39 protein-coding genes, 1 pseudogene and 1 riboswitch are annotated in these 49,984 nt (G+C 63.0%); of the genes and pseudogenes, 24 read left to right on the top strand and 16 right to left on the bottom strand.

Going from position 1 to position 49,984, the window contains the following annotated elements:
- Nucleotides 1-144 precede the first annotated feature (144 nt).
- From VGO04_RS00970 to VGO04_RS00940, 7 genes are all read left to right on the top strand, one after another.
- Complete coding sequence (locus tag VGO04_RS00970; protein WP_034801069.1) at nt 145-366, top strand: DUF2007 domain-containing protein; 222 nt, start codon at nt 145-147, stop codon at nt 364-366.
- Between the two features lie 11 nt (nt 367-377).
- Nucleotides 378-1,151: a tRNA1(Val) (adenine(37)-N6)-methyltransferase gene (locus tag VGO04_RS00965; protein WP_327494091.1), complete on the top strand. Its 774-nt coding sequence runs from the start codon at nt 378-380 to the stop codon at nt 1,149-1,151.
- 150 nt (nt 1,152-1,301) lie between these two features.
- Nucleotides 1,302-2,168 (top strand): S49 family peptidase, encoded by an 867-nt coding sequence (locus VGO04_RS00960; RefSeq protein ID WP_327494087.1) that lies wholly within the window; start codon nt 1,302-1,304, stop codon nt 2,166-2,168.
- A 97-nt stretch (nt 2,169-2,265) separates the two neighbouring features.
- Nucleotides 2,266-2,457, top strand: coding sequence for a hypothetical protein (locus tag VGO04_RS00955; protein WP_327494086.1), 192 nt, complete (start codon nt 2,266-2,268; stop codon nt 2,455-2,457).
- Nucleotides 2,458-2,829: 372 nt separating this feature from the next.
- Entirely contained in the window at nt 2,830-5,706 is a 2,877-nt protein-coding gene (locus VGO04_RS00950) for a hypothetical protein (RefSeq protein ID WP_327494085.1), read from the top strand.
- A gap of 134 nt (nt 5,707-5,840) precedes the next feature.
- Nucleotides 5,841-6,776 (top strand): glycine--tRNA ligase subunit alpha, encoded by a 936-nt coding sequence (locus tag VGO04_RS00945; protein WP_414650494.1) that lies wholly within the window; start codon nt 5,841-5,843, stop codon nt 6,774-6,776.
- Entirely contained in the window at nt 6,773-7,333 is a 561-nt protein-coding gene (locus VGO04_RS00940) for an AAA family ATPase (protein ID WP_327494083.1), read from the top strand. Before VGO04_RS00945 ends, VGO04_RS00940 begins: the two co-directional genes overlap by 4 nt.
- Here the strand turns inward: VGO04_RS00940 and VGO04_RS00935 are convergent.
- Complete coding sequence (locus VGO04_RS00935) at nt 7,326-7,523, bottom strand: hypothetical protein (RefSeq protein WP_327494082.1); 198 nt, start codon at nt 7,521-7,523, stop codon at nt 7,326-7,328. The genes VGO04_RS00940 and VGO04_RS00935 overlap by 8 nt on opposite strands.
- Nucleotides 7,524-7,772: 249 nt before the next feature.
- On the opposite strand from VGO04_RS00935, the gene VGO04_RS00930 reads away from it, so the two are divergent.
- From VGO04_RS00930 to VGO04_RS00905, 6 genes are all read left to right on the top strand, one after another.
- A complete protein-coding gene (locus VGO04_RS00930) occupies nt 7,773-8,321 on the top strand; it encodes a LemA family protein (RefSeq protein WP_327494081.1) in 549 nt (182 codons plus the stop codon).
- An 86-nt stretch (nt 8,322-8,407) separates the two neighbouring features.
- Nucleotides 8,408-9,679: a 3-phosphoshikimate 1-carboxyvinyltransferase gene (locus tag VGO04_RS00925; protein WP_327494080.1), complete on the top strand. Its 1,272-nt coding sequence runs from the start codon at nt 8,408-8,410 to the stop codon at nt 9,677-9,679.
- Between the two features lie 48 nt (nt 9,680-9,727).
- Complete coding sequence (locus tag VGO04_RS00920; RefSeq protein ID WP_327494079.1) at nt 9,728-11,668, top strand: DUF2207 domain-containing protein; 1,941 nt, start codon at nt 9,728-9,730, stop codon at nt 11,666-11,668.
- A gap of 110 nt (nt 11,669-11,778) precedes the next feature.
- Nucleotides 11,779-13,944, top strand: a complete 2,166-nt coding sequence (gene glyS, locus VGO04_RS00915; protein ID WP_327494078.1) for a glycine--tRNA ligase subunit beta — start codon at nt 11,779-11,781, stop codon at nt 13,942-13,944.
- A gap of 112 nt (nt 13,945-14,056) precedes the next feature.
- Complete coding sequence (locus tag VGO04_RS00910) at nt 14,057-14,437, top strand: cupin domain-containing protein (RefSeq protein WP_327494077.1); 381 nt, start codon at nt 14,057-14,059, stop codon at nt 14,435-14,437.
- Nucleotides 14,438-14,502: 65 nt separating this feature from the next.
- Nucleotides 14,503-15,003 (top strand): DUF523 domain-containing protein, encoded by a 501-nt coding sequence (locus tag VGO04_RS00905; protein ID WP_327494076.1) that lies wholly within the window; start codon nt 14,503-14,505, stop codon nt 15,001-15,003.
- Between the two features lie 119 nt (nt 15,004-15,122).
- Here the strand turns inward: VGO04_RS00905 and VGO04_RS00900 are convergent, their stop codons facing one another.
- The 5 genes from VGO04_RS00900 to VGO04_RS00880 all read right to left on the bottom strand — a co-directional run bounded on the left by VGO04_RS00900 (nt 15,123) and on the right by VGO04_RS00880 (nt 22,012).
- Nucleotides 15,123-15,644 carry a plant virulence effector HPE1-like domain-containing protein gene (locus tag VGO04_RS00900; protein ID WP_327494075.1) on the bottom strand — a complete coding sequence of 174 codons (522 nt, stop codon included), beginning with the start codon at nt 15,642-15,644 and terminating at the stop codon, nt 15,123-15,125.
- A 209-nt stretch (nt 15,645-15,853) separates the two neighbouring features.
- Complete coding sequence (purD, locus tag VGO04_RS00895; protein ID WP_327494074.1) at nt 15,854-17,125, bottom strand: phosphoribosylamine--glycine ligase; 1,272 nt, start codon at nt 17,123-17,125, stop codon at nt 15,854-15,856.
- 107 nt (nt 17,126-17,232) lie between these two features.
- Nucleotides 17,233-19,602: a putative bifunctional diguanylate cyclase/phosphodiesterase gene (locus tag VGO04_RS00890; protein ID WP_327494073.1), complete on the bottom strand. Its 2,370-nt coding sequence runs from the start codon at nt 19,600-19,602 to the stop codon at nt 17,233-17,235.
- On the bottom strand, nt 19,599-20,639 hold the full coding sequence (locus tag VGO04_RS00885; protein WP_327494071.1) for a spermidine/putrescine ABC transporter substrate-binding protein: 1,041 nt from the start codon (nt 20,637-20,639) through the stop codon (nt 19,599-19,601). The genes VGO04_RS00890 and VGO04_RS00885 overlap by 4 nt, the downstream gene beginning before the upstream one ends.
- Nucleotides 20,640-20,815: 176 nt before the next feature.
- Nucleotides 20,816-22,012: an MFS transporter gene (locus VGO04_RS00880; RefSeq protein WP_327494070.1), complete on the bottom strand. Its 1,197-nt coding sequence runs from the start codon at nt 22,010-22,012 to the stop codon at nt 20,816-20,818.
- Nucleotides 22,013-22,123: 111 nt separating this feature from the next.
- Here VGO04_RS00880 and VGO04_RS00875 point away from each other — a divergent pair, with 111 nt between their 5' ends.
- The 3 genes from VGO04_RS00875 to ubiA all read left to right on the top strand — a co-directional run bounded on the left by VGO04_RS00875 (nt 22,124) and on the right by ubiA (nt 24,957).
- The gene (locus VGO04_RS00875) at nt 22,124-22,939 is read left to right on the top strand and encodes a helix-turn-helix transcriptional regulator (protein ID WP_327494069.1); all 816 of its coding nucleotides are present in this window, start codon (nt 22,124-22,126) and stop codon (nt 22,937-22,939) included.
- Nucleotides 22,940-23,116: 177 nt separating this feature from the next.
- A complete protein-coding gene (locus VGO04_RS00870; RefSeq protein ID WP_327494068.1) occupies nt 23,117-23,923 on the top strand; it encodes a MipA/OmpV family protein in 807 nt (268 codons plus the stop codon).
- 74 nt (nt 23,924-23,997) lie between these two features.
- Entirely contained in the window at nt 23,998-24,957 is a 960-nt protein-coding gene (gene ubiA / locus VGO04_RS00865) for a 4-hydroxybenzoate octaprenyltransferase (RefSeq protein ID WP_327494067.1), read from the top strand.
- A gap of 371 nt (nt 24,958-25,328) precedes the next feature.
- Here the strand turns inward: ubiA and VGO04_RS00860 are convergent, their stop codons facing one another.
- The gene (locus VGO04_RS00860; RefSeq protein ID WP_065775983.1) at nt 25,329-25,895 is read right to left on the bottom strand and encodes a DUF6101 family protein; all 567 of its coding nucleotides are present in this window, start codon (nt 25,893-25,895) and stop codon (nt 25,329-25,331) included.
- Nucleotides 25,896-26,232: 337 nt separating this feature from the next.
- On the opposite strand from VGO04_RS00860, the gene VGO04_RS00855 reads away from it, so the two are divergent.
- Entirely contained in the window at nt 26,233-28,707 is a 2,475-nt protein-coding gene (locus VGO04_RS00855) for a DUF1217 domain-containing protein (RefSeq protein WP_327494066.1), read from the top strand.
- 41 nt (nt 28,708-28,748) lie between these two features.
- Here VGO04_RS00855 and VGO04_RS00850 read toward each other — a convergent pair whose 3' ends face one another.
- From VGO04_RS00850 to VGO04_RS00840, 3 genes are all read right to left on the bottom strand, one after another.
- The gene (locus VGO04_RS00850) at nt 28,749-30,179 is read right to left on the bottom strand and encodes an FAD-binding oxidoreductase (protein ID WP_327494090.1); all 1,431 of its coding nucleotides are present in this window, start codon (nt 30,177-30,179) and stop codon (nt 28,749-28,751) included.
- 28 nt (nt 30,180-30,207) lie between these two features.
- Nucleotides 30,208-31,182 carry an L-threonylcarbamoyladenylate synthase gene (locus VGO04_RS00845; protein ID WP_327494065.1) on the bottom strand — a complete coding sequence of 325 codons (975 nt, stop codon included), beginning with the start codon at nt 31,180-31,182 and terminating at the stop codon, nt 30,208-30,210.
- 79 nt (nt 31,183-31,261) lie between these two features.
- Nucleotides 31,262-31,861, bottom strand: coding sequence for a DUF6656 family protein (locus VGO04_RS00840; protein WP_327494063.1), 600 nt, complete (start codon nt 31,859-31,861; stop codon nt 31,262-31,264).
- Nucleotides 31,862-32,179: 318 nt separating this feature from the next.
- A riboswitch (cobalamin riboswitch) is annotated at nt 32,180-32,383 on the top strand.
- Between the two features lie 104 nt (nt 32,384-32,487).
- Here VGO04_RS00840 and VGO04_RS00835 point away from each other — a divergent pair.
- Both VGO04_RS00835 and VGO04_RS00830 read left to right on the top strand, forming a co-directional pair.
- Nucleotides 32,488-33,732 (top strand): aromatic ring-hydroxylating dioxygenase subunit alpha, encoded by a 1,245-nt coding sequence (locus VGO04_RS00835; RefSeq protein ID WP_327494062.1) that lies wholly within the window; start codon nt 32,488-32,490, stop codon nt 33,730-33,732.
- A 1-nt stretch (nt 33,733) separates the two neighbouring features.
- Entirely contained in the window at nt 33,734-34,828 is a 1,095-nt protein-coding gene (locus VGO04_RS00830) for a hybrid-cluster NAD(P)-dependent oxidoreductase (protein ID WP_327494061.1), read from the top strand.
- Nucleotides 34,829-34,871: 43 nt separating this feature from the next.
- Here VGO04_RS00830 and VGO04_RS00825 read toward each other — a convergent pair whose 3' ends face one another.
- Nucleotides 34,872-35,999, bottom strand: a complete 1,128-nt coding sequence (locus VGO04_RS00825; RefSeq protein WP_414650493.1) for a glycoside hydrolase family 25 protein — start codon at nt 35,997-35,999, stop codon at nt 34,872-34,874.
- 447 nt (nt 36,000-36,446) lie between these two features.
- On the opposite strand from VGO04_RS00825, the gene VGO04_RS00820 reads away from it, so the two are divergent.
- On the top strand, nt 36,447-36,899 hold the full coding sequence (locus tag VGO04_RS00820; RefSeq protein WP_327494060.1) for a BA14K family protein: 453 nt from the start codon (nt 36,447-36,449) through the stop codon (nt 36,897-36,899).
- Nucleotides 36,900-36,946: 47 nt separating this feature from the next.
- Here VGO04_RS00820 and VGO04_RS00815 read toward each other — a convergent pair whose 3' ends face one another.
- The gene (locus VGO04_RS00815; RefSeq protein WP_327494059.1) at nt 36,947-37,936 is read right to left on the bottom strand and encodes a transporter; all 990 of its coding nucleotides are present in this window, start codon (nt 37,934-37,936) and stop codon (nt 36,947-36,949) included.
- A 191-nt stretch (nt 37,937-38,127) separates the two neighbouring features.
- Here VGO04_RS00815 and VGO04_RS00810 point away from each other — a divergent pair, with 191 nt between their 5' ends.
- Both VGO04_RS00810 and VGO04_RS00805 read left to right on the top strand, forming a co-directional pair.
- Nucleotides 38,128-39,909: an acyl-CoA dehydrogenase gene (locus VGO04_RS00810; protein ID WP_327494058.1), complete on the top strand. Its 1,782-nt coding sequence runs from the start codon at nt 38,128-38,130 to the stop codon at nt 39,907-39,909.
- Between the two features lie 11 nt (nt 39,910-39,920).
- Nucleotides 39,921-40,673, top strand: coding sequence for a crotonase/enoyl-CoA hydratase family protein (locus VGO04_RS00805; protein WP_327494057.1), 753 nt, complete (start codon nt 39,921-39,923; stop codon nt 40,671-40,673).
- On the opposite strand, the pseudogene VGO04_RS32910 reads toward VGO04_RS00805, so the two are convergent.
- A pseudogene (locus VGO04_RS32910) lies at nt 40,584-40,805 on the bottom strand (hypothetical protein); the annotation flags it as partial. The gene VGO04_RS00805 and the pseudogene VGO04_RS32910 sit on opposite strands and share 90 nt — an antisense overlap.
- Nucleotides 40,806-41,061: 256 nt before the next feature.
- Between VGO04_RS32910 and mcpU the strand changes: the two are divergent.
- Nucleotides 41,062-43,140, top strand: coding sequence for a methyl-accepting chemotaxis protein McpU (gene mcpU, locus VGO04_RS00800; protein ID WP_327494089.1), 2,079 nt, complete (start codon nt 41,062-41,064; stop codon nt 43,138-43,140).
- Nucleotides 43,141-43,428: 288 nt separating this feature from the next.
- Nucleotides 43,429-45,645, top strand: coding sequence for a methyl-accepting chemotaxis protein (locus tag VGO04_RS00795; RefSeq protein WP_327494056.1), 2,217 nt, complete (start codon nt 43,429-43,431; stop codon nt 45,643-45,645).
- A gap of 122 nt (nt 45,646-45,767) precedes the next feature.
- Here VGO04_RS00795 and VGO04_RS00790 read toward each other — a convergent pair whose 3' ends face one another.
- The 3 genes from VGO04_RS00790 to dxs form a co-directional block, all read right to left on the bottom strand.
- On the bottom strand, nt 45,768-47,018 hold the full coding sequence (locus VGO04_RS00790) for a class I SAM-dependent RNA methyltransferase (protein ID WP_327494055.1): 1,251 nt from the start codon (nt 47,016-47,018) through the stop codon (nt 45,768-45,770).
- On the bottom strand, nt 47,015-47,797 hold the full coding sequence (locus VGO04_RS00785; protein WP_327494054.1) for a TlyA family RNA methyltransferase: 783 nt from the start codon (nt 47,795-47,797) through the stop codon (nt 47,015-47,017). The genes VGO04_RS00790 and VGO04_RS00785 overlap by 4 nt, the downstream gene beginning before the upstream one ends.
- A gap of 143 nt (nt 47,798-47,940) precedes the next feature.
- Nucleotides 47,941-49,854, bottom strand: a complete 1,914-nt coding sequence (gene dxs, locus VGO04_RS00780) for a 1-deoxy-D-xylulose-5-phosphate synthase (protein ID WP_327494088.1) — start codon at nt 49,852-49,854, stop codon at nt 47,941-47,943.
- Nucleotides 49,855-49,984: the final 130 nt, after the last annotated feature.

Below are 49,984 nucleotides of genomic sequence, written 5' to 3'. Positions count from 1 at the left end.
TGTTTTTGCTGTCTTCCAGCGGTATCACTACGCCCACACCGGGACTCCTGTTTTCATTGTCGCTTTCGACAATAGGAAGGGGTGTCCCGTGCGGCAAGAGGCGAATTGTCCCGCTTGCTGAAATAGGACAGGAAAAACCGCCGGATGAAGGAACTGATCCGTACCAACGATGCTGTCGTGCTCTCCTTTGCCGAGAGCCTGATGAAGGACGCCGGCATCGCAAGCCTGATCGCCGACCAGGGGATGAGCATTCTCGAAGGCTCGCTCGGCCTCTTGCCCCGCCGTTTTCTGGTCGCGGAAGAAGATGCCGACGCGGCGCGCCGGATCCTCATCGACGCCGGGCTAGAGGCGGAGTTGCGGCCTTGAGCTCTGCCCCCATGACGACTGCCGCGACCGAAACCATCGACGCCTTTCATCGCGGCAGGTTCCATGTGGTGCAGCCGCTTGGGCAGGGTCACCGTTCCGGCATGGACGCGATGCTGCTGGCGTCCCTTGTCTTTGCGGATCGCGCCTGTCGCGTCGCCGACCTCGGCGCCGGTGCGGGTGCCGCCGGCATGGCAGTCGCCTCCCGCATCGAGGGCGCCGAGGTGGTGCTTGTCGAGCGCTCACCGGTCATGGCCGAGTTCGCCCGTCGCAGTCTCGCGCTTGCCGAAAACGCCCGTTTCGCGTCGCGGGTCTCCGTGTTGGAGGCCGACGTTTCACTTGCCGGCAAGGCCCGTGTCGCAGCCGGTCTTGCGGACGACAGTTTCGATCACGTGATCATGAACCCGCCCTTCAACGACGCGTCCGACCGCAAGACGCCCGATAGCCTCAAGGCCGAGGCGCATGCGATGAGCGACGGGTTGTTCGAGGTCTGGGTAAAAACGGCCGGTGCAATCATGAAGCCGGGCGGGCAACTGTCGCTGATCGCTCGCCCCGAATCGATCGCCGAGATTGTCGCTGCCTGCGGCCGCCGCTTCGGCGGTATCGAAGTCACGGCGCTTCACCCGCGGGTCGGCGAAAACGCCGTACGCATCCTGGTGACCGCCATCAAGCAGAGCCGCAAGCGGCTGGTCCTGCGCGCGCCGCTCGTCATGCACGAGGAGGGGCATCGCTTCGCCGATCACGTCGACGATCTCAACAACGGTCGCGCCGCCTACCGTCGGTGCTGATTTACCGTATGTGGCATTGTGTTTGCCGCGCCAGTGCATACATGGCATGGACGGGCGATGGCCACTTGGTCATCGGAGCGGGCTGAGGAATACTGCGTGCGGTTTTCCGCGCCCATCCAAGTCATGGTGATCAAGCAGGCAGGAGTTGAAATGAAGGCGTTCCTGAGACGGGTTTTGCCCAAGCGTTTTCGCAAGGAAGGCGTGACGATCCCGGTCGTTCGGCTTCACGGCGCGATCATGGCTGGCGGCGGGCAGTTTCGGCCGGCCCTCAATCTCGCGACGGCGGCACCGCTGCTTGAAAAGGCCTTCGCGGTGAAGGAGGCGCCCGCAGTCGCCATTTCCATCAATTCGCCTGGCGGCTCCCCGGTGCAGTCCCGCCTGATCTATCAGCGCATCCGCGATCTCGCTCAGGAGAAGAAGAAGCGGGTTCTGATTTTCGTCGAGGACGTCGCTGCCTCCGGCGGTTACATGATTGCCCTTGCCGGTGACGAAATCATTGCCGATCCGACCTCAATCGTCGGCTCGATCGGCGTCGTTTCCGGCGGCTTCGGTTTCCCGGAACTGCTGAAAAAGATCGGTGTCGAGCGCCGCGTTTATACCGCGGGCGAGAACAAGGTGATGCTCGATCCGTTCCAGCCGGAAAAGGAAGGCGACATCGCATTCCTGAAGGACTTGCAGCTCGATATCCATGATACCTTCATCCAGATGGTGAAGGCGCGGCGCGGACAGATGCTCGCCGACGATCCGGGTATATTCTCCGGTCTCTTCTGGACCGGTCGGCGCGGGTTGGAGCTGGGCCTCATCGACGGTCTCGGCGACCTGCGCGGTGAAGTGAAGAAGCGCTACGGTGACAAGGCGCGGCTCGAACTCATCCAGCCGGTGCGAAGCCTCTTTGGCCGCCGGCAGGCCGGTACAGCCGTCGCCGGCGCCATTGCCGCACCCCTGGCGGCGTCGGCAGCGGCGGGACTTGCCGAAGCAATCGAGGAGAGGGCATTGTGGGCGCGGTTCGGGCTTTGAGCCCCGAGTATTTTCAGCGAAAGTGCACGGCGCTCGCGTCCGCAATTGAGCAGAGCAATAAGACAGAGCGTCTCGCCCGCGCGCGCTTGGAGGAAAAATGCCGCAGCTTATCCTGCTCCTGATCGCAGGTTTCATCTTCTGGATCGGCTATCGCAAGTTCGTGGCAGATGCCCAACGGCTGACGCGGCAGCGCGAACAGGCGCGCCGTCAAGAGCAGACCGGTGCGCAAGGGACGCTGGTTCAGGATCCGGAGACAGGTGAATACCGGCTGAAGCGGGACGACGAATAGCTGCGGAACCTTGAGGGCTCGCCCTCGCTTAGGCCAAGCCCGACGTGGGCGTTCGAGATCTAGCCTGCCGTGCGGCCTGTGCCAAAGTGCAGGAAGGTGCGCTGCAATGGCAGAAACCCAACTTCGATGATACAGTCGGCGAATTGTAGCCAATCGCGCTGTCGGCAATTGCTGTCAGCGGATGAAGGGGTAGCCCGATGCCTCGGGCTCGGCATGCGACTGGTTTAAGCACACGAAGAGAGCATAGCGTATCGCGTCCGGAGACCTGCGGTGATTGCGGCCGTGGTCCTCGGATCACCTGCAATTGTTGGGTCGCGCGGCATTGCCACGCCTGGTGCCCTGTCGGCGCCGGCCCACTTTACGAGGGTCGCCGTGATGATCATCGAGCTGCAGATCGACAGCAAGACACTGATTGCCAGCTTTCGTGAACAGATGCGGCAAAAACTGGCCTGCCAGTTGTTCGAATTCTCCTTTCTCAACACGCTCTGGCGAGTGACCGGATACGAGCTCGGCGACACAAAACTTCGTCGCTCCCAGAAGTCAGACGGCAACGCGTGCATCCATGTCGGCGCGCCGAACGTCGTCACTCCCATGGCGATCAGGCCAATCCGTCTCACGCAGCACCTGATCGTCAACACGTGCGGAACGAACGAGCTCGTTGCCGCCAACGGCAAGCTCGGCCCGATCGTGCCGCTGCACATGGATCTGGTCTTCATCCTCGAGACCGACTGTTGCGGATCGATGCGGCAGATTTGCTTTCGTTATGCCGGTCTGGACCCCAGCTTGCCCGACATTGAAGCGGCCATCGGAAACCGCATTCCGACCGTCTGCGTGGATCTGCCGATCGATGGTGTGCTCGCCCAGGTGCTGCCCGGGGGGCTGCCATTGATCAACTCCCATCTCACGCTGGGTTCTCGCGACGAGCTGGTCGTCATCCGGATGGAGTTCTGGCAGCCGTCCTGGGGGACCGAAACAGGCGATCCGGCGCGGGTTTTTTCCTATTGGACCCGTTTTTATGCCGGTATCGTCTCGGACCATCTTCTGCCGGCCGAACACTGGAGCGTTTTCGTCGATCAGCATGTGATCGTCCATCAGGTCCAGACCCTGATCCGCGAGAGCTTTGTCGGGTCCACCAAGACGCGGCTTCATTCAGGGCCGTCCGGCACCTGGATCAATAATGGCGGCATTGGCCGTGTCAGCGTGTCGTTCAATGCCGATTCCATCGACGCCTGCCGCTGCTTCACCAAGGAAATCGACGTCAACGCCGACATCACGCTGGACGTGGACACGACCGTCAAGGTGCCCAACACGCTGCACCAGGACGTGTGGGTGGATGTGTCGCCCGACTTTTGGGACGCGACCTGCTGCATCGCGACGGCAGCGCTTTTCTGGCCGATCGTTGGTGCCGAGCAATTCACCAAGCAGAACGTCAACCAGGGGGAATATCTTGCCGGTTTCTTGCCCTTCGTTGCGTTTATCGGCGCCTTGGCGCAGGTGCTCGACGCCTCCTCGAAACCCGATCCACCGACCGGTTTCAGCAAGGACGACGAGGACGGAGAGCACCTTTTCCGCGACCAGATCATCGATCTCGGCACCAATCCGACGTTCGGAACCATGACGCTCACCACGGCGCGCGCAGTTGATGACGAGCAGATCACCGGGATACGCGGCTTGCTCACCGCCGGGACCCTTGCCATCGCCGCGCGTCGCTATCCGACCCTGGCGGACATTGGCGTGTCGGAGATGAGCTGGGGTGGAGGCGGCCGATGCTCGCGTGTCCTTTCGGCGCGCGCGCTCTTTCACCTTGAGGCGACGCTGCCCGGCGAGCAGGTTTTCCTGGAGCTGTGCGGCTTCGACATCATCGACGATCCCACCAACAGTTTCCGCAACGCCGTCACATACGAACGTGACAGCGGCAATCGCCATTGGCTGAACATCGTCGTGCCCATCTGGAATTTCAGCAAGGACTATTGGAACGCTCCCTATCCGTGCCGGATTGTCGTGCGCACGAACGGCGGCATCCGCATCGTCAGCGTCGCTCCGCCACCTGTGTTGAGCGCCGAGGAGGCGGAGAGGCTCGGCCGCGAAGTCCAGTTTCGGTTCGTCAACGAGTGCTATCTGCCAAAATATCGGATCTTCGAGGAGCTGGAATGGCCGATCAATCCGGTCCTCGAAACGCCCGGCATCTACCTGTGGCAGATCGTGGTGCGTGGCTTGCCCGCGGGCGAAAGCCTTGGCATAGCCGGCACACGCAATGTCGCTCTGGGCACGGCGATGGTCACAGCCGGTCGCGAGGCGCTCGTGTCTCTGATTGCCCCCCACACGGGATCGGGCGCACCGTTGACGTTTCGACGGATGGGCGTCGGGCGACAGGTTCAGACCCTTGCCGGCGACGGGCCGGCGGTGTCCGTTCGCTCCGAAACGCCCGCGGATCAAACGGCCACGCCGACGCTCCGGATCCGCTCGGATCGCGAAGTCATCATCCGCCAGACGCGGCTGCTTCCGGGCGCGCAGATCGGGCTGCCGGGCGCCTGCCGTCAGCTGGGCAAGCAGATGCTGAGGGGCAAGCCGCTCCTCCTTGCCGTCACGGCCGGCATGATCCAGGCGTTCGACGTCAGGGATCCTCGAAGGCCAACGGCCGCATGGGCGGTGGCTGCGGCAGGAGTTCGCGGTGTCATCCCGTTTTTCGGCCAATTGTTCGCCTGGACCGATGACGGCGTCCTCCCGCTGCGCGAGCTTCAGGCCGAGGCGCCGAGCGGATTTAGACGATGCGAGCGACCGCAGATCCTGGGCTGTGCTGTGGCCGGTGGACGGTTCTGGATCCTGCGCGACTGCATGCTCCTTGGCTATGACGAGAAGCGGTGCGAGGTGGCGCGCACGGAAGCGCCGGGCGCCCTTGGACTGGCAGCGGCAGGAGACTGGCTCGTCCTTTCCGATCGGGACGGTGTCACGGTGCTCGATCCCGCCAATCCCGACCCTTCGACAAGTCCCAAGGTGCGGAACGACACATGCGACCTCATGCGGTTGCTACCGGTGCCTGCTCTCGCGCCTCACCCGATGGTGGCGACCCATCGCTCCGATCACACGGCGCTGTTGCGCGTCACCGGCAGTGGCATGGAGGAGATCGCGCGCTATACGTCGACACCCTGGTTCATCGACGCAGTACGGATCGGTCGGGTGCTCGCCTTTCCCTCCGCCGATGGTCACGGCGTCACGCTCTCGGAGGCCGTCGCAACGTCGAGCCACTAGGCTCACCATTTGCAGCCGTGCTTGCTGGCGTCGAGGCGACGTAGCGCTTGACCCCTGTCATCAGGCATGGCACCTGTCCGGCACATTTTTCTGCAAGAAATCCGGACGCGACCATGACCACTCTGCCCGATCATATGAACCCGAAGCGCTCGTTTCAGGCTCTGATCCTGACACTGCACAATTACTGGGCCGACAAGGGTTGTGCGGTGCTGCAGCCCTACGACATGGAAGTGGGCGCCGGAACCTTCCATCCGGCAACGACGCTTCGCGCGCTGGGGCCGCGTCCGTGGCGCGCGGCCTACGTCCAGCCCTCGCGCCGTCCGACCGACGGTCGCTATGGTGAAAACCCCAACCGCCTGCAGCACTATTACCAGTACCAGGTGCTCCTGAAGCCGAACCCGTCCAACCTGCAGGAGCTCTATCTCGGCTCGCTGGAAGCAATCGGCCTCGACCCGCTGCTGCACGACATCCGCTTCGTCGAGGACGACTGGGAAAGCCCGACGCTCGGCGCCTGGGGCCTTGGCTGGGAGTGCTGGTGCGACGGCATGGAAGTGTCGCAGTTCACTTACTTTCAGCAGGTCTGCGGCATCGAATGCTCGCCAGTTGCCGGCGAACTGACCTACGGCCTCGAGCGCCTCGCCATGTATGTCCAGGGCGTCGACAACGTCTACGATCTGAACTTCAACGGCCGCGAAGGCGACGAGAAGATCAGCTACGGCGATGTCTTCCTGCAGGCCGAGCAGGAGTATTCGCGCTACAATTTCGAATATGCCAACACGGCCATTCTGCATCAGCATTTCATCGATGCCGAGGCCGAGTGCCAGGCACTGCTCGCCGCCGGCGCACCGGGCGACAACAGCAACAACCACCTGCACAAGTGTGTCTTTCCGGCCTACGACCAGTGCATCAAGGCGAGCCACGTCTTCAACCTGCTCGACGCGCGCGGCGTGATTTCGGTCACCGAGCGCCAGAGCTACATCCTGCGCGTGCGCACGCTGGCAAAGGCCTGCGGCGAAGCCTTCCTCCTGACCGATGCGGGCGGCGCGAACCTCAACCGGGATGCCGCTTGACCCCTGAGCCAACGAGCCTTGTCGTCCACATCAACGGCTGGCCGGGCTCAGGCAAGCTGACGATCGCGCGCCATCTGGCCGAAAGCCTTGGCGCGCGACTGGCGGACAATCACACGCTGATCAATCCGGCCGAGGCGCTGTTTGCGCGCGGTGACCCGCTCTATCGCTCTTTGCGAGCCGCTGTGCGCAAGAGCGTTTTCGAGCATTTGGCGCAGGCCGCGTCGGAGCAGTCGTTCATCTTCACCGATGCGCTCTCTGACGATGCCTTCGATGCGTGTGCCTTCGAGGACTGTTCAGCACTCGCGCGGCAGCGTGGCGCCCGTTTCGTCGCGGTCGTCATCGATTGTGACGTCGAGGAAAATCTCAAGCGGCTGACGCGCGCCGGCCGCGCCAAGCAGCACAAGCTCACCGATCCACAGGTGCTTCTGGGCTTGCGGAACGTGCACAGACTGTTGCGGGGCAAGAGCGATCTGCTGATTGAGATCGATGTGACGGCGCTCGGTGCGGACGAAGCGGCGGCAGCAATTGCTGCGCGGATCACTGAACCGGTCAGATGATCCGTGTCGCTCCGACGTCGTTCTTGCAATAGGGCTTCATTGTGGGGTAGGCGCCGGTGTAGACCTGACCGGAGTATGTCTGCAGAGCGCGGCGAACACCGTTCGGCCGTTCCGGAGAGTGGGCGCTCGCATAGGCAACGAAGAGCGCCGTAAAGGCGATCACGTTGATGAGGGTTGCGAGCGTTTTCATGGTCTTCACTTCTGTCCTGTGTTGTTCGATAGGTTGACTATCGCTGATTGTTCGTCAGGCCGCCGTTACCATTGGAACAGGATCCGCCATGTCATGGCGTCGAGGCGTATCGCGGCGGGAAACACTGTGTTCACCGGGGCGAATGGCCGTTGGGGGAGGAGTGCGTTTCTCTGGGCAAATGCTGCAGAAAGCGCTTTGAAGCTGAGAAGCGAATGCTAATCTCTGCGCGAGTTTTTTGGAGGGTACCCTATGATCGGTCTGGCAATCGGCGTCGTCGTTATCCTGTATCTGGTCTTCGTCTATAACGGCCTGGTCAAGGCGCGGCAGGTCGCCGAGGAAGCCTGGTCAGGCATCGACGTGCAGCTCAAGCGCCGTGCCGATCTCATTCCCAATCTGATCGAGACCGTGAAGGGCTATGCCGCGCACGAGAAGTCGACGCTCGAAGACGTGATCGCCATGCGCAACCGCGCGCAGGCAGTGCCGGCGGGTGATGTCGAGGGCAGGGCGCAAGCCGAAGGAGCCCTGTCCCAGGCGCTCGGCAAACTGTTTGCGCTGGCCGAAGCCTATCCGGACCTCAAGGCCAACGAGAATTTCGCCGAGCTGCAGCGCTCGCTGGAGACGATCGAAGGCGAGATCCAGATGTCGCGCCGCTACTACAACGGTGCTGCCCGCGATCTCAACGTCAAGGTCGAGAGTTTCCCTTCGAACCTGATTGCCAACGCCTTCCGTTTCGTCAAGGCCGGCTATTTCGAGATCACCAACGAAGCCGATCGCGCCGTTCCGCAGGTCAAGTTCTGATCACCCGGTACCGCGATTTCTGTCGCGCCGAACATTCCGGCCGCGGGCTCCCGCCGCGGCTCTATTCGCATCAAGAGACCCATTCGATGACCACCGATAGCATGAAGAAGCTGACCATCCTGCCGACCGACCACCCGCTGACCGGCCATGTGCGCCCGCCGGGCTCGAAGTCGATCACCAACCGTGCGCTCCTGCTGGCCGGCCTCGCAAAAGGCACGAGCCGGCTGACGGGCGCACTGAAGAGCGACGACACCCGCTACATGGCGGAAGCCTTGCGTGCGATGGGCGTCGAGGTCAGCGAGCCGGACGATACGACCTTCGTCGTCACTGGCACCGGAAAGCTGTTGCCCCCGACAGCCCCCTTGTTCCTTGGCAACGCCGGAACGGCGACCCGCTTCCTGACGGCCGCCGCCGCCCTTGTCGATGGCACGGTCGTCGTCGATGGCGATCAGCACATGCGCAAGCGGCCGATAAAGCCGCTCGTCGAAGCGCTCGGCGCGCTCGGCGTCGAGGTCACCGCTGAAACCGGCTGCCCGCCGGTCACTGTCAAGGGCACGGGTGGTTTCCCGGTCGGCCGTGTCGTCATCGACGCCGGTCTCTCCAGCCAATACGTCTCGGCGCTCTTGATGGCAGCACCCGGCGCCAAGGGGCCGGTCAGCATCGAGCTTGCCGGCGACGAGATCGGCGCCCGCGGTTACATCGACCTGACGGTTGCAGCCATGCGCGCCTTCGGCGCCGAAGTCGAGCAGGTAAGCCCGTCCGTCTGGCAGGTTGCCCCGACCGGCTACAAGGCTGCCGACTACATTATCGAGCCCGACGCGTCGGCGGCAACCTATCTCTGGGCAGCGGAAGTCCTGACCGGCGGCGCCATCGATCTTGGCGTCCCCGCGACGGCCTTCTCGCAGCCGGACGCGCGCGCCCATGCGGTGATCGCAAGCTTCCCGAACCTGCCTGCCGTCATCGACGGTTCGCAGATGCAGGACGCGATCCCGACGATCGCCGTGCTCGCCGCCTTCAACAACACGCCGGTTCGCTTCGTCGGTCTTGCAAACCTTCGGGTCAAGGAATGCGACCGCGTGCGCGCACTGTCGCTGGGCCTGACGGCGATCCGGCCGGGCTTGGCGCATGAGGAGGGCGACGATCTGATCGTCTCCTCCGATCCGGGCCTTGCCGGCCAGACCCTGCCGGCATCGATCGACACCTTCGCCGATCATCGCATCGCCATGAGCTTTGCGCTCGCGGGCCTCAAGATCCACGGCATCGCCATCGAGGATCCCGGCTGCGTCGCCAAGACCTACCCGGCCTATTGGGATGCGCTCGCCTCGCTCGGGGTCGAATTCACCGGCGACCGGCCGTAACGCCCGGCGCTGTGCCTTGAAAGTCAACGACAGGAAAGCTTGATCCGCATGGCCCGTCTCGCTGCCGCATTCGCCGTTCTGGTTCTTTTGCTGGCAACGGCGGGCATCGGGCGGGCGGAGGAGGTCTTCTCCGCCTATCGCTCCGTCATCGACGTCGCCAAGGACGGCACGATGACGGTGACGGAGACGATCACGGCGACGGTCGAGGGAAACAAGATCCGTCGCGGCATCTATCGCGATCTACCGCTGACCTTTACCGACGCGAAGGGCAAGCGCAGCAAGGTCGACTTCAAGCTGCTTTCGGTCGAACGCGACGGTGAAGAAGAGCCTTATCGCACCGAGACGATCAGCGGCGGGGTCCGCATTTATACCGGTTCGTCCGAGGTCTTTCTCGATCCGGGCGAACACACCTTCCAGTTCACCTACGAAACGGGCCGCCAGATCCGCTTCTTCGACGATCACGACGAACTCTACTGGAACGTCACCGGCACCGAATGGGATTTCCCGATCGACGAGGCAAGTGCCACGGTGACGTTGCCCGAGGGCGTCAGGGCGGAGGCGCTCGACTATTTCACCGGCAGCTACGGCGCGACCGGCAAGGATGCCCGCGCGTCACGTGACGGCAGGGAGATCTTCTTTGCCACCATCCGCCGGCTTGACCCGCGCGAAGGCCTGACCATCGCCATCAAGATGCCGAAAGGCAGCATCGATCAACCGTCCTCCAGCCAGGAGAACGCCTGGTGGCTGCGCGACCACCTGGCGCTCGTCATTGCGGCAGCCGGACTTGCCGTCGTTCTTCTCTACTACAGTCAGGCCTGGCTACGCGTCGGGCGCGACCCGGACCGCGGCGTCATGGTGCCGCGCTGGGATCCGCCCGAGGGCATATCGCCGGCGCTCGTCAACTACATCGACAACAAGGGCTTTTCGGGCGAAGGCTGGACCGCGCTGTCGGCAGCAGCCCTCAATCTGGCGGTCAAGGGCCACGTGGTGCTCGAAGACCTGAAGAACGCCATCGTGATTGCCGCGACCGGCAACGGGAGCGGTGAAAAGCTGCCGACCGGCGAAGCGGCCGTCATGAAGGCGGTCAACGCCGCTGGCGGCAAGCTCACGATCGACCGCGCCCATGGCACCCGGGTGCAGGCGACCGGCGCTGATTTCCGCAACGCCATGGAGCGCGAGCATCGCGGCAAGTACTACCACGCCAACAGCGGCTACATCGTCGCCGGCGTCATTCTGTCGGTGCTGGCAATCGCCGCGGTGTTCATCTTCGGCGATCTGAGCGAGGACAGCCTGCCGCTGGTGATCGTTCCCGTTGTCATCGCCTTCTTCGTCTCGATCCTCGCCGTCTCCTTCGGCAAGTCGCTACGCCGCGAGAAGAGCCTGATGAGCCGGATCATGTCGATCGTGGTGATCGCCTTCATCGGCTTCGTCGCCTTCACGGTCTTCTCGGCGGTTCTTGCCGCCGTCTTCTATTCGGCCGCCGAAACGGACGAACTGCCGCTCTTGTTTGTCATCGGCGCGATCGTGCTCGCCAACGTGCTGTTCTTCTTCCTGATGGGGGCGCCGACGCCGCTCGGAACTCGGATGATGGACGGTATCGACGGTCTCCGGCAGTATATGACGCTCGCTGAAAAAGACCGGATGAACATGCAGGGCGCGCCCGAAATGTCGCCTCGCCATTTCGAGACCTTGCTCCCCTATGCCGTGGCGCTTGGCGTCGAAAAGCCCTGGACCGCGACCTTCGACCGCTGGCTGCTTGCTGCGGCTGCCGGAGCGGCGGCCGCAGCCGCCTATCAGCCCGGCTGGTACCACGGCGACGGCTTTGGCTCGAGCACCTTCGGCGACCGCATCGGCGGCTTTGCCGGTTCCATGGCCGATACCATGACCTCGTCCTTGCCGCCTCCGCCCAAGTCGTCTTCGTCAGGATTTTCGACTGGTGGTGGCTTCTCCGGTGGCGGTGGCGGCGGCGGCGGTGGTGGCGGCTGGTAAAACCAGCCCCAATGAAGGCATCGCGCCAAATTCATCGCCGGGCTTGGTGACATTTTTGCCAGAGCTTGCTAAGTCCGCCGCAACCGTCTGGAACAGAAAAAGTCACTCCCATGCCCGATCTTCTTATCGAACTCCGCTCCGAGGAAATTCCCGCCCGTCTGCAGCGCAAGGCGGCCGGCGACCTCAAGAAGCTGCTGACCGATGCATTGGTCGAGGCGGGCCTGACCTATGAAGGGGCGCGCGAATACTGGACGCCGCGTCGCCTGACGCTCGATATCCGTGGCCTCAACGCCCGCTCGGCGGACATCCGCGAAGAGCGCAAAGGACCGCGCACCGACGCCAACGAGAAGGCAATCGAAGGCTTCCTGCGCGGCGCCGGCCTTTCCTCGATCAGCGAGGCGCATGTCCACAGCGATCCGAAGAAGGGTGACTTCTACGTCGCCCACATCGTCAAGCCGGGCCGTGCGGCTGAAGAGATCGTCGCCGAGGCAATGCCGGCCATCATCCGCAATTTCCCCTGGCCGAAGCCGATGCGCTCCGGCGTTGCTTCCGCAAAGCCTGGTGCGCTTCGCTGGGTTCGCCCGCTGCAATCGATCGTCTGCACCTTCGGTTCGGAAACCGAGGAGACCAAGGTTATCCCGTTCGAAGTCGATGGCATCGTTGCCTCGAACGTCACCTACGGCCACCGCTTCCATGCACCTGAAGCGATCACAGTCCGGCGCTTTGCCGACTACGCAGAGAAGCTGGAAAAGGCGAAGGTCGTTCTCGACGGCGAGCGCCGCAAGGAAATGATCCTTGCCGATGCGCGCAACGTCGCATTCGCCAACGGCCTGGAACTGGTCGAAGACGAGGGCCTGCTCGAGGAGGTCTCCGGCCTCGTCGAATGGCCGCAGGTGCTGATGGGCAGCTTCGAGGAAGCCTATCTCGAAATCCCCTCGGAAATCATCCGCCTGACGATCAAGACCAATCAAAAGTGCTTCGTCACCCGCGCGCCGGGTGCAGACACGCTTTCCAACAACTTCATCCTCGTCTCCAACATCGAGGCGAAGGACGGTGGCAAGGAAATCGTGCACGGCAACGGCAAGGTCGTGCGAGCCCGCCTTTCGGACGCCGCCCATTTCTGGCACCGCGACCAGGGCAACCTGCCGGACCTCGAAACGCTGGAAGCGTCAGCCAAGAAGTTCGATCTCGATCTGAAGAAGCCGCTCGACCAGCGCATGGCCAAGCTCGATGCGCTGAACGTCACCTTCCATGCCAAGCTCGGCACGCAGGGCGATCGTGTCGCCCGCATCCGGGCGCTGGCCGCCGAACTTGCCAAGGTCACGGGCGCCGACGCCAAGCTCGTCGACCGTTCCGTGGTGCTGGCAAAGGCGGACCTTCGTACCGAAGCCGTTGGCGAGTTCCCCGAGCTTCAGGGCATCATGGGCCACAAGTACGCTCTGCTTCAGGGCGAGCAGCAGCCGGTCGCCGAAGCGATCGAAGACCATTACAAGCCGCAGGGCCCGTCCGACCGCGTACCGACCGATCCAGTCTCGGTCACCGTCGCGCTTGCCGACAAGCTCGACACGCTCGTCGGCTTCTGGGCGATCGACGAGAAGCCAACCGGGTCGAAGGATCCCTACGCGTTGCGCCGTGCAGCTTTGGGCGTCGTTCGCCTGATCCTGGAAGGCAAGGCGCGCCTGGCACTGCTGCCTGCTTTCGAGACGGCACTTGTCGCCATTCGTGCGCAGAAGCCCGCACTTTCGGCCGATGTTTCGGTTGATCTGCTCTCCTTCTTCCATGACCGTCTCAAGGTCTATCTGCGCGACCTCGGCGCCCGCCACGACCTCATCGACGCGGTCGTAACGGCCGATGCCGACGACCTGCTGATGATCGCTCGACGCGTCGAGGCGCTGACAGCCTTCATCACGGACGAGGAAGGCCGTAACCTGCTCGCCGGCAGCAAGCGCGCCACGCAGATTCTCGCTGCCGAGGAGAAGAAGGGCACGACCGTCGCCGAAGCCGTCGATGCCGGGCTCTTCCGCCTCGATGCCGAAAAGGCGCTGCATGGGGCTGTCGAAGCCGCTTCGGGTGAAGCGCGCGACGCGATTGCCAAGGAAGACTTCCGCTCGGCCATGGAAGCGCTGGCAAAGTTGCGCCAGCCGGTCGACCAGTTCTTCAACGATGTTCTGGTCAATGACGACGATGCCGCGATCCGCGCGAACCGCCTGGCGCTGCTCGGTCTCATTCGCGCGGCCACCGGCACGGTTGCGGACTTCTCCAAGATCACCGGTTAAGGCGGCGCTGCTTCCGTCTAAAAAATGCTGGGGTCCCGCTTGCACAAACGTTCAAGCGGGACGTTGGCCCGTGCCCTATATGCTGTCTCCATCAAGCCGATGGAGACAGCTGATGGACAACGCCACGAAACCCCGCACGCCGATCAATTTCGCCAAGAAGCTCGCGCTCTTCAGCGATCAATGGCAGCCGCGCGTCATCGCCGAACTCAACGACTACCAGTTCAAGATCGTGCGCATCGAGGGCGATTTCATCTGGCACGACCATGAGGATACCGACGAAGCCTTCATCGTCATCGAAGGCACGCTGCGCATCGATTTCCGCGATGGATCCGTCACGCTCGGTCCAGGAGAAATGTACGTGGTGCCGAAGGGCGTCGAGCATAAGCCCTACGCGGAACGTGAGGTGAAGATGCTCCTGATCGAGCCGCGCGGCACGATCAATACCGGGCACGAAGGCGGCGAGCGCACCGCGGAAAACGACCGCTGGATCTGAGGTGCCCTCTTGCCAGCGTCACGATGGCACTTGATGACCGGCGTTGCCTCGGAGTACAGAGGCATATGCCCGCAAAAATCCTTGTCAGCGCCTGTCTCATGGGCCATGCCGTCCGCTATGACGGCCAGTCGAAGCCGCTTCTGCATCCGGCGATTGACCGCTGGCGCGCCGAGGGCCGCCTTGTAACCATCTGTCCCGAGATGTCCGCCGGCATGCCGGTGCCGCGCCCGCCGGCCGAGATTGCCGACGGCGCCGTCGGCAAGGATGTCCTTGCGGGCAGCGCAAAGGTGGTTGAGATCAACGGTCGCGATGTAACCGGGGAGTTTGTCGAGGCCGCCGAGAATGCTCTCCGTCTGGCGAAGGAGACGGGCTGCCGTTTCGCACTCCTGATCGATGGCAGTCCGTCCTGCGGTTCGGGCTTCGTCTATGACGGCAGCTTTTCCGGAACCCGCCATGCGGGCGCAGGCGTTGCCGCTGCCCTTCTCGTCGGCAACGGCATAGAGGTCTATTCGGACAGGCAGATCGAGGCGCTGGTCGCGCGGATCGAAGGTTTGCAGGAGCCCTAAAAAGATTGCGCCCCCGCTTCTCATCAGGGGCGCAATCTCTCGCTGTGCAGCGAAACGCCCGTCAGCCGTTTATGCAGGGGACGGCTGAACGGGGGGCAGGGAACTTTCCCGATAGAAGGTCAGTTTAGCCGAAGTTCGAGGGTGGACGGATCAAAATGCTGTGAGCCCTCTTCAACCACGGGAGCGGCGACCACAGACGCACCGATCGGGCTTACCGCGGCGGTCTTCGCCGTCTCGTCGATCGAAAGCATTTTGGGGCCGTCAGCTTCGGCGTTCTGGACGTTTGCGTTCGTCGCGTCGGCGATCGTCGGCGACGGATCACGCTCGGCGGCAGCCGCCTTGACGACATCTTGCGAAGGCTTGCTGACGAAGACCACCGGCGAGCCACCGAGCCAGGCCTCAGTGCGCACCACCTTCATTTCGCCGTTGATCTTCTTGAGTTCGATCGTCTCGTCACCCGCAGCGATCGTCGGCACCACATAGGTCACCTTCTTTTTCGATTGCAGCGGCGGGCATCCGACGCAGGAGACAGCGGAAACGCTGGCATTGTCGGTCGTACCGGAAGCAATCGCCTCGATCGAGGACGCCTGAGCATGGCCGGCGGCAAGTCCAAGGACGGTGGTGATCAGCAACAGGCGCATCGGTTTTCTCCCGCATTTGTTAGCGCGAGAATATGCACTCTCCCTTACTTTCCCGTCAGGAGAATTGGTAAAAATAGAATGATCCGGCAACTCTAAAGCGCGTCGCGATCTTTCAGATTCGCTCCCCTTCGCTTTAGCTCACGATCTGTCGCGTGTCGTTATCGCGATACCGCTGCCACGCTTTCGCGCGACATGCTCTTGCGAGCCCGTCAGGCTTTCTCGCGCTCGACCGCGCGCCAGCCGATGTCATGCCGATAAAAACCGTTGTCCCAGTAGACGGCCGAAACCGCCGCATAGGCCCTGTCCTTGGCGGCGCTTACGGTTTCGCCGGTCGCGGTAATGTTCAAAACGCGACCGCCCGTTGCAACCAGCGCGCCGTCCTTGATCGCTGTGCCGGCATGAAACACCTTGGTCGTGGCAGAAGCTGCGGGAAGCGCGCTGATCGGCGTGTTCTTGGCGTAGCTTGCTGGATAGCCCTTGGAGGCCATCACCACGGTCAGTGCCGTCTCGTCGCGCCATTCGGCGTTCATGCCTGAAAGCGTGCCGGTTGCCGCCGCATGGAGCAGTGGTAGAAGATCGCTCTTCATCCGCATCATCAGCACCTGGCATTCGGGGTCGCCGAAGCGGACGTTGTATTCGATGAGCTCCGGGCCCTTGGCGGTGATCATCAACCCGGCAAAGAAGACGCCGGAGAAGGGGTGGCCGCTTTCGGCCATGCCTCGCATCGTCGGCTCGATGATCTCCTTCATCGTGCGTTCGACCATCTCTGCCGTCATGACCGGGGCAGGCGAGTAGGCGCCCATGCCGCCGGTGTTCGGCCCGGTGTCGCCGTCGCCGACGCGCTTGTGGTCCTGTGCAGACGCCAGAGCAAGAGCCGTCTTGCCGTCACACAGGCAGAAGAAGCTTGCTTCCTCACCGTCGAGATAGGCCTCGACCACCACTTCGGCGCCGGCAGCACCGAAGGCGCCGGAGAAGCAGTCGTCGATGGCGGCCAGCGCCTCGTCGAGCGTCATCGCGACGGTCACGCCTTTGCCTGCGGCGAGCCCGTCGGCCTTGATGACGATCGGTGCGCCCTGGTCACGCACATAGGTCTTGGCGCTTTCGGCATCGGTGAAGCGGCCGTAGGCACCGGTCGGGATGTCGTAGCGGGCGCAGAGATCCTTGGTGAAGCCCTTGGAGCCCTCAAGCTGGGCAGCGGCGGCCGACGGACCGAAAACGGCGATGCCGGCAGCGCGAAGCACGTCGGCAAGACCGGCAACGAGCGGCCCCTCGGGGCCGACGACGACGAAGTCGATCGCCTCGGCGCGGCAGAAGTCCGCGACGGCCGCATGGTCGTCCGTGTCGAGCGCAACGATATCAGCTTCTTCGGCGATGCCGGGATTGCCCGGCGCGGCATAAAGCCTGGTTAGTTTCGGCGACTGTGCGATCTTCCATGCCAGCGCGTGTTCGCGCCCACCCGAACCGATCAGAAGAACCTTCATTGCAGCCCCCGATATCCCGAAATTGCTGCGCTGCGGTTAGGACGACGCGACAGCTAGGTCAAGGGGGAACCGACCTCAAGCGGGTGATTCTGCTCGATTGGCGTCGATCAGGCGATGGCTTGCCTGTTCGGGATGTCGCGATCACTCTCGTCGCTTGCATAGCGAGCGGTGCGCGTCAGGGCCCAGATGGCGAGATCGTCGATCGGCAGCGGCTTGCTGATGAGGTAGCCCTGGAACAGGTCGCAGCCGGCCGCTGTCAGCATCGAAAGCTTCTCCGGCGTGTCGATTCCCTCGCCGACGACCGCAACATCCTTGGCGTGGCAAAGCGCGATCAGGGCTTTCAGCACCGGCAGCGATTGCGACGCAGTCAGGTTCGACACCAGCGCCCGGTCGAGCTTGATGGTGTCGGCCGTGTACTCGATGATCTGCTGGACCGAGGTGTAGCCGGCGCCGAAATCGTCGATCGAGAGGCGGAAACCCCTTTGGCGCAACGCATCGATGTTACGGCGAAGCTGGTCGCTGAACTTGACGGCAAAGGTCTCGGTGAGTTCGATTTCGATCGAACGCGCTTCAATCCCGTGCCGCTCCAGGCAGTCTGAGAAATGCTCGGCAATCGCCTTGGAGTGCAGTTCGGCAGAGGAGATGTTGATCGCCAGCACCGTTTCCGGGCCGAAGAGCGCCTTGAGCTGCCCGCAGTCGGACATCGCCTTGTTGATCACCCACCAGTCGATCTTGGTGAAGAGCCCCGAGCTTTCTGCGATCGGCACGAATTCGTCAGGCGTCACGTTGCCAAGGACCGGCGAATACCAGCGCAGCAGCGCTTCGCAGCCGGTCACACGGCCTTCCGTGTTCACCATCGGCATGTAGACGAGGTGGAACTGTTCGTCGGGATCGAGAGAACGCAGCTCATCCTGGATCTGGCGCAGCCGCGTGCGTTTGTCGTGAAGGGCGCGCGAGAAGCGGGCGGAGCGGTTCTTGCCGCTGACCTTGGCCTGATACATCGCCGCGTCGGCATTGGAGATCAGCTCGGCAAGATTGGTCGCGTCGTCAGGGCAGATGGCGGCGCCGATGCTGGCCGTCACCGGATAGCGCTTGTCGGTGACCTCGAAACCGTCCTCGAAAAGCGAGAGGATGGCACCCGAAATTTCCCGAACCGTGCCGTCGCCGGGTCTTGAGCGCACCAGTACGGCGAATTCGTCGCCGGAGAGGCGCGCGAGAATGGCGGGTTTTTGTCCGCGCCGCTCGGTAATGACGTCGACATGTTCTGCGATGCGGGTCGCCAGCGTTTTCAGAAGTTCGTCGCCAATCTCGTGGCCGTGCTTGTCGTTGACGAATTTGAAGTTGTCGATGTCGATGAACATCAGGCTGCACTTTTCGCCGGCCGCGATCGCCTCGCGAACGGCCCCGGCGGCAAGCGCGTTGAAATGGCCGCGGTTGCTGATCCCGGTCAACGTATCGGTCCAGGAACTGCGTTGCACGAGCTTCAGGGATTGCACCGACTGGCGGTGCAGTTCACGGATGTTTTCCGTCAACCGCCCGATCTCGCCCTTCTCCTCCATGTTGCGGATCTCGTCGCGTGCGCCGACCATGACCGCCATCACATTGGCGTCGAGGGTCGCGATCGGATCGGTGATGAAGCGGCGGATCAGCATGATGATCAGCCAGATCGAAAACAGGCTGAGCGCGACCGCACCGAGCCCCAGCAGGAACCTTTGCCGGGCCATCAGCGCTTCGAAATGGTCGTCCGGAACGGTCAGCGTCGCATAGAGCGACGGCCCGAGATAGACGCTTGCCGAAAGGTCCTCGGTGACCGCGAGCGGCCAGGGCTGGAGGACGATGTCGGAGCCATACTCCTTCTTCAGCGCCTGCTGCATGTCGAGGAAGCGGTCCGGCTGGATTGCGACCTGCACGAGAAGCGCGCTTGATTTCTTGCTCGGCAGCGGGCGGGTGAAGGCGACCGGGTCGAGGAAGAAGGAATAGACGATGCGCGGTCTCTGACCGGCTTCGTAGAGATAGGTCCAGTCTGCGAGCTTGTCCTCGCGGATCAGCCGTCGGGCGAGGTTGAGCTGGGCCTCGTCGATCTGGGCGAAGGGATCCCAGCTGTTTTCGAAATAATACTCGGAGTTCAGATCGGCGTTCAGAAGCGAGAGCGACACATAGCCGGTCGGATCATCAAGCAACGACTTGACGCTCTCCTGCAGCCGGACGCCGAGCGCATTCGCCCGGTAGCTGGCATCCGTTTCCGAAACATACTGGCGCAGCGAATTGCCGTTGAGCAGCGCGTTCAGAAAGCCCTTGCTGCGGCCGATCTCGTTCTGGAAGACGGCCGCCGCATGTTCCAGGCGCTGCGACAGCTTGGCGTGTTCGAGCGCGCGGATGGAGCGACTTTGTGTGACGTGGACCGAGACCGCCGCCAGCAGATAGCCGGCAAGCACCACGGGAAAGATCAGGATGAGCGCGCGTTTGCCGAGGTTCACTGGAAATTCGCCAATGTGCTGATGATGCGCCGGCGCAGTTGCACCGACTCTGTGGACAGTTCCTGTTGGTACTGGCTCTTGGCCAGGATCTCGGGCGAAGGGTAGATTGCCGGGTCCGAGCGCATGGCTTCTGGGAGAAGCGCAAACGCCGCCTTGCTTGCCGTCGGCATGTTGAGCGCCTGCGCGTTCGCCGCCGCGCTGCCGGGTGAGCCGAGATAGTCGAGCAGCGCCAGTGCGCGGTCCTTGTTCGGGGATTTGGCGACGACCGACATGCAGTCGAGCCAGGAGAGCGTGCCTTCCTTGGGAACCACATAGCGCCAGACATCAGGAGTGCCGGCCTTTTCGTTCAGCACATGCTGGTCGCCGCTATAGCCGAGCGCCATGTAGATGTCCCGGCTGACGGCAGGGTTCTGGATCGAGCTGATGATGTACTCATAGGTGAGGACAGAGGGCGCCTGTTCCTTCATCATCGTGAAGGCGTCTTTCAGCGTGTTGCTGTCATTGGTGTTGATCGATTGGCCAAGCAGCATGAGCGGCGCGACGAAGGCCTCGTTGTGGTCGTCGTACATGGCCACATGCTTGGCGAGCGCCGGTGCCGGACGCATCAGGTCCTGCCAGGACGTCGGCGCTTCGGACACGACGTCCGATCGGTAAAGGATACCCATCGTGCCCCAGAGATAGGGCAGGCCGCTGCCAGCGCAGCGCTTGCGCCAGCTTTCGTCATAGTCCCTGAGCGATGCGACGTTGGTCTCGTCGAGCTTTTCGAGAACGCCCTTGCGGCCAAAGAGAGCGGCGCTGTTTTCGCCCGTGACCACGAGATCCACCCGACTGTTCGGATCGGCCAGCACCTCGTCGCGCGTATCGCCGCTGTCGTAATAGACCTGGTGCACCGCGACGCCTGTGATCGACGTCCAGCGGTCGAGGATCTTCTGGTCGATGTAGGATTCCCAGATCAGGAGATTGAGCGTCTCGGCCTTTGTCGCCGTCGCAAGAAGCAACGTCGCCAGAAAGGCGGAAATCGCCGTTCGCCCCTGCATAGTTTCACCCCTGCCAAGCCCCGATAGACGACCGTAGCGCGCAAAAATTGATGAATGATTACGTAGGGCTGCGACTGGCGTGGGGGTTCTGTTTGTCCTTCGTCGAGGCAACGAAAAACCGGGCGCCGCATGCGGCGCCCGGTCGACATTTGGTTCGAAAATTCTGCCGGAAACAACTATCTCGCCGGCAGCCTCGGCAACAGGATGGTGAGGATGCCGAGCAGCGGCAGATAGGAGCAGACGGTATAGACGAACTCGATGCCCTGCCGGTCGGCAAAGATGCCGAGGACGGCCGCGCCCATGCCGCCGAAACCGAAGGCGAAGCCGAAGAAGACGCCGGCGATCAGTCCGACGCGGCCCGGCACCAGCTCCTGGGCAAAGACCACGATCGCCGAAAAAGCCGACGAGAAGATCAGGCCGATGATGACGGAAAGCACGCAGGTCCAGAAGAGGTTCGCATAGGGCAGCATCAGCGCGAAGGGGATGACGCCGAGGATCGAGAACCAGATGACGAAGCGGGCGCCGTAGCGGTCGCCGATAGGCCCGCCAAGGAACGTTCCGGCTGCGGCCGCCCCCAGGAACAGGAACAGCATGAGCTGGGCCTGCTGCACCTCGACGCCGAATTTCTCAATGACGAAGAAGGTGAAATAGCTGGAGATGCTCGCCATGTAGACGTTCTTCGTGGCGGTCAAGAGCACGAGGACCCCAACGGCCCAGACGACCCGGCCCTTCGGCAGCGGGAGCGCGCGGCTCGGTGCCGGCCGGCTCATGGTCGTGCGACGATGGCGAACATACCAGGTGCTGACCCAGGAGAGCACGAAGAAGCCGATGATCGCGACGATCGAGAACCAGCTGAGGCTGCCCTGGCCGAAGGGGATGACGATGAAGGCGGCGAGCAGCGGTCCCATGGCACTGCCGGCATTGCCTCCCACCTGGAACAGCGATTGCGCCAGGCCATGGCGACCGCCCGAGGCGAGCCGCGCGATACGGGAGGATTCCGGATGGAAGATCGCCGAGCCGACGCCGATCAGGCTGGCTGCGGTCAGCAGCACCCAGAAGTCGTGCGCATTGGCAAGCAGGATCAGGCCGCTGCAGGTCGACAGCATTGCAAGCGGCAACGAGTAGGGAAGCGCCCATCGGTCTGTGATGATGCCGACGGCCGGCTGCAGCATCGATGCCGTCAGCTGGAAGGTGAAGGTCAACAGGCCGATCTGCACGAAATCGAGCGAATAGTTCGCCTTGAGCAGCGGATAGAGCGCTGTCAGCAGCGATTGCATGATGTCGTTCAGCATGTGGCAGAAGCTGACGGCGAGGATGACGGAGAAGGCCGTTTTTTCCGGGGTGATTCCCGTGGTCGAAGTCACTGATGACATGGAAGTTTCCCTGCCGTCTGAAAAGGTTGTGCGCGGCGTGGGCTATTCTCTACTTGGGTTGCGATTGGCCTGCTTTTGTGATGTGGTCGATTTCTTTCGTGAGTGGGCCAAATGCCGATCCGCCGATTTCCTCTGCCGCAACTGCCGGACGAAGACCATTTCCGCAATCTCGATTGGGTCGAGACGGGGAATGCGCCTGTGCTGGCGCTCGGGCGCGATTACAATGCGGGTCTGCTGGTGCCATTCCACAGCCATACCCGCACGCAGCTCTGGTGGGCACGCGGCGGCGTCGTGCTGATGCGCACCGAGCGCGGGCGGTGGATGGTGCCGCCTGGCCATGCCCTGCTCATTCCTGCCGGCATGGAGCACTCGGCCGAGATGATCAGCGACGTGCGGATGCACTCGATCTATTTTGCCCCGGATCTCCTGCGCGCCGAGCGCCCTTTGGTCATGGAAATCAACCCTTTGGCCGGCAGCCTCGTCGATGCCCTCGTCAGCATCGAAAACGAGACGATGACCGAGCGGCGCGAGCAACTGATCACGGACCTGCTGCTCGAGGAAATCGGCCGGCTGAAGGAGAGGCCGCTCGGCCTGCCGTTCCCCCGCGACGAGAAGCTCGCATCGCTTTGCCGCCAGTTCCTGCAGGCGCCGTCGGCAGCAGCGAGCATCGACCAATGGGCAGACCGGATGGGCCTCAGCCGGCGATCGTTCACGCGGCTTTTTCGCAACGAGACCGGGGTGAGCTTCGTCACCTGGCGGCAACAGGCCTGCATCTTTGCCTCGCTGCCCCATCTCGCCGATGGCGAGCCGATTACCAATGTCGCGCTTGATGCCGGATACGAGAACGTTGCGGCGTTTACGACGATGTTCCGCCGCATGCTTGGCAGCCCGCCGAGCGCCTATCTCAAGACCTACCTCGGACAGTGACCGCCTGACGGGGCAGGGGAGCGCGCATGGGAAACGAAGGCTGAATTGACCTGGTTAACGGAATCGTAGGAAGAGGGCACAATAACTCGCCCTCGTGTCGTTCCTGGCCACATCCCTCCCTCGGCCGGGCAGCACCGTCAACTTCGCCCCGGCGAATGATTCTTCCGGAGTTGTTTCTTGCGTATCCGTTCTCTCGCTCTCCTGTCTGGAACCCTCTTGTTGTCGGCGAATGCCGCCTTGGCCGGAGATGGCCAGTATTTCTGGTCCGGCGACTGGTATTTGAAGGTCGGGGCTACCGGCTTTTATGCCCCGAAGTATGAAGGCGCTTCCAAGCGCATGTTCCAGGCCGCGCCACTGATCTCGCTCGGCAAGAGCGGCAGCACCGTCCGCTTTTCCTCGCGCAACGACAACATGTCCTATGCCTTGGTCGATCAGGGCAGTCTGCGCGCCGGCCTCGTCGGCAAGCTGATCTTTGAACGCGATGCTGGCACGTCGCGTGACCTGAGCGGTCTCGACCCCGTCAAGTTCGGCGGCGAGCTCGGCGGCTTCGCGGAAGTCTATCCGACCGATTGGCTGCGGGTGCGCGCCGAAGTCCGCCAGGGTATTCGCAGTCACCACGGCGTCGTGGCCGACGTCGCAGCCGATGCCTTTACCGATGTCAGCAGCAATGTCCGCATCTCCGGCGGCCCGCGCCTGAGCGCTGCCACCAGCGGCTACTACAGCGCCTATTACGGCGTGAACGACCGCGAGGCTGCGGCATCGGGCCTCAGCACCTACAACCCGCATGGCGGCGTCGGCTCGGCCGGTGTCGGTGCGGCGATCACCTGGCAGGCGACGGAAAAGCTCGAAACGAGCGCCTACGCCGAATACAAGCGCCTGCTTGGCCCGGCCGCAGATTCCAGCCTCGTGCGCGAGCGCGGCAGCCGCAACCAGGTCCTGGTCGGTCTGTCGGCGACCTACCGGTTCGATTTCACCCTGCCGTGATTTCGGCCTTGGCCCGCAAGGTCTGCGGCGATCTCGCCGCTTGACCGGCCGGGCCGGCGGCGTCAAACAGGGACATGAACACAATCCCTGCCGATTCCGGGCGCGTTCACGACGCGCCGTCCAACAACTGGGTTTATCGGGTGCTGCCGCGCGCGCTCTGGCCCTATGCGCAGCTTGCGCGCTGGGATCGGCCGATCGGCTGGCAACTGTTGCTGTTGCCCTGCCTCTGGTCGGTGGCCCTGGCCGCAGGCGCGGCTGCAGGCACTGACCAGTTCTCGCTCGGCCGCTTCCTGTTTCATTGTTTCCTGTTTACCGCCGGCGCCATCGCCATGCGCGGTGCCGGCTGCACCTACAACGACATCGTTGATCACGACATCGACATGGAAGTTGCCCGAACGCGTTCGCGGCCGCTGCCGTCGGGACGGGTGTCACGCCTGCAGGCGAAGGTGTTCATGGTGCTGCAGGCGCTTGTCGGCCTTGTCGTGCTCTTGCAGTTCAACACCTTCTCGATCGTGCTCGGCATCCTGTCGCTGGCAATCGTCGCAATCTATCCTTTTGCCAAGCGGTTCACCGACTGGCCGCAGTTCTTCCTGGGACTGGCCTTTTCCTGGGGCGCATTGATGGGCTGGGCCGCAGAGTTCGGCGCGCTGTCGCTGGCCCCCGTTCTGCTTTACGGCGCGGCCGTTGCCTGGACGATCGGCTACGACACGATCTATGCCTATCAGGACAAAGAGGACGACGAACTGATCGGCGTGCGGTCGACGGCCAGGCGGTTCGGGGATAATCCGCGGCCATGGCTGATCGGTCTCTACGGTATCGCGACGCTGCTCATCTTCCTGTCGTTCGTCGCGGCCGGTGCCGGTGTCATTGCCTATGTCGGTCTCTTGATCGCCGCCGCGATGCTGACCTATCAGATCCTGGTCCTGAACATTCACGACGCGTCGCAGTGCCTGGCGCTGTTCAAGTTCAATGGGATCGTCGGGCTGATCGTCTTTGCCGGGCTGGTGCTGGCGCTCATCGTGCGCCTGATATGAAAAATCCTCCGTTGCGGCGGAGGATCGTCTTCATGCGTTTCTGACCCGCTCGATAGCGGGCGTATGGTCTCACGCCCAGCTGATTTCGCGTGCAGCTTTCCGCTTCTTTGCCTCGTGCCGCGCACGGAAGGTGGCCAGGAAGGCGGCAACGGCTTTGGCGATGTGCTTGCGCATCGGGTTTCTCCCTCTTTCGTGACAATGGCTATGGAGCCGATATGGCACGAAGAAGGCGGTCGGGCTGTTTCCACGGGAACAAGTCAGCAAATTCAAGGCAATGGTGCGCCGCCGCCCGTTTCTCCTGCCCCCGGTCAAACGACGACAGCCGACCGCAGGGAACGGCCGGCTGTCGCACTGGAGGCAAGCTTTTGGAATTAGCTTCGGGCGATGATCTCGCGCCCGTCGATCTTCATGTGAACGCCAAGCGTGCCGGTGGAACGGCGCACGAGGAAGCGCGGCCGACGCTCTGCAAAGAAGGAATGGCGACGCCGCGGCTTGACGGGTGCCGTGCGCACGTCGCCGAGGTGCTCCTCGAGCGGCCTTGCCACGCCGTCGGCTTCCACCATCAGCATCGGAATGCGGTATGCTTCTGCCCAGGCGCGCCAGTCGGCCGCGATGTCGGACAGGTCGTGTGCGACGAGCAGCGGGACACAGAGGTCCGGGTCGTCGTGATGAAGTTCCAGCGTCACTGTCACGTCTCCGTCGCCGTGATCGATCGCGCGAGCCGCGACCCCTTTGAATGCCCGCGCCGGCAGTGCGATCGAAAGCGGCAGGCCGCTCGATGGTAGCACCTTGCGCAGAACTGCGCCACGCTCGTCCAGGCTGATCGTGACATTACCCGTGTGATCGCGCAAAGCGTAGCTTGCCTGTTGCGGAAAGCGCTTCGGATCAAGACGGAGCGTGTTTTCGACCCATGCGGGTTGAGAGAGTGTGTTGCGCATTTCAATCGCCCTTGTTTTCCTTGAGAGCCGGTATCCGGTCTTCTCGTCGGGACTTTTTCGTCCTCTATGGGCAGGAGAATAGGCGGCCCCCTTTCCGAACGGCTTAAAAATCGCGGTTAAGAAAACTTTGCGTTTTTCGATGGTTAGCAAAAGCCGACCTGCCAGGGTTTCCGTTTCGTCAACGCGCGCGACAGCTTTGTTCCGAACCGGACACAGCTTGGGCAAACCGAGACGGCCGGCCAAAAGCCACGCACAAGCCAGTCCTGCAATCATAGCGCGTCAGAATTCTGTTTCGGGGATCGGTCGACCCTTCCCCACGTACTCCGGGGCGCCAGACATGGTATCGACCTATCTCGACTTCAGCCGCATCACGCGTGACATGAGGAGCAGCCTCAACCGGGTCGCTCAGCAGCCACAGATCGCGCGCGAGGCCGAGTATTATAAGGAGAACATCGGCAAGGTGAAAACTGTCGAGGAGTTTCTCGACGACTACCGACTCTACTCTTACGCGATGAAGGCGCATGGTCTTGAGGACATGACCTATGCCAAAGCCTTCATGCGCAAGGTTCTGGAAAGCGACCTGTCGGACGACAACAGCTTCGCCAATCGTCTCAACGATGAACGCTACCGCAATTTCGCGCAGGCTTTCAGCTTCAGTTCGTCAAAGCCGGTGGCCCAAACCAGTGCACAGCAGGATGCGCTGATCGGCCTCTACAACAATCGCATCAACAACCTCGACACGGTGATGCGTGGGGAAATGGCTTATTTTGGCGCGGCTATGGACCTCGTCACCAATGTCGACGAATTCCTAGGCAACGAAAAGCTGCGCTCGTTTGCCTTTCTGGTGTTCGATCTAAACCCGAAGACGTTCAATTATACGGAGGTTCGGGACGCGCTGACGAGCGAGCCGGCTGATCTTATCGCGAGCCGGCTGGCCGCCGTGTCGAGAATGGACGAAGCGTCGAAGTTACGGACGGATCTCGGATCTCGGATCACCGCTCTGCAGGAGATCGACACCCTCAACGCCCAGCTGGCGGCAGCACCTGCCGCCGACAAGCCGGCCATCCAGGCGAAAATTGACGCGCAGAACGCAATCGTGACCGACCTCGACGCCAGGCTGCCGCCACGCGACCAGGCACCGGCGCTGATGGCGTCGCTCAAACTGGAACTAGAGACGCTCGGTCCGCGCATCAGCAGGCTCGAAACCTACATCAAGATGGCAGAGACCTTCAATTTCAACACTGACGGCAGCGTGCCTTCTGGCCAGAAGGCGATCAGTGATGAAAAGAAGAAGATGCTCAACGATGCCTATGTGTTCAAGCGGCCCGGGACGACGCCGCTTGGCTCAGATCGCCTGACCGGCGCCGGAGCGCTTCTCAACAAAGAGTACTACGAACAGAAAATCGGCAGCATCACCACTGTCTCGGACCTGGTCAACGACACCCGGTTGTTCAACTATCTTGTGACGGCTTTCGGTCTGTCGCCGACGAAGACGGTTCGAGCGACCATCGAAAACATCCTCACCAGCGACATCAACGATCCGGCCAGCTACGTCAACACGCAGGGCGGCGAATACAACGCCGCCTTCAAAGCCTTGCACGCTGCCTTCAACTTCAAGACTGACGGCACGCTGCAGTCCGGTAAGACTGCTCAGGACGCCGAGCAGATGAAGAAGACGTCCGACGGCTACATGGTGCGCTACAACGACAAGGGCGACGCCGAGGACGAAGCCCAGGTGAAGAGCTTCAAGAGCCTGGTCAACTCGATGACCTCGGTTGACGAATTGCTCAAGAATAGTGCCATGACCAAGTTCACTCTGCGTGCCTTCGGGCTCGAAAACGAGGACATAAGCACGCGAACGCTGAAACGGATCCTGACCAGCGACCTCAACGATCCGAAGAGCTACGCCAACACGTTGCGCGACGAGCGCTACGTCAACCTCGTCAAGGCATTCAACTTCAAACCCGACGGAACACTTGGCGCGCCGAAGCTGGCGCAGGGCCAGGCCGATATCATGAACACCGCCAAGTCCTACGTCATCGCCATGTCGCGTTTCGGCACGGACGAAGAAAAGAAGGTCGCAAAGGAAAAGGCGCAGGCGGAAGCGAAGTACTACGCAGCCGAGATCGAAAAGACCGAGACGCTGGACGCTTTCCTGAAGAACGAGCGGCTGGTCAATTTCGTCCTTGTCGGTTCTGGCATCGATCCTAAGACGGTCAAGACGGACTATCTCAGGGATATGTTCACGTCGGACCTCAACGACCCCAAGAGCTTCATCAACACCGACCCGAACGGGTTGAAGTACCGCGAAATCGTCTCGTCATTCAATTTTGACAAGGACGGCAAGATCGTCCGGGGCGAAGCCGGCCAGATTCAGACGCGGCGCGGTCTCGTGACCACGGCTGACCTGTTCCTCAATCAGTCGCTCGAAGAGACCGAAGGCGCCGATAACGGCGGCATTCGTCTGGCGCTCTACTTCAAACGCAAGGCCAAGGAAATCAATACGGCCTACGACATCCTCGCCGATCGCGCGCTGTTTGAAGTGATCAAGACAGCCTACAGTATGCCCGAGGGGCTGCAGAACGCCAAGATCGACGCGCAGGCCGCCTATCTCGAGCGCGCCGTCAACATCAAGGATATGCAGGATCCCGAAAAGCTCGAAAAGCTCTTGCAGCGTTTCACGGCGCTCTATGATGTCGCAAACAACCAGGACGTCTCGGCGGGGCTTGCGATCCTAACGGGCGGGGGCGGTGGTGGTGTCAGTGCCGAAACGCTTCTGTCTCTCTCGCAATTGCGAGCGGGCGGGCGCTAAAGCGCCCCTCGATCCGCCACGCTGCGGGTGAAAACAAGCGGTTAGTCCGCGCGCAGCACTTTGTCCGGGTTCATGATGCCCGACGGGTCGAACGCGTGTTTGATCCGCTGCATCAGCGCGATCTCGATCGGCGCACGAACCTCGGCGAGTTCGTCGCGCTTCAATTGGCCGATCCCATGTTCGGCCGAGATCGAGCCGTTATACGTCAAGACGATGCCATGCACGATCGCGTTGATTTCGCGCCAGCGGTCAAGGAAGGCCTGTTTGTCGGCGCCGATCGGCTGCGAGATGTTGTAATGAATATTGCCGTCGCCCATGTGGCCGAAGGAGCAGATGCGCGCGCCGGGGATCGCCTTCATCACGGCGGCGTCCGCCTCTTTCATGAAAGCGGGGATGCTCGACACAGGCACGGAGACGTCGTGCTTGATCGAGCCGCCCTCGGGTTTCTGTGCCGGCGACATGCTCTCGCGCATGTGCCAGAGCGCCTTGCCCTGGGTTTCGTTGGCGGCGATCACCGCGTTTTCGACAAGGCCGTCGGCAAGGCCCCGTTCCATGAGGTCCTGCACCATCCGCCCGGCGCTCTCGGCGGAATCGGACGTGGAGATATCGATCAGCACATACCAGGGATGCACGGTGTCCATCGGGTCGCGAACGCCGGCGATGTGTCTGGTGGTAAACTCGACGCCCAGACGGGGCATCAGTTCGAAACCGGTGAGCGCCGGCCCGCACAGGCTGGACGCCTTTTCAAAGAGCGCGAGCGCATGCTCGACGCTGCCAACGCCGGCGAAGGCCACCTGGTGCCCGAGCGGCTTGGGGAACAGCTTGAGCACCGCGCCGGTGATGACCCCGAGCGTGCCCTCCGCGCCGATGAAGAGATCGCGAAGGTCGTAGCCGGTATTGTCCTTCTTCAGCCGCCGCAGTCCGTCCCAGATCTCGCCGGTCGGTAGCACCACTTCGAGGCCGAGGCAGAGCTGGCGCATGTTGCCGTAGGCAAGCACGGCGGTGCCGCCGGCATTGGTGGAGAGGTTGCCGCCGATCCGTGCGGAGCCTTCCGAGCCGAGAGACAGCGGGAATAGCCGGTCGTGATCGTCTGCCGCCTTCTGGATGTCCGCAAGAATGCAGCCGGCATCCGTGACGATGACATTGCCGACCGGATCGATATCGCGGATGCGGTTCAGCCGTTCGAGCGAAAGCACGATATCCGCCTTGCCTTCGCGCGGGATCTGTCCGGCCACGTGACCGGTGTTTCCGCCCTGTGGCACGATCGCCGTGCGAGTGGCGCTGGCGAGTTTCATGATCCGCGAGACCTCGTCGACCGAGCCGGGTCGAAGCACCAAGGGCGTGGTCCCGCGATAGAGCCCGCGGGATTCGACGAGATAGCGGGCCTTGTCGGCTTCTGCCGTCAGCGCGTTGGCGCTGCCGACGATCTCGACGAAGGAGGCGATGAGTTCGGGAGAGGGGAGCGTGGTCATGGACGCGGTCATGGGCCTGCCTTCCTGCTTATTCTCGCGGCGCGGCCGCTCGTTGCAGCCGATCGATGATCGCTTCTCCCAATCCGCCGGATGGGATCGGCCCGAAGGCGATGGTCCGAGCGCCGCTCGCATCCGCCCGCTTCATGTAGTCGAAGAGATTGGCCGCCGCTTCCCTAAGGTTGCCGCTCGGGCTGAGGTCGAGAACAATCGTCGCCTGCTCCTCGCCGGCGATCCGGTCTCCGCCGAAGCGGACCAGCGCTTCTTCCGGGCGCACATCGACGGCGTCAAGCCGGACGGCGGCGCCGGGAGCGTAATGAGAGGCAAGCATGCCCGGCGCTTCGATTGTCGCGCCCGCCGTCTCCGGCCGCTCGACCGGGCGATCGAGCAGGCGCTCGATCTCGGCCGCGTCCAGGCCGCCCGGGCGCAGCAGCCGGATGGCCTCGCCGTCGACCTTGATGATCGTCGATTCAAGCCCGATCTCGGCGGGGCCGGCGTCCAGGATCAGCTTCAGCTTGCCCCCGAGATCGGCATCGACATGAGCGGCGCTCGTTGGGCTGATCTTGCCCGAGGTGTTGGCGCTCGGGGCTGCCAGCGGCCGCCCGAAACGGGCAATCACCCGGCGCGAAAAGCCGTCAGGCATGCGCACGCCAAGTGTGTCGAGGCCGGCGGACGCCAGCGCGTGAACGGTGCTGTCGGCGCGTTGCGGCAGGATCAGCGTCAACGGGCCAGGCCAGAAGGCCTCCGCCAGCCGCCGGGAAACCGGGTCGAAACTGACATGGGCCTCGGCCATCGCCATGTCGCTGACATGCGAGATCAGCGGATTGAAGCGGGGGCGCCCCTTCATCTCGTAAATTCGGCTGATCGCATCCGGATTGGTCGCATCCGCCGCCAGCCCGTAGACGGTTTCCGTGGGGATCGCGACCGGTTCGCCTTCGGCAAGAACGGTGCAGGCGCGCTCGATCGCGCGCTCCGGTTCCTTCGCCGTGTCGATGATGTCAGCCATGCCGGTTCCTTTCCGTCGCTTCCTTAACGGACGCGACGGGAAAACAGAACGATTTTCTTTGCGGCGACGGGCTTCCGGGTCAAAGGCTGCGAATGATGCGGCGCAGCGCATCGTCGCGGGCGCCCAGCATCAAAACGTTCTTCAGCGCAACCTTGGGGTCGTCGGTGCGAAAGAGCAGCCCATTGTCGCGGACTGTGCGGTTGATGACCATCTGACCACCTTCGCTGTCCGGCTCGATGGCGACGGCAAAATACATCCGCGCATAGTCGCTCCGGATGCGGTCGAAGAAATGCGTTTCATTGCCGAGGTCGCAGAAGAAGTTGGCGAAATAGAAGGACCAGGTGATGTCCTTGGAGGGGGAAACGGGCGTTCGCGCCGCCGTCACGTGACAATAGCCAAGGTGCGGCCGGCCGACGAGTGTGCGGTGGAAGATCATTTTCGGAAACTGGATCGACGTGTGGAAACCGTTGATCCGCTTGTGCGTGGTGTCGCCGGCGGTCGTGAGCTTCTTGCCCGTCCTGTCCGCGACCTCCTCATAGCTCAAGTAGCGCCGTTCGCTCGGCATCCATTGCCGCCGGTTGATCCGGCCGGTGCGCAGAAATTCGGTGTGAACTGCCGCTTTCGGCATGATTGCTGGCGGCTTCTCGGCCGCCGCGTCGAAATATTTGAAGTTTGCCATGATCGTCAGCGCGCTTATCTGCCTGCCTGCCGGACCTCTCGTCCGCCGGCAAGGCTAGCGATTCATGGTTAAGGAAAGATTTCAGCCCGGCGTCGGCCGAAGACCGCCTCGCGCTGGCGGGCATGTCGCAAACGGGCGAAGTGCTTTCACATCCGCGCCCTGTCGGGCGCAAAAGTCGGCAAATGCCCATGTTATAAGCTATCTATATGTTTCCTATATGAAAAAATGACGAGGCGTCTTGTGAATGCCGCTTTCGGCCGTGTCGTCATTCTGGAATTGGATGTCGCTATCCGGCAGCTGCGGAGGGGGCTTCCACGCTTAGATATTCCTACTCAAGGTGCCGCCTTTCAAGGGAGGGGCGGAGAATTGGGAAGCCGGTCAAATCCCGGCGCTGCCCCCGCAACGGTGGTGGAGCGAAAGCCTCGGCAAAAGGCCACTGGACGGGTTCGTCCGGGAAGGCGCCGGGCAGGTCCGAAAGGACAGCTCCTGAGCCCGGAAACCAGCCTTGACAGACATAACCGTAACGGGTTGCGGCGGGCAGCCGGATCGGAGCCTCGAACGCATGGGCGTGCGCCTGTGCGGGTTCCTGTCCTGCCTCTCCGAAACATGGCGCATGAGGACAGGATATGGACACCAGGAACGATATGCTTCGCAAGCTGAAGGGCAAGCGAGACGGCTATAGCCTCGATCGGGCTTTCTACATCGATCCCGATTACTACCGGCAGGATCTGGAAAACATCTGGTACCGGGACTGGCTGTTCATCGGCCACGACTGCGAGATCCCGCGCGCGGGCAACTACTTCACCGTCCAGGTCGGCGACTATCCCGTTGTCATCACCCGTGATCGCCAGGGCACCATCCGGGCGCTGCACAATTCCTGCCGCCACCGCGGTTCGCGCGTCTGCACCCAACACAAGGGTTCGTCGGCAAAGCTTGTCTGTCCCTATCACCAGTGGACCTACGAGCTCGACGGCTCGCTGCTCTTTGCGCGTCAGATGGGCGAAGATTTCGACAAGGCAGCCCACAGCCTGAAGCCGATCCACTGCGAAACGGTCGGCGGCTACATCTTCATCAATCTGTCGGAAAAGCCGATGGATTTCACGGCATTCCGCGAACTGGCTCTGCCCTATCTCGCGCCGCATCGTCTCGGCGAGACCAAGGTCGCCTTCGAAAGCACGATCGTCGAAAAGGGCAACTGGAAGCTCGTCTGGGAAAACAACCGGGAATGCTACCACTGCGCCGCCAACCACCCGGAACTCTGCCGCACCTATCCGGAGGCACCGACGGCGACCGGCGTGCAGGGCGCCAAGGACGATCCTGTCATCGCCGCCCATTGGGCGAAATGCGAGGCCGAGGGCCTGCCGAGCGAATTCAAGATGTCGCCGACTGGCCAGTTCCGCGCCGCCCGCATGCCGCTCGTCGACGACGCCGAAAGCTACACGATGTCGGGGGCGCGTGCCGTCCGGCGGGCTCTGTCGGCCGATGTTCACCAGAAGCAGATCGGCACGCTTTTGATGTTCCATTACCCGACCACCTGGAACCACGTGCTGGCCGATCACGCCATCACCTTCCGCGTGCTGCCGCTCGGCCCGGAGCTGACGCAGGTGACGACGAAGTGGCTGGTCAACAAGGACGCGGTCGAAGGCGTCGATTACAACCTTGAAGACCTGACGCATGTCTGGACCGAGACCAACGACCAGGATCGCCAGATCGTCGAGGAAAACGCTTTCGGCATCCGCTCGCCAGCCTATCAGCCCGGCCCCTATTCGCCGGACCATGAAGGCGGCGTGATGCAGTTTGTCGAGTGGTACTGCAAATTCATGGAGCAACGCCTGCAGGGCGATGCGGCTCCGCTTTCAAGGGTCGCCTGACATGCAGATGGCATCCTCCTTCCACCACTTCGATGCGCTGCATGTCTGGATCGACCGGCAGCAGCTGCTCGAATGCACATCGGCTGTCGTCGAGACCGCCGATGTCATGACCTTCACCTTCCGCGCGGAAAAGCCGGCCTGGTTCCGCTATCTGCCAGGCCAGTTCGTCACGCTCGAACTGCCGGTGGCCGACGAACCGGTCATGCGCACCTACACGCTGTCATCGACGCCGTCGCGACCGCTCTCGATCGCCGTGACGGTGAAGGCGCAGGCCGACAGCATCGGCACGCGCTGGATGTTCGATCACCTGAAGCCGGGGATGACGCTCCGCGCCTTCGGCCCGCTCGGCGATTTCAGCTTCGTCCGCCACCCCGGCGACAGGTATCTGTTCATCTCCGCCGGCTCCGGCATCACCCCGATGATGTCGATGACGCGCTGGATGGCGGACTGCGTGCCGGAAACCGATGTCACCTTCATCTCCTGCGCCCGCCGGCCGGAGGATCTGTTGTTCCGTTCAGAGCTGGAGGTGCTCGCCACGCAGATGTCCGGGCTGAACCTCGGCTTTATCGTCGAGGGACACGAGGCTCGCCACGGCTGGCATGGCCTGCGTGGCCGCATCGACGGCGCCAAGCTGCCGCTGCTTGCGCCGGATTTCATGGAGCGCACGGTCTTCTGCTGCGGCCCGGAACCGTTCATGCGCGGCGTGCGCGAAATGTTGAAGTCCGCAGGCTTCGACATGAGCCGTTATCACGAGGAAAGCTTCCAACCGGCAGCGGCGCCGGCTGCGGAAGAGATCGCCGTGCGTGCCGGTACAGCGGGCGACGCGGAAGCATCGAGCGCCAAGATAGCCTTCACCATGAGCGGCAAGGAGATTGAGGCCAAGCCCGGCCAGACGATCCTGCAGGCGGCTCGCGCCAACGGCGTGCGCATCGGTGCCGCCTGCGAAGGCGGCATCTGCGGGACATGCCGCGTCATGAAGGTCGCCGGAGACGTCGAGATGAACCACAATGGCGGCATTCTCGACGACGAGATCGACGAGGGCTACATCCTTGCCTGCTGCTCGCGACCGCTCGGGGACGTGCAGATCGAGGCCTGAGCGCGTTCAAAGGGTAGAGCGGCATCGGGCGCTCCGAAGCGGTCTATTGGGTATCGCCGCACATGGGCAGCTTGACTGCGACAAGCCTCAGGCTATCGGTGCCGGCGATCGCTTCGGTGCATTCGGGATGCGTCACGTCATCGGCGGCGGTTGCGACGTGCAAGGCGCGCTCCGGGCGCGCAAGATCGATCGACCCGGTCACCATCATGTCGACGCCGCTGCCGGCAGCACCCGTCGCTTCGGCGCGGCTGACGAGCAGCGGTGCCGGTTCGAAAGTGACACTTGCACGGGCAGACGCGGGCGCACCTGCGCCTTGTTCGGCCTCCGCAATGAGGATCAGCGGCAGCGGCTTTTCGGGGAGCAGGGCGCCCTGTGCCCAGTTCGCCTTCAAGGCGAGCGGGGACATGGCCGCGACATTGACGTCGATGTCGTCGAGCGTGCCCGGCACGCGGTAGGGGCAGCGTCGCTTGCCGCAGTTGATGCCTGACGAAAACTGCCAGAGCGCGTAGCTGTCCCAGTTGCCCATCGGGAAGACCTGGCGGATGTCCGGCTTGTAGCGCGCATACCAGAGCGGCAACCGTGACAGCAGCCGGTGCTTGGCGCGGTGGGTGGCGATGTATTTGGCGGTGACGTGATTGGTATAGAGGATCGGGTAGCGCCCGGTCCGGGTCTTGATATGGCCGGCGAAGATGGCCGCGTCCTCAAGCGACATGTATTTCTGCGGATCGAGGCCCTCGATGTCGAGCACCATCACCTCGTCGTCACGCGGCTCGGCGTAGTCGAGAAAATGGTTTGCCTGGTCCACGGGGTTGCCGGGGCGGGCAAGGTGATAGGCACCCCACAGCAGCCCGTGAGAACGGGCGATCATCCGGCGCGTCTGGTAGAGCTCGCGGCTGACGGCGTATTTGCGCCACATGGTCTTGCAGTGGTTGAAGGTGTCGCCGTTGTGGTCGCCGGTGCAGGAGAAGCTCTCGGGCAGGCCGTCGGACGCCTTGGCAATGAAACCGGAAATCCGCTTGTCCCCAAGCATCGTTTCCCAGTCGATGCTGTTCATCTCATAGGCATCGACGATGATGGCGTTGGACTTGGTCTTCCAGGGCTCCAGCTCACCGGCGCGCGCGGTCGCCGCCGCGAAAGCCAGACCCAGGAGGGTCGCGAGGCGCAGAAACATCCCTGTCGTGGAGATACACCGCTTTGCCATTCTCTGAGATTGCCGACTGTATCGTTAATGTATCGTAAATCCCAGCCCTTGCCCGGGACTGTAGCGGGGCAAACGCGAATGTATACCGATCTACGGCTGTATATGAGCGTTGACTTACATAATGACGTTGCAAGCATCGAACGGTCCCGCACTTCGCGCAGACAGTACGAAGGCGTGGCACGGATTTCTGCCCCGCTGCGCGTATGCGCGTGTCTGAATTGCCGGCAGGTTCGTCGGGGGCGCGCGGAAGATGGAACAAAACCGGTGGCTTAAGCGTTGCTTTACGATTTCGGATTTCCCGGCTGGGGGCGTCCCCGGGCTCGCGACTTGGTCCCGGTGAAATCATGCAGAACGGCAGTTGCGGTCGGGAATGCCCGGACCGCATTCAAGCGTGTTTTTCGGTGATGGAGGGATTTTATGAAGAGTTTTCTGAAGACCGGAACGAAGAGGTGGCTGTGCGCGCTGGTGTCCGTAGCCGCGCTGGTGACATCGGCCACGCCGTCGCAGGCGTTCATGCCGGCGCCTCCGCGTGTGGAGCGGCAGAGCGATGCGGTGAATGTGCAATATCGCCGGCCGGGCATGGAGCGTCGTGGCGGCTATTATTACTATAACGGCTATCGCGGCTATAACTATCGCCGCCCGGGCTATCGCTATTACAATGGCTGGTGGTACCCCATGGCCGCCTTCGGCGCCGGTGTGATCATCGGCGGGGCTATCGCCCAACCGCCGCGATACACGCGTCCGGCTCCCGTCTACGGCAGCCGTCACGTGCAGTGGTGCGCCAATCGCTACCGGTCCTATCGGGCCTACGACAACACTTATCAGCCCTATGGCGGCCCGCGCCAGCAGTGCTATTCGCCTTATAGCTAAAGGCCGAAAAGGGCCGGGAGCATCCGCTTCCGGCCCTTTCCATGGGTTTAAAGGATGCCGATCCGCTTCAGGATCCACCAGGCAAGTCCCATGGAAAGCCCGATGAACAGCGCCGCATAGAGCGTGCCGGTCCCCTCCGCGAACGGCAGCGCTCCGGTGTTCATGCCGAAGAAGCCGGTAACCAGCGTCGGCGGCAGCAGGAAGGCGGTCATCAGCGACAGGATGTAGAGGTGTCGGTTGGTCTCGGACGAGATCTTGCTATCGATCTCCTCGTGCAGCAGACGCGCCCGTTCCTGCAACGCGAAGACGTCGCGGTCGACCGCTTCCAGCCGGTCCGACAGCCGCTCGGCGGCATCGATGAAACCGGGTGGCACTTCGTCTTCGTCCGAGGCTGCAGCACGCCGGAGCAGGGCAAGGATCGTGCGCAGATGCCGGTGAAGCCGAACGACCGTGCGGCGCAGTGGTGCCAGGCCCGGCTGCTGGCGATGCCCGGCCTCGCCGTAGACATGATCTTCGATGACGTTCAGATCTTCGGTCAGTTCGAGGACCAGCGAGATCAACGTGCGCTGGAACTCGATCACGATCATCTCGAAGAGGTCGATCGGGCGTGCGCACTTTGTGCTCTTTTCCACCGCCGCCTTCACGCGGTCGATGCTGCGCAAGGGGTGCAGCCGGGTGGTAATGATGATCCGGTCGCTGACAGCGAAATGCAGCCAGCCGATCGTCTTGGTCACCGCGTCGAAGGTGCGCTCGAAATCGACGAGCGTGCCGTGTACGATATCGTCGGAAACGGTAATTGCCGCCTGCGTGTCATGGCTCGTCAGCGTTGAGACCGCGAGCGGCGGCAGGTTGCCGATCCGCTCGATGAGAGCGGGCGTTCGCGCATCGGAAAGCGCCAGATGAACCCACACCCATCCTTCGCCCGCAGAAAGGCTGTCGATCGAGGCGTCGGTTGCTATGCGCTGGCAGCGGCTTTCGCCTGGCAGAAAACGATAGGCCCAGACGATGCCGGGTATTTCGGGGGAAATCAGGTTCATCTGAACGCCTTGGCAGGGGCCTTACGCCTTGGCTTCTATGCCCCGTTGATGACAGTTTTGTTACAGGCCCGTGCCGCGTCCCGTTCAGGAGAGGTCACGGGATTGACGTTGACGTTTACGTAAAAATCAATAGTGTTCGCCGCAACGAGGACGCGCGGCTCACGCGACCTGGCTATTCTGGGAGGATCATCATGTACAAGGCACCCGTCGACGAGATCGCGTTCACGCTGAAGCACGTGGCAGGCATGGGCGATGCGCTCGAGTCCGGCGCGCTTGGCGACCTCGGCGAGGACCTGGTCGATGCCATCCTGTCGGAAGCCGGCCGGTTTGCGACCGATGAGGTCGCACCGCTCGGCGATGTCGGCGACAAGCAGGGCTCGCGCCTGGTCGACGGCAAGGTTCGCACACCTGACGGCTGGCGCGATCTCTACCACAACTGGATCGGCGGCGGCTGGAACGGGCTGACGGCACCGGAGGAATTCGGCGGCCAGAACCTGCCTCATATGCTGCATGTCGCTGCCATGGAAATGTGGAACGCCGGCTCCATGGCCTTCGCGCTTGGGCCGACGCTGACCATGGGTGCGGTCGAAGCACTGGAAAAGCACGGCTCGGAGGCGCTGAAGGCCACCTATCTGTCGAAGATGGTGTCGGGCGAATGGACCGGCACGATGAACCTGACGGAACCGCATGCCGGCTCCGACCTCGGCGTTTTGAAGACTCGTGCCGAACGCGCTGGCGATGGTGTCTATCGCATTTTCGGCCAGAAGATCTTCATCACCTGGGGTGAACACGACTTCACCGACAACATCATTCATCTGGTGCTGGCACGGCTTCCCGAAGCGCCGGCAGGCACCCGCGGTATCTCGCTCTTCCTGGTGCCGAAATTCCTGGTTAACGCGGATGGTTCGCTCGGCGAGCGCAACGACCTCTTCTGCCATTCGCTCGAACACAAGCTCGGCATCCACGGGTCGCCGACCTGCACGATGATCTATGGCGACGGAAAGTACGGCACCGAGAAGGGGGCGATCGGCTATCTGATCGGTGAGGAAAACCGCGGACTTGCCTGCATGTTCACGATGATGAACAACGCGCGCCTTGCCGTCGGCATGCAGGGCGTCGCCATTGCCGATGCCGCAACCCAGAAGGCGATCGCCTTTGCCAAGGAACGCACCCAGGGCAAGGCGCCCGGCTGGACAGGGCAGGGCATGAGCCCGATCATCGAGCACCCGGATGTCGCCCGCACGCTGCTGACGATGAAGGCGCTGACGCAGGGCTCGCGCGCGATCTCCTATGCCTGTGCCCACGCCGTCGACATGGCGCATGCGAGCGAAGGCGAAAAAGCAAAATACTGGCAGGAGCGCTCCAGCCTGCTGACGCCGATCGCGAAATCCTTCTCGACCGACGCCGGCGTCGATGTCGCATCAATGGGCATCCAGGTGCATGGCGGCATGGGCTTCATCGAGGAAACCGGTGCCGCCCGTTACCTGCGCGACGCCCGCATCGCCCCGATCTACGAAGGCACCAACGGCATCCAGGCGATCGACCTCGTCACCCGCAAGCTGCCGCTCTCCGATGGCGACCATGTGCGTGGCTTCATCGCCGAACTGCGCGAGATCGCTGCCGCGGTGCGCAGCTCCAATCGCGACGGTTTCGGAGAAACCGCCGCCCGGCTCGACGCTTCGCTTGACGATCTCGCTGCCGCCACCGAGTGGCTGATCGCAGCCGTCGCCGGCGGCAAGCTGGCCGAGGCGCTCGCTGGCGCCACCGCCTACCAACGCCTGTTCGGCCTGGCGCTGACCGGCGCCTATCTCGCCAAGGGCGGGCTCGCCGAAGTCACCGATGGCAAGGAAGGTCAGCGCATCGCGCTCTGCCGCTTCACCGCGGAAAACCTTCTGGCGGAAACCGCCGCCCTGAAGGATCGCGTCGTCAACGGTGCCGACAGCCTGGCTGTGGCCCGCGCCGTTCTGGCTTGAGAGGAACATCCATGACCGACCACGTGCTCATCGAACGGCCGGAAGCCTATCCTGGCGTCCAGGTGATCCGCTTCAACCGGCCGGAAAAGAAGAACGCCATCACCCGCGACATGTACGCGAAGATGACCAATGCGCTGACGGTTGCCTCAAGCGATCCGGCCGTGCGCGCGACAGCCTTTCTCGGCACCGACGGCTGCTTTTCCGCCGGCAACGACATGGCCGATTTCCTCGCCTTCGCCATGGGCGGCTCGATGGGCACGGAGGTGATCGAATTCCTGAAGGCGCTCGCAACCGCGACCAAGCCCGTCGTCTCGGGCGTCGACGGCCTGGCGATCGGCATCGGCACGACCATTCATCTCCATTGCGACCTGACCATTTCCTCCGAGCGCTCGCTGTTCAAGACGCCCTTCGTCGATCTGGCACTGGTGCCGGAGGCCGCCTCGAGCCTGATCGCGCCACGCATCATGGGCCATCAGCGCGCCTTCGCGCTGCTCGCCGCCGGCGAACCGCTCGATGCGAAGGGCGCGTTGGACGCGGGGCTGATCTGGAAGATCGTCGCTCAGGATACGGTCGAGAACGAGACACTGGCGCTCGCCGCCCGTCTTGCCAAGAAGCCGCCGGAAGCGCTGCGCATCGCCCGCGATCTCGTGCGCGGCGACCGCAGCGATGTGCTTGCAAGGATCGACGAGGAAGCGAAACATTTCGCAGCGCAACTGAAGAGCGCCGAGGCGCGCGCCGCCTTCGAAGCCTTCATGCGTCGATAGTCGTTGCTGCGGCAGGCAAGGCTTTCGCAAACATTTCGGGTGCCCTCTAGGCACCCGTTTTTGCATTCGGGGGCAAGGTCTTAGCCACCCGACGGTAAAGATCGCGTTGCCGCCGGCATCACGAACTTGCATAAGTCAATTTTAATCGCTTCTTAAATAGCGATCGCTAGCGTCCTGCGCGATAGGCCTATCCTCTTTTCAGGGATGGTCCCAGCCGCATGAAGCATGGCTGTTTCCGCCTTCTGGCATGTTCAACGTTTTCCGTGAGCCCCTGCGCGCCGTCACCCTGACGGGCGAAGGATGCTGCGCGAAAATCATCACGAGCTCATGTCCGGCGGTCGCCGCCGGCACCCATTGGGAGCCCATCTTGTCCAAGCGATCGAACCTCATGACGCGCATTCTCGTTGCCGCGTCCTGTGTCGTCGTCGGCGCCTTTGCCGGCTTTTCCGTCTATATCGACACGCTGCAGCGTGGCACCACCACCAAGGCCGTCGAGGAAAACATCGCGTCCTCCGGCACGCAGGCCGCCCAGAGTGTCGCCAAGTGGCTGAACGGCCGCGTCACGCTGACGGCGATGGTGGGTGATGCCACCGGCAACGTCGCAGACGACAGCGCCATCCAGCCGATCCTGAAAAACGACGTTCTGACCAGCGAGTTCATGTCGACCTATGTCGGCAACGAGGCCGGCAAGTTCATCACCTGGCCTGATAATCCGATGCCGGCCGGCTACGACCCGCGCCAGCGCCCCTGGTACCAGCAGGCCGTCAAGGCCGACGCCCGCGTGCTGACTGAACCCTATGTCGACGCCTCCAGCGGCGCGCTGATCATCAGCGCCGCCGTTCCGGTCAAGCGTGACGGCAAGCTCTATGGCGTTGCCGCCAGCGACTTCTCGCTCGACACGCTGGTCTCGATGATCAAGGGCGTCGATGTCGGCGGCGAAGGATTTGCCTTCCTCGCCAGCAAGGACGGCCAGATCCTCGTCCACCCCGATGCCAAGCTCGTCACCAAGTCGCTGGCCGACGCCTTCCCGGTCGATACCCCGACGATCGGCACCGGCATCATGAACACCGAGCTCGGTGGCAAGCCGATGCTGGTGAGCTTCGTTCCGGTGCAGGGTCTTCCTTCGGTCGAGTGGTATGTCGGCTTCGTCATCGATGCTGATGCTGCTTACTCGGCAATCGACCAGTTCCGCATTGCCGCCACCATCGCCACCATTCTGGCCGTCGGCGTCATGCTGGTCTTCCTCGCGACCTTCCTCAACCGCCTGGTCATCCGTCCGGTCACAGACATGACCGGCGCCATGGAAAAGCTCGCTTCGGGCAACCACAACGTCGAAATCCCGGGTGAGGACCGCACCGACCAGATCGGCTCGATGGCCGCCGCTGTCGGCGTGTTCAAGGCCAACGCCGTCGAACGTGCCCGTCTCGAAAGCGAAGCGGACGCCAACCGGTCGCTGTCGGAACGCGAGCGTCTGGAGCGCGAGGCACAGAAGGCGCGTGATGCGGCCGAGATCCAGCAGGCCGTCGATGGTCTGGCGTCCGGCCTTGGCCGTCTTGCCGAAGGCGATCTGGCCTACCGCATCGACAATCCGTTCGCCGATCGTCTCGATCGCCTGCGCGCCGACTTCAACAACTCGGTCGCCAAGCTGCACGACACGCTCTGCGCCGTCGGCGCCAACGCCCGCGGCATCGATGCCGGCGCGACGGAAATCCGCTCCGCCGCCGACGATCTCGCCCGCCGCACCGAGCAGCAGGCAGCCTCGGTCGAGGAAACCGCAGCAGCGCTCGAAGAGATCACCACGACGGTCAAGGACTCCGCCCGTCGCGCCGAGGAAGTCGGCGCGCTGGTGGCCCGTACCCGTGCAGGCGCCGAGAAGTCCGGCGAAGTCGTTGCCAACGCTGTCGACGCCATGCACGCGATCGAGAAGTCGTCGGGCGAGATCTCCAACATCATCGGCGTTATCGACGACATCGCCTTCCAGACGAACCTGCTGGCGCTGAATGCCGGCGTCGAGGCGGCGCGTGCCGGTGAAGCCGGCAAGGGTTTTGCCGTCGTCGCCCAGGAAGTGCGCGAGCTCGCCCAGCGCTCGGCCAATGCCGCCAAGGAGATCAAGGCGCTGATCACCACCTCGGGCAACCAGGTGCGCAACGGCGTGACGCTGGTTGGCGACACCGGCAAGGCGCTGCAGACGATCGTGTCTGAAGTCCAGGAGATCAACAAGCATGTGAGCGCGATCGTGACGGCGACGCGCGAACAGTCGACGGGCCTCCAGGAGATCAACACGGCCGTCAACACCATGGACCAGGGTACGCAGCAGAACGCGGCGATGGTCGAGGAACAGACGGCGGCAAGCCACGGTCTTGCCTCCGAAGCCGCCTCGCTCAACGCGCTGCTTGCCCAGTTCAATCTCGGCGACAGGCAAGGCGCCTATGTTGCGGCGAGCACGCCTCGCCGTCGGGCAGCCTAGTCGCCGCCAAAGTCAAACAATGAAAGGGCCCGGGAAACCGGGCCTTTTCTTTGCGCACTGCGTCAGGATTCTCGTCTTTCACTGCAAGATCGCGAGTCATGCCCTTGTTTCTTAAGCATTGATAAAGCGGTCGCGCATACCGTTTCTTCGCCGCGAAATGACTTCGCCCCGCACGTCGCCTCTTCGCATGCTTCCTCGCGATGTGTTCCAGACACCTGTCCCGATGCACGCAATGAATGTTTTGGCCGCGCACGACCGGTACGGTTGAAGCGCGAGGGGAGACGTACGGTGATCCTAAAGACTGCAACGGCAAGAAACATGTTCGCCATCGTGATGACTGGCCTATTGACCTCGATGGTCACCGCCGCCGTCGTCTTCTGGCTCTCCTACCAGCAATTGCGCGAGCGCAGCATTGCCGAGATGACAAATGCGGCTTCGGCCAGCGCCCGCAGCGTCGAGACGAAGTTTGTCGAGGCCAAGACGCTCGCAAACAACATCCGCTCAGCGCTCTACGCAGCGAAAGGTGCCGGCGAACCGTCGCGCGGCGAAATCGAAACCCTGATGAAACGGCTGATCGTCGACAATCCGCTCGCCGTCGGTATGAGCACCGGCTGGGAACCCAACGCCTTCGACGGCAAGGATGCCGACTATGTCGGCAAGCCCGGCCATGATGCGACCGGCCGCTTCGTTCCCTACATCGCCCGCTCCGGCGACAAGGTGATCCACGAGGCGCTCGCCGACTACGACAAGCCGGGTCCTGGCGACTACTACCAGATCCCGAAGAAGACCGGCCTCGACATGGTCACCGAGCCCTACGTCTACCCGATCAACGGCAAGGACGTGCTGATGACCTCGATCATGGTGCCGCTGAAGAAGGACGGCGCCTTCATGGGTGTTGTCGGCGTCGACATGGCGCTCGGCGAACTCTCGACCGAACTCGGCAAGCTGAAGCCTTTCGGAACCGGCTTCGTCTCGCTCTTGAGCAAGGACGGCAGCATCATCAGCCATCCCGATGCGAAAGTGCTTGGCAAGGTATTGAAGGACACGCCGCTGCAAGGGGAGGGCTGGGGTCAGCTGCTTTCCAACACCGGCCGTGCTTTCGCGCTGAAGCACACCGATGGTAGCGCACACCTTGCCGTCGCCGTGCCCGTCAACCTGTTACCGGATACCGTCTGGTACGTCGTGGTCTCGGTGCCGGAGGCGACTGTCTTTGCCGGGCTTTCTCAGCTCGCGATGATTTCGATCGCTGTGATCGCGATTGCGGCCGCGATCATGATCATCGTCGGCTGGACGCTCGCCACCCGCTTCCGCAAGCGCGTCGCCAATGTCATCGGCGTCACCGGCCAGATCGCTGCCGGCGAGACTGATGTCGATCTGTCGGAGGCCGAGCGCAAGGACGAGATCGGCGATCTCGCCCGGTCGCTCCGGGTCCTGCGCGACGCGACGATCGCCAAGATGAAACTCGAAAGCGAAGCGGACGCCAACCGGTCGCTGTCGGAACGCGAGCGTCTGGAGCGCGAAGCGCAGAAGGCACGCGATGCTGCTGAGATCCAGCAGGCCGTCGATGGCCTGGCGTCCGGTCTCGGTCGCCTTGCTGAAGGCGATCTGGCCTACCGCATCGACAATCCGTTCGCCGATCGTCTCGATCGTCTGCGCGCCGACTTCAACAACTCGGTCGCCAAGCTCCACGACACGCTCTGCGCCGTCGGCGCCAACGCTCGCGGCATCGATGCCGGCGCAACGGAAATCCGCTCGGCCGCCGACGATCTCGCCCGCCGCACCGAGCAGCAGGCAGCTTCGGTCGAAGAAACCGCAGCGGCGCTCGAAGAGATCACCACGACCGTCAAGGACTCCGCCCGTCGCGCCGAGGAAGTCGGTGCGCTCGTTGCCCGCACCCGTGCAGGCGCCGAGAAGTCCGGCGAAGTTGTTGCCAACGCGGTCGATGCGATGCATGCGATCGAAAAGTCGTCCGGCGAGATTTCCAACATCATCGGCGTCATCGATGACATCGCCTTCCAGACGAACCTGCTGGCGCTGAACGCCGGCGTCGAGGCGGCGCGTGCGGGTGAAGCCGGCAAGGGCTTTGCCGTCGTTGCCCAGGAAGTGCGTGAACTGGCGCAGCGCTCGGCGCAGGCTGCCAAGGAGATCAAGGCATTGATCACCACCTCGGGCAACCAGGTCCGCAGTGGCGTGGGCCTGGTCGGTGAGACCGGCAAGGCGCTGGAGACGATCGTTGCCGAAGTCCAGGAGATCAACAGGCATGTGAGTGCGATCGTCACGGCGACGCGCGAACAGTCGACCGGTCTCCAGGAGATCAACACTGCAGTCAACACCATGGACCAGGGCACGCAGCAGAACGCGGCCATGGTCGAGGAACAGACGGCGGCAAGCCACGGTCTTGCCTCCGAAGCCGCCTCGCTCAACGCGCTGCTCGCCCAGTTCAATCTCGGGGAAGGGCGGGGTTCTTACGCGGGAGGTGGCGGGCACCGCCGCCGCGCCGCCTGAGGCTCCGTTGATGCACATTGATTGGTGTGCAAAAACAGATGGATAGTGCTTGAGCGTGAATCAATCTGGCAGACGCTTCAAGTCCAGCAATAACGAAGGCCCGGGGGAAACCCGGGCCTTTCTTATTTCTCGAGCGTTGCCACTGCCTCGACATGAGAAGACCAGAGGAACTGGTCTATCGGCGTCACCGAGGTGATCCGGTAGCCGGCGGCAACGAGGATCGAGAGATCGCGCGCGAGCGTGATCGGATTGCAGGAAACGGCAACGACCTTCTTGACGCCGGAGCGGGCAATCTCCTGGCACTGCGCCTCGGCGCCGGCGCGCGGCGGATCGAAGACGATGGCGTCGAAGACCTTCAGTTCCTGCGCCATGACCGGGCGGCGGAAGAGGTCGCGCTTTTCGATCGTGACGGGCTTAAGCCCCTGCGTGTTGCGGGCGGCGAAATCGAGCGCCTTCAGGGCCTTGTCTTCGCCTTCTACGGCATGGACGCGCGCCTTGCGGGCGATGCGCAGCGCGAAGGTGCCGCTCCCGGCAAAGAGGTCCGCGACACGCTTGGACTTACCGAGATGCTCGAGCACGAGGTTGGCCATTGCCTCTTCTGCCTCGGTCGTCGCCTGGGTAAAGCCGCCCGGCGGCGGTGAGACCGCGACGCCGCCGAAATCGATCAGAGGCTTCGTCGGCTCGACGATAATTTCGCCATTGAGGCTGACGCGGGCGATGCCGCGTTCGCCAAGGACGGCCTCGACCGTGCGGCGGCGCTCGCGGTCGTCGAGCTTCTTGATACCATCGACGGCGAGATCGAGGCCGGAGAGGGTTTCGAGCACGGTGATGCGGAACGGCTCGGCGTTCACAGCCATGGCGGTCGCGATCTTGGCGATCGTTGCGAGCTTCGAGACGATGCCCGTGCTCGCGATCGGACATTCCGAAATCGCGACGATGTGGTGGCTTTCCGCCTGGTTGAAACCGAGAAGCAGGTCCTTCTCGGTCTTGCGTACGGTAAAGACCGCGCGACGGCGCTGGCCGGGCGCTGCGGTGATGAGCGGAGCGACCTCGGGCTTCAGCCCCTTCGACTTCAAAGCGGCAATGACCAGGTCACGCTTAAAGCCGTGATAGAGCGTGTCCGAAGCATGCTGCATCGTGCAGCCGCCGCAGGTGCCGTTGACACCGTCGGGTCCGAAATGCCGACAGAGTGGCTCGATGCGCTCGGCCGACGGCTCCTTCAAAGAGATAAGGGTACCGTGCGACTTGTTGACGGCCAGAGCCACGCTCTCGCCGGGCAAGGTGAACGGTGCATAGATCGGGCCATCGTCGCCTTCGGCAATGCCGTCGCCCTGCGCGCCAAGACGGGCGATCGTAACCGTCTGGGTGCTCATTGCTCTTCCTCGGGCTTCTTGCCCGCCAGCAGGAATTCGACGTTGCCGTCGCCGCCCGCAATCGGCGAGGGGATGAGGCCGAGGCTCTGCCAGCCCATATCCTCGACGAGCCATCGCTCGAGTTCGGCGGCCACGTCAGGCGCGCTCTCGGGGTCCTTGAGCAGGCCTGCCTTGCTGATCGCGTCGCGGCCGGCCTCGAACTGCGGCTTCACGAGCAAGATGCAGTGTGAACCGGGAAGCGCCATGTCGAGCGCCGGCGGCAGCGCGAGCTTCAGCGAGATGAAGGAGACGTCGGAAACGATGAAGGTGATCTCACGATCGTCGATGTCTTCTTCGGTCATCGCGCGAGCGTTGAGGCCTTCGATGCTGGTGACGCGCTCGTCGCCCTCGATGCGCGGATGGATCTGGCCATGGCCGACATCGATGGCAACGACGTGCTCCGCACCGCGCTTCAAAAGCACTTCGGTGAAACCGCCGGTCGACGCGCCGATATCGACGCAGCTTTCACCCGAGGGATCGAGCCCGAAATGATCGAGTGCCGCGACCAACTTCAGCGCGGCGCGCGAGACATAGTCCTGAGCCGGGTCGTCGATGGTGATCGTCACGCTCTCGGCAAACATGGACGCTGCCTTGGTCACGGTGCGACCGTCAACCTTGACCGTGCCGCGCTGGATTGCGTCACGGGCGCGGGCACGGCTGGCGACCAGTCCACTGTTCAGCAGCAGCTGGTCGAGGCGGACGCGGTTCTTGTGTTCTTCATTCTGGCGATCTTCTGACATGTGTTTCTCATGGCGATTTGCCGGCCCGATGGCAAGCCCCTCGCGGTCGCAGCCACGGACGACTCTCTGCGAATCCGTCTGGAAAAGCAAAAACCCCGGTGATGAGCTGGGGTTTTCTTTTTGCGATCCATGCGCGCCTAGTCCTAGCCGGCGGCGCCGACGCCGATATCCTGCTTTTGGCCGAGCGCCTTGAAGACGGTCGAGACGATGCCGGCGCGGTCGAGGCCGGCGGCGGCATACATGGCTTCGGGCTTTGCCTGTTCCATCCAGACGTCGGGCATGACCATCGGGCGCACCTTGAGGCCGCCGTCGAGCAGGCCGTCCTCGGCGAGGAACTGCAGCACGTGGCTGGCAAAACCGCCGACGGCGCCTTCCTCGATGGTGATCAGCACTTCGTGGTTGCGGGCAAGCTCGCGGATCAGGTCATGGTCGAGCGGCTTTGCAAAGCGGGCGTCGGCAACCGTCGTCGAGAGGCCGGCGGCGTCGAGGTCTTCTGCAGCCGCCAGACAGTCGGCAAGGCGGGTGCCGAAGGAGAGCAGCGCCACCTTGGAGCCTTGCTTGACGACGCGGCCCTTGCCGATTTCGAGGATTTCGCCGCGTTCCGGCATCTCCACGCCCACACCTTCGCCACGCGGATAGCGGAACGAGATCGGGCCGGCGTCATAGGCAGCAGCCGTGCGCACCATGTGCTTCAGCTCCGCCTCGTCGGCAGCCGCCATCACCACGAAGCCCGGAAGTGTGGCGAGATAGGTCGTGTCGAAGGAGCCTGCATGCGTCGGGCCGTCGGCACCGACGAAACCGGCGCGGTCGATCGGGAAGCGCACCGGCAGGCCCTGGATCGCCACGTCGTGCACCACCTGGTCGTAGCCGCGCTGCAGGAAGGTCGAATAGAGTGCGGCGAACGGCTTGTAGCCTTCGGCGGCGAGACCTGCGGCAAAGGTGACGGCGTGCTGTTCGGCAATGCCGACATCGAAGCAGCGCGACGGATGCACCTTGGCGAACCTGTCGAGCCCGGTGCCCGACGGCATGGCGGCGGTGACGGCGACGATCTTGTCGTCGAAGCCCGCTTCTTGCGTCAGTGCGTCGGCAAAGACAGAGGTGTAGGCCGGCGCATTCGGCTTGGCTTTCGCCTGCGCGCCGGTGATGACGTCGAACTTGTTGACGCCGTGATACTTGTCGGCGGCGGCTTCGGCTGGCGGATAGCCCTTGCCCTTTTGCGTCACCACATGGATCAGCACCGGACCCTTGGCATTGTCGCGCACATTGCGCAGCACCGGCAAAAGGTGGTCGAAGGAGTGCCCGTCGATCGGGCCGATATGGTAGAAGCCCATCTCTTCAAACAGCGTGCCGCCGGTCACGTAGCCGCGGGCATGCTCGACGGCGCGGGTGATCGCCCGGTCGACGGTCTTGCCGAGATAGGCTGTCAGCTTCTTGCCGACCTCGCGGATGCCCATGTAGGTGCGGCCGGAGGCAAGGCGCGCGAGATAGGCGCTCATCGCGCCGGTCGGCGGCGCGATCGACATGTCGTTGTCGTTGAGGATGACGATCAGGCGGGCGTCGAGCGCGCCGGCATTGTTGAGCGCCTCATAGGCCATACCGGCCGAAAGCGCACCGTCGCCGATGACGGCAATGACGTTGCGGTTCTTGCCGTCGAGGTCGGCGGCAACAGCCATGCCGAGGCCGGCCGAAATCGAGGTCGAGGAATGGGCAGCGCCAAAGGGGTCGTATTCGCTCTCGGCGCGGCGGGTAAAGCCAGAAAGGCCGCCTTCCTGGCGCAGCGTGCGGATGCGGTCACGGCGGCCGGTCAGGATCTTGTGCGGGTAGCACTGGTGGCCGACGTCGAAGATCAGCCGATCATGCGGCGTGTTGAACACCTTGTGGATGGCGATCGTCAGCTCGACGACGCCGAGGCCTGCGCCGAGATGGCCGCCGGTACGCGACACCGCGTCGATCATTTCTGCCCGCACTTCTCCGGCAAGCTGCGGCAGATCCTTGTCGTCGACCCTCTTCAGGTCGTCAGGATAGGTCACCTTGTCGAGCAAGGGAGTAGCCGGCATCGGATTGGTTGGCAGTTGTGTCACGCTGCATGCCTCATGCGCGCCGCAAAATCGGGCGCGCGATAGTTGGTGGGTACCGTCGAAGCGGCTCTTTAGACGCAATCGTTGCTGAATGCAAAACTAGGCATTC

Origin of the sequence: Ensifer sp. (assembly GCF_035999185.1) — a bacterium.
Lineage (GTDB): Bacteria > Pseudomonadota > Alphaproteobacteria > Rhizobiales > Rhizobiaceae > Ensifer.
Note: the sequence above shows the minus strand (reverse complement) of the source record. Positions and strands in the feature narration are given on the sequence as shown.

Bases quoted from the DNA above. Each gene is read 5' to 3' on its own strand.
- VGO04_RS00970 (WP_034801069.1), top strand. From the start codon at position 145: ATGAAGGAACTGATCCGTACCAACGATGCTGTCGTGCTCTCCTTTGCC.
- VGO04_RS00885 (WP_327494071.1), bottom strand. From the start codon at position 20,639: ATGCAGGGGCGAACGGCGATTTCCGCCTTTCTGGCGACGTTGCTTCTT.
- VGO04_RS00830 (WP_327494061.1), top strand. From the start codon at position 33,734: ATGCAGATGGCATCCTCCTTCCACCACTTCGATGCGCTGCATGTCTGG.
- VGO04_RS00880 (WP_327494070.1), bottom strand. From the start codon at position 22,012: ATGTCATCAGTGACTTCGACCACGGGAATCACCCCGGAAAAAACGGCC.
- VGO04_RS00790 (WP_327494055.1), bottom strand. From the start codon at position 47,018: ATGAGCACCCAGACGGTTACGATCGCCCGTCTTGGCGCGCAGGGCGAC.
- ubiA (WP_327494067.1), top strand. From the start codon at position 23,998: ATGAACACAATCCCTGCCGATTCCGGGCGCGTTCACGACGCGCCGTCC.
- VGO04_RS00860 (WP_065775983.1), bottom strand. From the start codon at position 25,895: ATGCGCAACACACTCTCTCAACCCGCATGGGTCGAAAACACGCTCCGT.
- VGO04_RS00910 (WP_327494077.1), top strand. From the start codon at position 14,057: ATGGACAACGCCACGAAACCCCGCACGCCGATCAATTTCGCCAAGAAG.
- purD (WP_327494074.1), bottom strand. From the start codon at position 17,125: ATGAAGGTTCTTCTGATCGGTTCGGGTGGGCGCGAACACGCGCTGGCA.
- VGO04_RS00875 (WP_327494069.1), top strand. From the start codon at position 22,124: ATGCCGATCCGCCGATTTCCTCTGCCGCAACTGCCGGACGAAGACCAT.
- VGO04_RS00930 (WP_327494081.1), top strand. From the start codon at position 7,773: ATGATCGGTCTGGCAATCGGCGTCGTCGTTATCCTGTATCTGGTCTTC.
- VGO04_RS00960 (WP_327494087.1), top strand. From the start codon at position 1,302: ATGAAGGCGTTCCTGAGACGGGTTTTGCCCAAGCGTTTTCGCAAGGAA.
- VGO04_RS00820 (WP_327494060.1), top strand. From the start codon at position 36,447: ATGAAGAGTTTTCTGAAGACCGGAACGAAGAGGTGGCTGTGCGCGCTG.
- VGO04_RS00845 (WP_327494065.1), bottom strand. From the start codon at position 31,182: ATGGCTGACATCATCGACACGGCGAAGGAACCGGAGCGCGCGATCGAG.
- VGO04_RS00945 (WP_414650494.1), top strand. From the start codon at position 5,841: ATGAACCCGAAGCGCTCGTTTCAGGCTCTGATCCTGACACTGCACAAT.
- VGO04_RS00850 (WP_327494090.1), bottom strand. From the start codon at position 30,179: ATGACCACGCTCCCCTCTCCCGAACTCATCGCCTCCTTCGTCGAGATC.
- VGO04_RS00925 (WP_327494080.1), top strand. From the start codon at position 8,408: ATGACCACCGATAGCATGAAGAAGCTGACCATCCTGCCGACCGACCAC.
- VGO04_RS00935 (WP_327494082.1), bottom strand. From the start codon at position 7,523: ATGAAAACGCTCGCAACCCTCATCAACGTGATCGCCTTTACGGCGCTC.
- VGO04_RS00835 (WP_327494062.1), top strand. From the start codon at position 32,488: ATGGACACCAGGAACGATATGCTTCGCAAGCTGAAGGGCAAGCGAGAC.
- VGO04_RS00785 (WP_327494054.1), bottom strand. From the start codon at position 47,797: ATGTCAGAAGATCGCCAGAATGAAGAACACAAGAACCGCGTCCGCCTC.
- VGO04_RS00840 (WP_327494063.1), bottom strand. From the start codon at position 31,861: ATGGCAAACTTCAAATATTTCGACGCGGCGGCCGAGAAGCCGCCAGCA.
- glyS (WP_327494078.1), top strand. From the start codon at position 11,779: ATGCCCGATCTTCTTATCGAACTCCGCTCCGAGGAAATTCCCGCCCGT.
- VGO04_RS00920 (WP_327494079.1), top strand. From the start codon at position 9,728: ATGGCCCGTCTCGCTGCCGCATTCGCCGTTCTGGTTCTTTTGCTGGCA.
- VGO04_RS00900 (WP_327494075.1), bottom strand. From the start codon at position 15,644: ATGCGCCTGTTGCTGATCACCACCGTCCTTGGACTTGCCGCCGGCCAT.
- mcpU (WP_327494089.1), top strand. From the start codon at position 41,062: ATGACGCGCATTCTCGTTGCCGCGTCCTGTGTCGTCGTCGGCGCCTTT.
- dxs (WP_327494088.1), bottom strand. From the start codon at position 49,854: ATGCCGGCTACTCCCTTGCTCGACAAGGTGACCTATCCTGACGACCTG.
- VGO04_RS00855 (WP_327494066.1), top strand. From the start codon at position 26,233: ATGGTATCGACCTATCTCGACTTCAGCCGCATCACGCGTGACATGAGG.
- VGO04_RS00965 (WP_327494091.1), top strand. From the start codon at position 378: ATGACGACTGCCGCGACCGAAACCATCGACGCCTTTCATCGCGGCAGG.
- VGO04_RS00825 (WP_414650493.1), bottom strand. From the start codon at position 35,999: ATGTTTCTGCGCCTCGCGACCCTCCTGGGTCTGGCTTTCGCGGCGGCG.
- VGO04_RS00955 (WP_327494086.1), top strand. From the start codon at position 2,266: ATGCCGCAGCTTATCCTGCTCCTGATCGCAGGTTTCATCTTCTGGATC.
- VGO04_RS00815 (WP_327494059.1), bottom strand. From the start codon at position 37,936: ATGAACCTGATTTCCCCCGAAATACCCGGCATCGTCTGGGCCTATCGT.
- VGO04_RS00805 (WP_327494057.1), top strand. From the start codon at position 39,921: ATGACCGACCACGTGCTCATCGAACGGCCGGAAGCCTATCCTGGCGTC.
- VGO04_RS00905 (WP_327494076.1), top strand. From the start codon at position 14,503: ATGCCCGCAAAAATCCTTGTCAGCGCCTGTCTCATGGGCCATGCCGTC.
- VGO04_RS00810 (WP_327494058.1), top strand. From the start codon at position 38,128: ATGTACAAGGCACCCGTCGACGAGATCGCGTTCACGCTGAAGCACGTG.